Source organism: Shewanella sp. ECSMB14101, assembly GCF_000773485.1.
Lineage (GTDB): Bacteria > Pseudomonadota > Gammaproteobacteria > Enterobacterales > Shewanellaceae > Shewanella > Shewanella marisflavi.
Window position 1 is genome coordinate 114,266 of sequence record NZ_JSFF01000011.1, and the last position, 45,474, is coordinate 159,739.

Below are 45,474 nucleotides of genomic sequence, written 5' to 3' on the forward strand. Positions count from 1 at the left end.
GTAGTGGCGGGGGAAATGTCACAGATGATGGTTCAGGAGGAACACCAACTCCACCGACTATCTCTGTAGAACTGTCTATAGACAATACGCAGATCTCAGTTGCTGAGCCAGCAACTATTACCGCAAAGGTGAAGGATTCAACAGGTGCACCGGTGAGTACCTTAGTGTCATTCAGTTTAAACAATGATTCTTACGGTACTTTCTCACCTGGTACGGGTGAGGTTGCTACCGATTCTGAAGGTATTGCACAAGTCCGTTTGGATACGGCGGCGATCAACACAGGGGCAACGGTTACAGCAACCACGACTTCTGGTGAGAGTGCATCGCTTAACGTGACCATGGTTGGTGATGGCGGTGAAGCCGGTGGTGGAGCCCAGGTTTCTGTGGCGCTCACCGATAGCGCAGGTAATCCTATTCAATCTATCAGTATTTTAGAGCCTGGCAAGATTACCGCCACGGTAACCGGTATCTCTAAGCCAACTATAGTGACCTTTGCTACCACTATTGGCGACCTGCCTATTAAGACAGCGGTAACTAATGCTGAAGGTAAGGCGAGTGTTGATATCTACGCTGGAAGCTCGCTCGGTGCGGGTGAGGTGACGGCGAGCCTTTCAACCAATGAAGTGGGTAAGACTATTGTCGTGGTTGGCGCTACCAATGTGGTGATGGGGAGCGGCGATCCTTTTGTTCAAGGCCAAGCTGAAATCAGTACCAGCACTTTATCGGCAGGTGGCACCGCAACCATTTCGGTGCTCATTCAAGATGATAAAGGAAATCCTTTTACTCAACCTGTGGATGTGAACTTCTCATCAACCTGTGCGACCAAGAGTCCTGCTCAGGCAGAAATTAGCTCACCAGTCTCTTCTAGCAATGGTATCGCAACTTCTACCTACCGTGCGCAGGGGTGTGTTGGCGAAGACCAGATCAATGTTACCGCCAATGCCGGTGGCATCAGCTTATCTGCTACTGGCACTTTGAATGTATTGCAAGCCGATGTGGGCAGTATCGTATTCGACTCTGCAACACCTCAGAATATTGCCATTCTTGGGACAGGTGGCGTCGAGTCTTCTGTAGTCAAGTTCAAGGTGCTGGACAAGAACAGTAACCCAGTTCCCAACCAAAATGTGTTGTTTTCACTCAACACTAAGGTTGGCGGTGTCGATATTTCACCTCTGCAGGCGACAACCAATAATAATGGTATCGTTCAGACTGTTGTCACGACAGGTACGGTAGCGACTTCGCTGCGTGTTACCGCAACCGTTGATAATGGTGCAGTACCTGCGATTTCGAGTCAGTCGAGCCAGTTAATTGTATCGACAGGTATTCCTGATCAAGACAGTTTCTCACTGTCTGCAGAAGTACTCAACGCAGAAGGTTGGGATCAAGATGGTACTAAGGTGGTGGTGACGGCGCGTATGGCCGATGCCTTTAACAACCCGGTACCTGATGGAACAACCGTTTCATTTACCACCGAAGGTGGTGCTATTGAAGACGCTTGTCAGACGGTTAATGGTGCCTGTTCGGTGACCTGGACCAGTCAACTGCCACGTCCAGAAGGTGAGACTCTTATCTCTGGAGCTGGCGAAATGGTTCGTAATCCGAGTGCCGCTTTGATCTACTATCCGACGCTAGGTGTGTACGGTAACGTTTATGGCCAGAAATATGGCGGCCGCGCGACCATTACTGCGACAGCGATTGGTGAAGAGTCATTCCCTGATCTTAATGGTAATGGCCGCTTCGATGCGTCAGAGATGGCTGAATTTACCAATGGTAAAGATGTTACCGGTCAGTCGTTTGACCTTACCGATGCCTTTAATGACTACAACGAAGATGGTTTGTTTAACCCACAGCAGGCAGGTGGGCAAGAGGGTGGTACCCTTGAGGAGTTAATTGACTTTAACTCTAATGGTGTATTTGAAGCTAAAGATGGCAAATACAATGGGGTATTGTGCTCTGATCCTGTACATGCTGGCTGCGCCGATGGTGTGAACGATTCTAAGTCGCTATACGTACGTCGTAGTTTAGTGCTGGTAATGTCCGGAAGCACCGCGTATGCAACAGCACCTGCAGATATCCTGATCAGTGATAAAGATGGCGATCATTACGGTGGTAGCATCAATATCGTGGGTAAAGGTGCGGCGAGTGTCTCCTTCACAATTTCGGATTTGCATAACCAGCAGATGCCAGCCGGTTCTAAGGTTCGCTTTAAGACGAGCGCAGGTTCGGTTGTTAGTAATGCTGAATATGTCTGGCCAAGCTCGAACTACAATGGTGGTCGCGAGTTTACAGTGACCTTGAAAGGTGAAGATGAACCTAATACAGGTGTCTTTATCGTAGAGGTTGAAACCCCGGGTGGACTTATTACACAAGTGGTTTCAATTGGCGTGAATATCTTATAGATATCCCCAATAAAAAAGACGCCTTAAGGCGTCTTTTTTTTGATCATTTGAATGCCCTAGAGTGTTTTAGCTAAGCAATGGTAGGGTAATTATTCTTATAAAGGTGACAAAAAAGCCATCTTAAAGATGGCTTTTGCTTTTGTAACTCGTATACCGTTTACTTCTGGAACTGATAGACGCTGCCTAGCTTCATGATCTGCGTCAACTCATCGAGTGCCGTGCGTGACTCAATGATGAGCTGTGGATCGGCGAGGTCTTTGATAGCGAGCTCATCACGGTAATGCTTGTCCACCCAAAGGTTGAGCCTGTTAAACAATTCATCATTCATCAGCGTATTAGGGTTAACCGCTGCGAGTTCTGTTTCATTCATGGCGACACGTAGGCGCAGACAGGCTGGTCCGCCACCGTTTTGCATACTCTGCTTCACATCGAAATAGTGTACCTGCTTAATTGGCGTACCAAAGGTCACTAACTCGTTAAGGTAGGCATAGACGGCTTCATTTTCCTGACAGTTAGTTGGTGCAATAATTGCCATCTCACCGTTTGGTAGGGTGACGATCTGGGTGTTGAACAGATAGCTCTTCACCGCATCTTGGATGCCCACTTTGGCGGTAGGCACTTCAATGAAATGCAGCGCTTTACCGTTAAATTTATCTTGGATCTCGGCCAGCTTCTTTTGGGTGTCAACAAATGCTTGCTCATGATAGAAAAGCACATTTTGGTTACCCACGGCGATCACATCGTTATGGAACACACCTTGGTCGATGACATCAGGATTTTGCTGGATAAAGACACTGCTCTCGTCATCGAGTTGATGAAGACGAGCGATAGCTTGTGAGGCTTCTAGCGTCTGTCTTGCCGGGTATTTCTTTGGTTTGGGCGCACTTGGGTTGGTTGCTTCCTGGCCATAGACAAACAGCTCGATACCGGCATGGCCGTATTCACTGCATAGACGAGTGTGGTTGGCCGCGCCTTCATCGCCGAAGCTCACGTGCTCTGGCAGGTGCTGATGATGGTGGAAGTAGCGAGAGTTGTTAAAGGTGGCTGCTAAAATATTGCCAGTGGTAACAGGTTCGATGCTGCGATGGAGCTTGTCTACTAGGTTTGCCGGCGTGAAATGAATTTTACCGTCATGGGTATCGGCGCTTGGAGATACCGTTGCGGCATTGGCGGTCCACATGCTCGATGCGCTACAACAGGCTCTAAGGAGCGCAGGCGCCTGCTTAGCGGCTTTATTGAGTACTTCGGCATCTGTGCCTGAAAAACCAATTCGACGCAAGGTGTGGAGGTCTGGGCGCTCCTGAGGCGCAAGCATCCCTTGGGCTAAGCCTAAGTCAGCTAATGCTTTAGCTTTTTTGAGTCCTTGCTTCGCGGCTGCCTTAGGGCTGGAGACAGCGGCAGCATTATTTAAAGAAGCCACATTGCCATAAGACAGTCCCGCATAATTATGTGTCGGTCCGACGAGTCCATCAAAATTTGCTTCGTAATGCTTCATTGCACATCCTTCAAGTTATTATTGCTTTAATTTTCCATCTCAACACAGCTGGAGATGGCGGAGTAATTCGTTGAATTTGTGGACCAGTATACTTGAGCTTTAGGGCTTAACAAGCTAGGGGAAATCGGCCTTATCTGTGATATCGGCTCAGAAATGCATAAGTATTGCTTGCTAGATAGGGAATAATGAAATATTAGTTTTTAATTACGCAATATTATTTTTCACATTTTTTTCAAAAACGGTTAAAAATTGGCTCGCCGTAACAAATAAAGTAGGGATTAGCTTGAAACTATTGATACAACCCTCTATATATGGAGCCAATTTACAGAATTTTGAGACTTTTTGGCGCAGATCATTCTATGGGTAAATCGCTAGTTATTGTCGAATCACCGGCCAAAGCCAAGACTATTAATAAATATCTCGGCAAAGATTACATCGTAAAATCGAGTGTAGGTCACATCCGTGATCTCCCTACATCTTCGAGCAGTGACGCGAGTTCGGCAACGAAAACGCCCGCTGAAGTGCGCAAGATGTCCCCCGAAGAAAAGACAAAATATAAGGCAGACAAAGCGAAAAAAGCACTGGTCGCGCGTATGGGTGTCGACCCTGAGCGAGGTTGGAAGGCAAAGTATCAAACCTTGCCGGGTAAAGAAAAAGTCGTTAAAGAATTACAGTCACTTGCTGAAAATGCAGATCATATCTTTCTCGCAACCGATTTGGATAGAGAGGGGGAGGCAATTGCATGGCATCTTCAAGAAGTGATTGGTGGGGATCCAGAGCGCTATCAGCGCGTGGTCTTTAACGAGATCACTAAGAGTGCGATTCAAGAAGCCTTTAGTCATCCGTCACAGCTTAATACCAATATGGTCAATGCGCAGCAGGCGAGGCGTTTTCTCGATCGCGTGGTGGGCTTCATGGTATCACCGCTGCTGTGGAAAAAGGTGGCACGCGGCCTTTCAGCGGGTCGTGTACAGTCGGTTGCGACTCGTCTGGTGGTTGAGCGTGAAGGTGAAATTAAGGCCTTTGTGCCCGAAGAGTTTTGGGATATTCATGCCCAGCTAACCACCTTAGGTAATGAACCGCTTAAGATGCAGGTGGCTAAGTTCCAAGGTGAGAGCTTTAATCCGGTTAACCAAGCCCAGGCTATGGTGGCCGTCGAGGCGTTAACCGATAGCCAGTATCAGGTGACCAGCCGTGAGGTCAAAGGGACCTCAAGCAAGCCTTCGGCACCTTTTATTACGTCGACGCTTCAGCAGGCCGCCAGTACACGTCTCGGTTTTGGTGTGAAGAAAACCATGATGATGGCCCAGCGTCTGTATGAAGCGGGTCACATCACCTATATGCGTACCGACTCGACCAACCTAAGTCAGGAAGCGCTCGATAGTGTGCGTGAGATGATAGGCAAAGAGTTTGGTGATAAGTATCTACCCGATGCGCCAATTCGATATGGTAGCAAAGAGGGCGCTCAAGAGGCTCACGAAGCGATTCGTCCTTCTAATGTGAGTGTGACCGCCAGCAGTCTGACCGATATGGAGCGTGATGCTCAGCGTCTCTATGAGCTGATTTGGCGTCAATTTGTGGCCTGTCAGATGACGCCTGCGAAATATGATGCAACACGCCTTACGGTGACGGCTGGAGATTATGAGCTTAAAGCCAGCGGACGAACGCTTAAGTTTGACGGTTGGACGCGCGTACAGACCGCGATTAAGAAGAAAAACGAAGAAGATAGCACTTTACCTCTAGTCGCAGAAGGTGATGTGTTGGCTTTGAACGAGCTTCTGCCTAAACAGCACTTTACTAAGCCGCCAGCACGTTATAGTGAAGCGTCTTTGGTCAAAGAGCTTGAAAAGCGAGGAATTGGTCGACCTTCGACCTATGCCACCATCATTTCAACGATTCAAGATCGCGGTTATGTGAAAGTGGAGAATCGTCGCTTCTATGCAGAGAAGATGGGCGAAATCGTCAGTGAAAGTCTCATTGGTAGCTTTGAAGATCTGATGAGCTACGACTTTACCGCTGGCATGGAGCAAACACTGGATAACGTTGCCCAGGGCCAGCTCGAATGGAAGAAGGTACTCGACAACTTCTATAAAGATCTCACCGCTCAGCTTGAGAAAGCCGAATTGCCGCCGGAAGAAGGTGGCATGCGTCCTAACGAGATGGTGCTGACGGATATTGCTTGCCCGACTTGCGGACGTCCTATGGGGATTCGTACCGGTACTACAGGCGTATTCCTTGGGTGTTCGGGTTATGCTTTGCCGCCGAAAGAGCGTTGTAAGACAACCATGAACCTGACGCCGGGTGAAGAAGCGGTCAGTGAAAACAGCGAAGATGCCGAAACCGATGCGCTGCGTGCAAAACACAGATGTGGCGTCTGTGGCACGGCTATGGACAGTTATCTCATCGATGAAAAGCGTAAGCTGCACGTTTGTGGTAACAACCCTATGTGTGGTGGCTATGAGGTTGAGCAGGGTCAGTTTAAGATCAAAGGCTATGAAGGCCCAATTATTGAATGTGATCGCTGCGGCAATGATATGGAGCTGAAGAACGGTCGCTTTGGTAAGTATTTCGGTTGTACCAATAGTGAGTGTAAAAATACCCGCAAGCTCTTGAAAAATGGCGAAGTTGCACCACCTAAGGAAGATCCTATCCATCTACCTGAGCTCAAGTGCACCAAGTCTGACGGTTATTTCGTCTTACGTGATGGGGCGGCTGGCATCTTTATGGCGGCCAGTACTTTCCCTAAATCTCGTGAAACCCGGGCACCTCTGGTAGAGGAGTTGGTCAAATACCGAGATCTGCTTTGGCCGAAATACCAGTATTTAGCCGATGCACCAGTGACCGATGATGAAGGTAACAAGGCCTTTGTGCGCTTTAGCCGCAAGACCAAGGAGCAGTATGTTGCCACTGAGGTCGATGGCAAGGCGACGGGTTGGATAGCCAAATATATTGATGGAAAGTGGGTCAGCGAGACGAAAACCAAGGCCAAGCCTAAGGCGAAGAAGAAAGCCTAATCCACAATATAAATAAAAGCCCTAACATTGTTAGGGCTTTTTTGTTGCGACTAATTTAGTGATTCATAATCTGTTGTATTAGGCTAATATAGTTAAGATCATCTTGTTAATCATTAAACTAGGTGATTTTTTATTTACGCGAGTTTCAATGGACACTTGTCAATCAGATGGAGAGAAAAATGAAGACATTAATCATGGCAGTCGGTTTGGGGATGTTAAGCTTAAATGCCTATTCGGCTAGTTGGCAGGTGAGTAATGAGGGATCACGGGTTAATTTTATTTCGATAAAGAAAGGTGATATTGCTGAAGTGCATCATTTTTCCGAAGTCTCGGGTGAGCTGAGTGATGCGGGGGCTTTCTCTTTGTCTATTCCGCTGAGCAGTGTAGTGACCAATGTCGATATCCGCGACCAACGTATGAAAGAGATCTTATTTGAGACGGCGCAGTATCCGGCATTGAAATTGAGTGCAAAAGTTGATGCCAGCCAGATAGAGCAGGCCAGTGTGGGAAGCATAATGTCGATGACCATTGAAGCAAGCATTAGTCTGCATGGACAAAGCCAGACAATACCTGTGATGGTTAGCGTTGCCAAGTTGGCTAAGGATAAGCTGATGGTGGCCAGTGAAGCCCCTCTGGTGGTGAATGCCGCCGACTTTGGTTTTACATCCGGGGTTGAAAAGCTGAGAGAACTGGCAGGCTTATCTTCTATTAGTCTGGCCGTGCCTGTTTCATTTGTATTAACACTAAAGCGTTAAAAACGTGCACTGACAACAAGATTAGCAACAGGATTTATACCATAATGGCGGTATAAACTGGATATTGAGCATGGGCTATACCATGCTCTTAGTTAAGTCGTGTGTTTAGGGCTAAAAATGGTTACTGATAAAGACGGGTACATACATTTAATACAATATCTTACTGAGCATTTAGGACTTTTCGAAGCCTCTGAAGCGGGCGAGATGGGTGGTGAGACTGTGATGGAGTTGTTTGAAGAACAACTTGCGGCGCAGATCATCATGGTGTGTGGTCAAAATCCCTCTTTAACGTTTGCTGAACGTAATATGGTGATCAGAGAGGTCGATGCTATCGTCTATGATTTAGAAGAGATTTTAGCTAAGGTCGCTAACCATAACGCCACGACAGACCAAACTCTGTTTATCACAGAATTTTCTGGCTTGATCAAAAACTTATTCGATCAGGAAATCGCCAAGATGCAGCAAGCGTAAATTTGTAATCAGTAACAGGTGTTTACAACTCATCGCTTGAGAAGATCTCGCTTTATACCTACTGTTAGATTAAATGCCGGGTTCGGAAAATTTTGTTGATGTCAGCAGCCTCAATCAGTAAACAACATTTTATTATTTACGCTATTCTCGTGCTGTTTTGGTTCGCGTTTCAACTTTTCAGTGCCAATGCGTTAGCCTTTGGCTGGGGCTTTATTCCTTTTGTTGTTTCTTTGCCTTTTGTGCCCTTTATCTTGGTTTGGCTTGGGGTACAATTTATGCGTCATTACAGATATGTCAGATTAGGCCCTAATATCAGCGAGCACCTGACCCATTGCATCTGTACCAGTACTCTATTTTGTCTGTTTGTTTATCATTTTGTCTATTAGCGGCATTGAGTGGGGAGAGGACGATGATCCAATTATTATCAGGATTTGAGGACGATATCGTTGCGGTTAAAGCACAAGGAGTGCTGACTCGCGCCGATTATCAAGATAAATTGGTGCCAGCTATTGAGACTAAGTTACAAGATCACTCAAGCATTAAGCTCTGGTATGAATTTAGTGAAGCATTTGAAGGCTTTTCTGTTGAGACGCTGTGGGATGACGCCAAATTAGGATTCTTTCATTTGACGGATTTTACTCGAGTCGCCATCATCACAGATAAAGAATGGGTTGCTAATACTGCCAAAGTCATGGCCTATATGGCGCCTTGTCCTGTAAAGGTTTTTGCCCGCCAAGATGTCACAGAGGCAATGCAGTGGATAACAGATTGATTTTAAAGCTTTAGGATTACCAATTAAGCCGACGCAGAGTCGGCTTTTGTTTCATCGAATTTAGGAACTTGTATATGTTGAGAATGTTGACCTTAATTGCGCTACTCATGTTGGCGCCGGCTCATGCAGAGCAAAAAGCTGTGATTGGACAAACAGCCAAGATGACGGTTAATGAAGCCGGGCTTGTTTATCAAGCGCGGATCGACACTGGTGCAGGTAACACCTCTTTGCATGCCTATGATCTTGAGATCCAAGGCGGTAGCGCTAAGAAGATGAAAGATAATGTCGGCAAACTGATCTGGTTTACGACTGAAAATGCTGCCGGAGAGCGTAAACGCCTGAGCGCCAAGATAGTGAAAACCTCGACGGTCAGTAATTCGCAAGGCACTGAAACCCGCTATATGGTGGAGATGCATATTGGCTTTGGCGGCGATATTCGCAAGGTTAAGGTTAACCTTAGAGATCGCGGCCACATGGATTATAAACTGCTGATCGGCCGGAACTGGTTAAAAGGTAAATATGTCGTTGATGTGGCTGAGAAGCGCGTAATTGGCGCCATGGCCCCCATTAGTATTCTAGAGACGGGCTTAATCTTTGATACGCGAATCGATACAGGCGCCGTTGAAAACTCACTCCATGCGGTCGACCTTAAGGTAGAGAATGGCGTTGAGGATATGGAGCAGAATGTTGGTAAGATGCTCTATTTTACGACTGCGAATGAGAAAGGCGAGTCTAAACGAGTTCACGCTCGCATCGTTGAAACCTCGCTTATCCGCAATGCCCAAGGTAGCGAGGTGCGTTACATGGTCGAATTAAATGTGGGTGAGCCGGGCCGAGAGTATAAGGTTAAAGTTAACCTCAGGGATCGCTCTAAGATGACGAATAAGCTACTCATTGGCCGTAACTGGTTGCAGGGCCACTACCTGGTTGATGTCGCCTTGTAGGGCAATTTAATTAAGCGAAAATCCCCGATGAGGTTTATTGTCTCATCGGGGATTTTTTATTTTCCTAAAGGCGTAAGCGGCAGGTGATCTCTGTGAACTGCTCAGCCTGAGCCTGTATGGTGAGGTCGCCGGAAAAGTGAGCCTTCAGCCAGCGATTGATATTCTCTAAGGTGCCGTGCCCCTGGCCTTGATTGGTAAGGGCATGGGTTAATTTTTCAAGTTCAATGGGGCTGATACCTACACCATTGTCCCTCAAAATGAGAGTGAGCCTTCCTTCTTGGTAGCAGACACGAATAGATAACTGTTTAGGTCTTTGTATCGATTGATGCTCGGGAAAAGCATGCTGAAGGCTGTTATTGATTAATTGATGGCAAAGCACCAAAAAATGCCAGGGTGAAATGGGCACTGTCAGATGATGGGGGCAATCAATAAGTACCTCTACCTCCAGAGACTGTAGCTGAGGCTGCAGCATGGCGATGAGATCGTGTATGAAGAGATCGGCCACCGTTGAGCGGATATCGGTAATATCGGCGCTAATCAAAGATTGCCCGTGACGTATGATATCTATTTGGGTTGTTAACACTTCGGCAAATTGTGCTAGGTGTGCTTCATCAGCGGCATTGCTATCTAATTGGCGCAGCATGATGAAGATTTGTTCGAGTGCCTGTAGCTCCTGACGCAGTAGTTGATGCAATACTCGGGGTAAGATCTTCTGCTGGGCCAACTCGATCTGTTTTAGCTGCGCTAAGTCTTGGCGCTCCAATCCTTCCGGCACTGCTGTGTGCAGTTTTGCATCTAGCGCCTGTTTCAATTGGGCATTTTGGGATGCTTGCGCCTTAATGGTATCTTCCATCTCCTGTTGTTTGGCTTTTAGGCTGCTGATGTCGACCGCCATGGCGCCCAGCGCAATGACATTACTGTCTTGATCTTTTATCGGATATTTGGTGAGTAGGAAGATGCGCTCACCCTGTACCGTTGGCATAGGTTGTTCAAAGCATTGGGCCTGATCGCTGTCTAAAATGATACGGTCATGGTTGCCGATGATAGCTGCAATATCCTGGGGGTAAAGATCGCTATCGCGGGCACCAATGACCCGGCTGCGCTCTATGCCCATCACTTCACAAAACTTATCATTGACCAGAGAATAGCAGCCGTTGGTGTCCTTGATGCAGATCAGATTTTGTGAGGCGTTGAGCAGGGAGTTGATCAACTCCTTCTTGTTTTCCAGCTCTTGCTGCGCCAGTTGTTGCATGGCCAATTGTTGCTCAAGTGCGAGATTACTGGCATCGAGACTAGCGTATGCGATCTCCAGCTGATTGCTGCGGGCAATGAAGGCTTTTGCCAGTTGACTGAGCTCATCCCGACGTTTGTTGGCGTCTAGCTCCAGGCGTCCCAAATCGCCGCTTTTCAGCGCCGAAACGATCTGAAAGATGGGACGGATGAAGAGTTTGTGTTGGAAAATGAAGAGGATTAATAGCGCAAGTAGCTGCGACAGTAACAAAAATGCACCTATCTTAAGCGCGATGGCATTGGCTTGAGATGAGAGACTTGATAGTGGGGTGACCAAGATGATCTTCCACTGAGTTTGAGCCATGGTCAGAATTGACACCAGCACAGGCTCGTTAAACAGGGGATCGCTGTCAAGCTCCAAGGTGACGATTGGCTCCTTATTGTGATTAGCCTGTATCGCGCCATTGATCAGGGTGCTCAGGCGTGTTCTTTCCTCCCTTGGGGTAAGGGCCAGTAATTTTTCCAGCTGATCGGGTCGGTAGGCCGGATTGTCCTTCATCTGCGTGGCAAAGGCTTGATCCATCTGTTCAATGCTTGTCTGTACAGCCTTTAGCTGAGGATATCGCTGCACGAGTTTGGTGAGGGGCTGTCCTAGCATGTCTCCTTGATTATCCGCACTGTCATCGAATGGATCGGCCAGGAGATTGTTATAACTGTCTAAAGCGAGAATGTAGCCCTTAGAGAGGGGATTCTGATCAGAAAAATGAAAACGTTTGTCTAAACCGCTCAAGGCGATATCCACAGTAGCGACACCGATAAAGCTATGAGCTGCTCGCATTGGCACGGAAGCTGTGAGCATGACTTCTTGGGTATAGGGATCTACATAGGATTTTGACCAGTGGATATGTTCATCTTGAAAATATTTGGCAGGTAAGTACCAGAAGGCTTGATGGTAACCAGGATCCTCGTCATTGTTGTAACTGTCCAGAAATTGAAATTCATTGTGTTCATTTCTCGCCCAGAAGAAGCTATTGCGCGCTTGCTCTTTGCCAAACATACCTGGCTCTGGCCAGATCCCTCCACCGGCGATCAGTTGATGACGCTGGCCAATATCCAGCAGTGAGGGAACAAGCTGCCTGATGATCTCATCTTGTCCACGGTAGGTTTCGCCGACAATGGCAATAGAGTTGGCCAGGGTCTCAATTTTCGAGGTAACTTGCTGCAGCTGTTCTATGACTGCCAGGCCATAGTTTTGACTTAAGGAGAGTTGAGTATCCATATGGTGTTTCTTCTCAGTAGAGAAGATTAACCAGATGCTGGATATGATGATCAGCGCTGCGACCACAAATTGGATGATGGTGAATTTAAAGGTAAGGCTATTTTTCCATTGGGTATTTAATGAGCTGGCCTTGTCTTTGTTATTGTCGACCATATGGTGGCGCGATCCGTTCATTAACGAGTGATAGCTCAAGATTAAATCAAAACAAGGCAGGTTTAAACTCTTGTGAGTGCTGCTTAGGGCAGATAACTACTACCCTAAGCAGTTAAGACGACTAGATTTTTAATCCAACGAGCAGTTGATCGAGTTGTTCCGCCGTGGCGTGCAGTTCATCACAGCCAGAGACTGATTGATTCGCTGACTGCTCGACGTCGTGAGACTGGTTACGGATCTCCATCAGATTTGTCGCTATCTCGTTGGCGACCGCCGATTGCTCTTCGGCTGAGGTGGCGATGAGTACGCTCATCTCGTAGACCCGTTCGCTGTGATGGGCGATGGCTTTAAGATCTTCTCCTGTCTCAAGTACGTGTTGTTTACCATCTTGCGCCTTTTCAACCGTGCGCTTCATCACTTGGGTAAGGGCTTGAGAACCGCTTTGCAGCGCTTCAATCATGGCTTTAATCTCGACGGTAGCGGCCTGGGTACGACCCGCTAAGGTTCTCACTTCATCGGCGACTACGGCAAAGCCACGACCTTGCTCGCCCGCGCGGGCTGCCTCGATAGCGGCGTTGAGGGCCAAAAGGTTAGTTTGCTCAGAGATGGCATTGATGGTGGTCACCACCTCATCGATCTTGGCGGCGTTGTCGTTAAGGGTGTTGACCGCTGATGATGCCTCACCAATCTCGTGGGTGAGATCGCCAATCGCTTCTACCGTGGTGGCGATATCTTTCGAGCCCGCCTCGACCTGTTGATTGGCTTCTTGGGTCTCGCTAGAAGATTGCTCGGCGTTGCGGGCCACCTCTTTCACCGCGGCGGTCATCTCTTCCATAGCCGTGGCTAAGGAGTCCAGATGTTGACGTTGCTCGGCTGCCAGACTCTGTCCCTCTTGGGCTGTTTGCCTAAATGCCTGTACAACGGTGCGTATTTGACTGCTGGCCTGAGTCATGCGGGTCACCAGCTGATGTTGGCGCTCGACTAAGGTATCTATGCTTACCGCCAAAATACTGAACTCGTCTTTAACCTCGAAGAAATTTAGCCGACCGGTGAGATCGCCATCGGCAGCGCGCTTTAATGCCATTACATTGGTATACAGGGCGCCACCAACAAACGTAGAGATATAATAGCTGCTGATGAGGATAACCAAGATCAGGGTCACCAGGCTGATGATCACTATGTTTTGTGCCGAGCTCAGCACCTTGTCGAGCTCGTTGACTTGAGTCTTGGCGACCAAGCCAGTGTTTGACGCTTGGCTAAAAGCTTGTATCGCCTCGCCATTTACCATGGAGCCGCCACCATTATCAACCAGTCGGGCAGCGTCTTGGCGCAGCGATTGTTTGGTTTCGGCAAAACCGGCATTTATGAGTGCCTGTTGGTAGCTGTCAGCCTGGGTTTTGGGGACATACTGCTGACTGAGGTCAATTAATGCCACCATCTTTTGGGCGTCGGCCAGGGCGCTTTGTTGATGGCTCTGTTTAAGCTGGCTGTTGAATTGGCCGTAAAGGATATAGGAAAGCCCCATGAGGGTGATGATGGGGATAATGGCAAGTATGGTGAACTTGGTTTTCAGGGTCATATGGATAAGATATTGATCTATCCATCGAAATTTCACTTCTCTCATAGCTATTCTCTGTCGCCTTAGGGATATGATCACCTTATCGGATGCTGGACAGCATTTCTGAATGACAAAATGTCGTTAAGGCGCTTGTTTGTTGTTTATTTGTACTGAGGTGTTGTCGTTATTGCTAAATAAGTTACCGCTCAAGTTTACATCCTCAACCCTGTGGCGGCGAATCAAAATTACATTTTGGGCTGGCTTTTTAATCGATATTAGATTGCCTAGCCGATGGGTGAGTCTTTTCTCACGGATTTCGTTAGAAAAATACCAAATAAGCCCTAGTCAAATCCCTTGTGGTCACGTAAAATTTGTCTCTTTTTCTATTTTCGTAAAGATAAATAGTCAGCATATAGAAAGTCTTGGCTTCCACCTTGGGAGCAGGCGTACTGGAAGAGATGATGTCAGAGTTAACAGAAATCGTAGAACAGGCCTTGCAGGCGATCGAAGGGACAGATGATCTGAAAACCCTCGATGAGCTTCGTGTCGATTACCTGGGTAAGAAGGGTAAGATCACCGACATGATGAAGATGATGGGTAAGCTTAGCGCAGAAGAGAAGCCTGCTTTTGGCCAGGCGGTTAACCAGGCTAAGCAAGCGGTACAACAAAAGCTGTCAGAGCGTATTGAGGGACTCAAAGCCCTCGAGCTGGAAGCGAAATTGAGCGCGGAAAGCATAGACGTTACTCTGCCGGGACGTCGTATCGACAATGGTGGCCTGCACCCAGTGACCCGCACCATCGAACGTATTGAAACCTTCTTTGGTGAGCTCGGATTTAGCGTAAAGCAGGGGCCAGAGATCGAGGACGATTTCCATAATTTCGATGCGCTGAATATTTCTGAGCATCACCCAGCTCGTGCCGATCACGATACTTTTTATTTTAATCCTAAGTTGATGCTGCGTACCCAGACTTCGGGCGTGCAGATCCGCACCATGGAAACGGAAAAGCCGCCGCTGCGTATCATCTCTCCGGGCCGCGTTTACCGTAATGATTATGATCAGACTCATACCCCTATGTTCCACCAGGTGGAAGGGTTGTTTGTCGATGAAAATGTTAACTTCGCCGAGTTAAAAGGGATCTTGCACGATTTCCTGCGTAACTTCTTCGAAGAAGATCTACAAGTTCGCTTCCGTCCCTCTTATTTCCCGTTCACTGAGCCTTCAGCGGAAGTGGATGTGATGGGTAAAAACGGCAAGTGGTTAGAAGTCTTGGGTTGCGGCATGGTTCATCCTAATGTGCTGCGCAGCGTCGGTATCGATCCTGAAAAGTATCAAGGCTTTGCCTTCGGTATGGGGGTTGAACGTCTCTCAATGCTGCGTTATGGGGTGAATGACTTGCGTTCATTCTTCGAAAACGACCTACGTTTTCTTAAGCAATTCAAATAACGGAGCGAGTAAAAATGAAATTTAGTGAATCTTGGCTTCGTGAGTGGGTCAATCCAAGTATTAGCCGTGATGAGTTATCGCATCAGATCACCATGGCGGGTTTAGAAGTCGATGGTGCTGATGCTGTCGCAGGTGAATTTTCCGGCGTCATCGTAGGTGAAGTGGTCGAGTGTGGTCAGCACCCAGATGCTGACAAATTACGAGTGACCAAAATCAATGTAGGTCAAGATGAGTTGATCGATATTGTCTGCGGTGCACCAAATTGCCGTCAAGGCCTGAAAGTGGCTGTGGCCATGGTAGGCGCCGTGTTACCGGGCGACTTTAAGATTAAGAAAGCCAAGTTACGTGGTCAGCCCTCATTTGGTATGTTGTGTTCATATGGTGAGCTGGGTATCGATATCGAGAGCGATGGCATCATTGAGCTGCCACTCGATGCACCTATTGGTCAGGATGTGCGTGAATATCTGGATCTTGATGATGCGGTGATTGACGTCGACCTGACGGCCAACCGCGCCGATTGTCTCGGCATGGTGGGCCTGGCCCGTGAAGTGGGTGTACTTAACCGTCAAACGGTTGTTGCGCCGACTTGGGATGCGGTTACGCCTAGCATTGATGCTGCTATCGAGATTGATAACCAGGCGCCAAGTGCTTGTCCACGCTACCTGGGCCGAGTCGTTAAGAATGTTAACGTCAAGGCGCAGTCACCACTTTGGATGCAGGAAAAACTGCGTCGCAGCGGTATTCGCTCAATCGATCCTATTGTCGATATTACTAACTATGTGTTGATCGAGTTTGGTCAGCCGATGCACGCCTTCGACTTGGCTAAAATTGACGGTCAAATCAAGATTCGTCTGGGTGATGGTGAGGAGAAGCTGACACTGCTTGACGGCAATGAAGTAAGAGTGCCAGCAGATACCCTAGTGATTGCCGATAACAGCCAGCCATTGGCCTTAGCGGGCGTATTTGGCGGTGAATACTCAGGCGTCACCAGCGAGACACAAGATATCCTGCTTGAGTGTGCTTTCTTTGCACCTTTGGCCATTATGGGTAAATCTCGCCGTTTAGGTCTGCACACAGACTCATCACACCGTTTTGAGCGCGGCGTCGACCCTGAACTACAGCATAAGGTGATGGACAGAGCCACACGTCTTGTGCTGCAGATCTGCGGTGGTGAAGCCGGCCCCGTTGTTGAGTCAAAGTCTGATGAGCATCTGCCAAAGCCTGCTAATATTCTGCTGCGTCGCAGCAAGCTGGATCGCGTACTTGGTCATCATATTGCTGATGCCGATGTTATCGAGATCCTGGAACGCCTGGGCTTTAGCGTATCTCGTGTCGACGATAACTGGCAGGTGACGACGGCGACTTATCGTTTCGATATGGCGATCGAAGAAGATCTAATCGAAGAAGTTGCCCGCATCTATGGTTACAACAATATTCCTAATGTAGCGCCATTAGCAGCTCTTAGCATGCCGCTGCACAACGAGGCCGATATCGACCTTAAGCGTGTGCGCGCCATGATGGTCGCTCGCGGTTTCCAAGAGGCTGTTACTTATAGCTTTGTCGATCCTAAGCTGCAACAACTGGTTCATCCGGGCGTTGATGCCATGATATTGCCAAATCCTATCTCGGTTGAGATGTCGGCAATGCGCTTGTCTATGTTCACTGGTCTGTTGACAGCAGTAGGTTACAACCAGAGTCGTCAGCAGGGGCGAGTGCGTCTGTTTGAAACGGGTCTGCGTTTTGTACCTGATGAGAAAGCAGAATCTGGTGTGCGTCAACAAGCCATGCTAGGTGCGGTCATTTCGGGTAACCAAAATGACGAACATTGGTCGATGGAATCAAAAACGGTTGACTTTTTTGACCTTAAGGGCGATCTGGAAGCCATTATCGGCTTGACAGTTTCTGAGGATGAATTTACTTTTAAAAAAGCATCTCATCCGGCGCTTCATCCGGGGCAATGTGCTGAAATCTTAAGAAATGATCGTGTAATTGGTGTCATTGGTGCCGTTCATCCGAGCCTTGAAAAGCCCTTTGGCTTAAATGGTAAAACGATTGTGTTTGAGCTCGAATTAGACGCCTTATTGCACGCAAGTTTGCCGCAAGCCCAGACTGTGTCTAAGTTTCCAGCAAACCGACGTGACATAGCCATCTTAGTTGATGAAGATGTCTCGGCAGGAAAAGTTGTAAATTTGATAAGAAAAGTTGGCGAAAATCAGTTGGTTGGCTTAAACTTGTTCGATGTATACCAAGGTAAAGGTGTTGAACCAGGTAAAAAGAGTCTGGCGATAGCACTTACACTACAAGACAACACTCGTACACTTGAAGAGAAAGAAATTGCTGAGATGGTTGAAAAGGTAGTTTCTGAACTCAAGACCGAGTTCAACGCATTGTTGAGGGATTAAAAGTATGGCACTTACCAAAGCCGAAATGGCAGAACATCTTTTTGAAACGCTTGGTATTAACAAGCGAGTTGCTAAAGAGATGGTTGAGGCGTTTTTCGAAGAAATTCGTCAAGCTCTCGAGAACGGTGAGCAGGTCAAGTTATCTGGCTTTGGCAACTTTGACCTAAGGGACAAAAATCAAAGACCGGGTCGTAACCCTAAAACAGGCGAGGATATCCCAATTTCGGCTCGCCGCGTGGTGACTTTCCGCCCGGGACAAAAGCTAAAGAGTCGTGTTGAAGAGGCTAACGCCGGTAAGTAATCCGACTCGATAAGATTGAGAAGGCCACTCCTTGAGTGGCTTTTTCTGTTTCTTTTGAATTGATTATTTGTTGTTAAGGCCTATGTGTCGTCACAGGCACTGGATGAGTAAGAGGTTGTACTCTTGTCTAGAGAATCCGTATCTAAAAAAACCATGTCTAAAAAGCCGAAGTATTTCGATCGCCGCTTTCGCGCGGAACTATTACACCCCAAGTATTGGCTAACCTGGTTTGCCATCGGCATTTTAGTGGTGTTTGGCTTAATGCCGGCTTGGCTTAGAGATCCCATTGCACGTTTGTTGGCGCGTTTGGTTAAAAAGATAGCCAAGAAGCCGTTAAAGGTGGCCAGGGCCAATCTTAATGCCTGTTTTCCGAAGATGTCTGAGGTTGAGGTCAATAAACTGCTCGATGACAATATCGAAAATTTTGTGATGATCTTGCTCGCTCAGTCGGAACTCCTGCTGCGATCTAACGCCCATCTGCGCCGCCGCGTAGAGCTTGAGGGGTTTGAGCATGTGCAGCGCGCCCGAGATGCGGGGCAACCGGTGATTTTTATTATGCCTCATGTGTGGGGCATAGAGTATGCTGGGCTGCGTTTAAATATTGAACTGCCTATGGTTTCAATGGCCAAGGCGCATCGCAATAAGTTGTTCGATTGGTTTAACAACCGCATGCGCAGCTCTAAGGGTGGCAACATCTACATGCGTGAGGCGGGCATTCGAGCGCTGCTGTCTGAGTTGAAAAACGATAACAGCTTCTTCTACCTACCCGATGAAGACTTAGGGCCAGAAAAAAGCGTCTTCGCGCCGTTTCTCGGAACGGTTAAGGCCACTTTACCTGTCGTGGGGCGTCTAGCCTCGGCGGGAAATGCCCAAGTGATGCCGGTGAAGATTGGCTATGATCAGAATAAACGCAAGTATCTGTTAACCGTATTGCCGCCTATTTCACCCGATGAGATGCAGGGTAAGGAAAATGAGGCGTTAGCCCTTAATCGCGCCGTTGAGCAAGTGATCAACGCCTATCCAGAGCAGTATATGTGGTTCCTGAAACTGCTGCGGACCCGCCCTCCGGGTGAGCCATCTATCTATTGATTGCTATAAAGAAAGGCCACATCCTTTAGGGGATGTGGCCTTTTAATCTTTCTGGTAAGCGCTAATCCAACAAGTCGATTGACCAGCGCTCTTCACTAAATTCTATCAGTCTTGGATCAGCTGATATTCATTGCGCAGAATATCGATGATCTCCTGGCGAGGATTGTCGCTTAAGTTTAGCTTCTTACCAATAATGGTCTCGGCGATACCCACATAGGTGTTAGAGATATCCATCATCACTTCGGTCGGCAGCTTGTTATCTTTGGCCAGGGCAAAACGCTCAGGCATACGCTCTTTGTTCAGCAGGATATCGGGATCCGGGAAGTGGTTTAGCAACCACTGTCTGAAACCTTCTTTCGATTTTTCGATGATCTTGCCGTTACGACGAGCTTCGCCGTCCCAGATGCGTGATGAGTCAGGGGTACCCACTTCATCCATGTAGATCAGTTTTTCATTGCCATCGGCGCCTTTGACATAACCAAATTCAAACTTGGTGTCGACAAAGATTTGATCTTGCTCGGCCAGTGCCTCGCTAATGACGGCAAAGCCTTCTTTTAACAGCTTTTCGTACAGGTCGATATCGTCTTTGCTGTGGAAGTTAAAGCCTTCGAGGTGACGCTCAAGATCGGCGCGAGAGACGTTCACATCATCGGCTTCGGGTACGCCTTCAAGACCTGTCAGTACGCCCTTAGTGGATGGGGTGATCAGCACTTCTTCAAGCTTCTGATCTTTCTCTAAGCCTTCAGGTAGCGTGATACCGCAAAAATCGCGCTCGCCTTTGCTGTAGGCGCGCCACATAGAGCCAGTAATATATTGTCTGGCGATCGCTTCAACCATTACAGGCTGCGCTTTTTGAACAATCCACACAAATGGATGTGGCACATCCAGGATATGGCTGTCAGCGAGACCTTTTTCCTTAAATAACTTGAACCAATGATTTGAAATGGCATTAAGCGCCGCGCCTTTACCTGGCACGCCATTGAGGCCATTTTCACCCTGCCAGATGCAGTCAAAGGCTGAGATACGGTCACTGATCACCATGATGGCCAGTGGTGTATCGGCAGGAACATCATAACCCTTCTGCTGGATAAGACGTGCACTGTCTTCTGCGGTTAACCAATATACGCTGCGGACTTTACCTGAATGTACCGGCTTATCGGTACGGATAGGCAGGTCGTCATTAACGGCTAAAACTTTGTTTGATTGATTCATAGGGTATTATTTTTTATGTGTAATGTTAGAGGAAGAAATTACCGCGAAATTGTAGCAGAACTGCCAATGGACAACAGCTATTTCCGTTTAATTCTTTTCGTGAAAACAGAGTGTTTTCTATAGCGACTGATGGTGCCTGTTTGAGGGGGGGCTTACTTAGTTAGCCATTTTATGTTCAATAAATCAATGAGCTAATATGGATTAGTCATAAGTTAGCCATTTTTAGATTTATATTCTAATCTAAAATTGCTTTGCACTTCACATGTTGCTTTGCACTTTTAGATAGTTCACTAGTTTAATTAAAGTTGTTAAGGAAAATGACATGAATAATAAACTGATTGTTTTGCTTCTTTCATTCACACTTGTTGCTTGTGGAAGTGATGATGACACGACTAAACCTCCAACGGTAACCCCACCGCCAACTTCAACAGTTAGTTCAGGTGTTTTCATTGATAGTGCAGTAATTGGTATCGGCTATCGCACGGAAACATTAAGTGGTGTAACGAATGAGCAAGGCGAATATGACTATATTGAGGGTGAGACAGTTACTTTCTTTATTGGTGACCTCGAATTTCCAGCGACTGCAGCGACAGGAGTGGTGACGCCTCTCAGTATTGCAGCGACAGAAGATGTGACTAATTCGTCGGTCGTGAACATGGCAAGACTTTTACAAACATTAGATAAAGATGGTGATGCTAGCAATGGTATAACTATCACTCAAATGGCTATTGATTCTGCGGAGCCTGTAGATTTTAATTTAAGTATCACAGATTTTGCTGCTTTACCGGCTGTACAAGCAACAATAAAAAATGGTGGTCAGGATACGGCTGTGACAGCGCTAATTTCTGAAGATGATGCGCTAGATCATCTTTCTAAAGAGCTTAGAGATAACAATGTACAGGTTGGTATTGTTGGTACATGGAATCAGGCTGAAGCTAGCACTGGTGATGCAATGAATGATCTGCTTAGTTTTGTCTTTTTTAATGATGGCACCTATGTTCATTTAGAGGTTGATCTTGAAGACGCGGACGGAGAGATATCCGGTATGGAGTGGGGAACCTATGAACGAGACAGTACCACTGGTCGAGTGTTACCAACTCAAATCTTTGATGAGAATGGTGATACTGGCTTAACTGATTTCACTTCGGCTGAATGGGCTCCAAGACTGTTTGCTGATGTCACCGATGGTCAGTTGGTATTTGATATCGATGAAGATGCTGATGGTACATCTGATGGTACAATCTCGTTTAATCCATTGCTTGATGATGGTGTTGTTGGCACTTGGGTCGTTAGGGATCGTAATGGTAGTGATGTAGATGAGAATGATCTACTGATGTTCATCTTTTATAACGACGGCACTTATGTTCATGCAGAAGTTGACTTCGGAGATCCTACCGAGGAATCTGGAATGGAGTGGGGCACTTATGCTATTAATAGTGAAACAAATCGTATGACTGTCACACAAACCTTTGATAGCAATGGCGATACGGGATTGACTGATTTTGCCGTAAATCCTGAGCTTGGGCTATTTGTTAGTGTTGAAAACAATGTATTGGTTTTGAGCGTTGATGAAGATGGGGATGGTGTCCTCGAAGAAACGCTTAATTTTACTCGTCAATAATTTTACTTATACATGTTAAGCCCGTCGGTGTCTCTCCGATGGGCTTTTATTTTATTAGACTGAATTTATTTGGTGTTACCGTGGCGCTCTTGTAAATTGGCGGTGATCGCTTCAAGACTGAGGTCTTGATCTTCCAGCAGTACCAAGAGGTGATAGAGGAGATCTGATGCCTCGTTAACCAATTCTTCTTTGTCATGGGTGGCTGCGGCCAGGGCGGTTTCCAGCCCCTCTTCGCCAACTTTTTGGGCGATGCGTTTAGTGCCGCGCTCGAATAGGTGAGCCGTGTAACTGCTCTTGGCATCTTGCCCCTTGCGGGATTTGATGAGTTTCGCCAAGTTGTCGATAAAGGGATGGGCTTCGCCATCTGGCCAGCAGCTTTCCCGTTCGAGGTGACAAGTGGGACCATTGGGGATCACCTGTACCAGCAGGCTGTCGTTGTCGCAGTCGCTGTCGATGGCGACCAAGTCTAAGGTGTTGCCTGAAGTCTCGCCCTTAGTCCACAGGCGCTGTTTGCTGCGGCTGAAAAAGGTAACTTTGCCGCTTGCCAGGGTGTGAGCCAGTGCGGCCTTGTCCATATAACCCAGCATCAAGACTTTTCCGCTGAGGTGGTTCTGCACCACGGCGGGCACTAATCCCTGTTGCTTTTCCCAATCTAAACTGTCGAAATCTTCTAAGTTTTTCATTTTTAATCCTTGAGCATGATGGCACCCCTACAGGCGCATCTGAATACCCTTATCTTGTAGATAACGCTTAAGCGCCTGAATGTCTATGATGCCTTTATGAAACACGCTTGCCGCCAGGGCTGCATCGACATTCGCCGCCGCAAACACCTCATAAAAGTGTGCCATGGTACCGGCACCGCCTGAAGCGATAAGCGGTACGTCGCAGATGGCGCGCACCATGCTGAGCTGCTTGATGTCGTAGCCTTGTCTCACACCATCTTGGTTCATCACATTGAGCACTATCTCGCCGCAGCCGCGTTTTTGTACCTCTTCCACCCAGTCCTGGGTGTACCATTGGGTATCTTTAGTGGCGGCTTCGTCACCGGTAAACTGTTTCACCTTGTAGCTGTTGGTGTCAGCATCATAGTAAGAGTCTATGCCTATCACGATACATTGGCGGCCAAACTCATCTTGTAGGCGGTCGATCAGGCTGGGATCGCTTAGCGCCGGTGAGTTGATGGAGATCTTATCGGCGCCAAAGGCCAGCTTCTCCCGTGCCTGCTCAATACTCTTGATGCCCCCGGCGACGCAGAAGGGGATATCTATCTGCTCGGCGACGCGGCTGACCCAGCTTTTATCGACAACTCTGTCGTGGGCACTGGCAGTAATGTCGTAAAACACCAGCTCATCGGCGCCCTCTAAGGCGTATCTGGCGGCAAGCGGCACGATATCACCGACGACCTCATGGTTACGAAACTGCACGCCCTTAACGACTTTGTCGTCGCGAACATCCAGACAGGGGACTATGCGTTTGGCCAGCATGCGATCGCCTCCTTCACGTTAAAGTTATTGATCAGCAGCGCCTTACCTATAATGATGCCACTGGCGCCGCTATCGCGCACCGCGGCCACATCTTCTAAGGTGGCAATGCCGCCCGAGGCCTGCCAGGCGATATCGGGGTAACGCTGGGCAATCTCTTGATATAACTCGGTATTGCTGCCCTGAAGTGTGCCGTCACGGCTGATGTCGGTCACCAGAGCATGCTTAAGACCATAGGGGGCAAAGGCGGCCACCAGAGATTCCAGCGTCTTACCGCCGCCGCTTTGCCAACCCGATACGGCCACTATCTTCTCACCCGCCTCGTTGATGTTGACATCCAGCGCCAGACAGATGGCGTCGCTGCCGTAGGTCTTGAGCCAGCCCTGTACTAACTCGGGCTGTTTCACGGCCAGAGATCCAATCACCACCCGTTTGACACCGAGTTCTAACAGCTCTTTGACCTGGGCTTCGCTGCGAATACCGCCGCCAACCTGAATGTTGGCCTCCAATCCGTTCACCAGATCACCAATCAGCTGAGTCTGACGCTTATCGGGATCTTTGGCGCCGGTCAGATCGACAATGTGTAGCCAGGTCGCGCCCTGTGCTTGATAGGATTGCAGCTGCGCCAGGGGACTGTGGTCGAAGGTGGTCTGTTGGGCATAATCGCCCTGATAGAGACGCACCACCTGACCGTCAATAAGATCGATTGCTGGGATGATCATTGGGCCTTCTCCTTAGCAAAGGTGTTTTTGTCCATCTTCATAAAGTTCTTCAAGATAGTGGCGCCAACGGCAGCACTCTTTTCAGGGTGAAACTGCACCCCCATAAAGTTGTCTTGGGCGATGGCGGCGCTAAAAGACTCACCATAGTCACAGCTGGCGATGGTGAAGTCGCCAAGGGGCGCGCGGTAGCTGTGGACAAAATAGACATAACTACCAGCTGCAACACCCTCAAAAAGCGGGTGCTCGCTCGGGGTTATCTGATTCCAGCCCATATGAGGCAGGGGCAGTCCTTTAGCATCGAGTTGTTCGATATTGGTGTCGATCAGGCCAAGGCATCGGCAGTCTTGGCGCTTATTCTCGTTACTATTGTTGTTTCCATCTTCGGCAAGATAGCCGCCGCGCTCCTGTGAGCTTAGCGTCAGCATCTGCATGCCGAGACAGACGCCCAGTACAGGTTGAGTGAGCGACACTAAGGTGTCGATCAGCTGTTTGTCGCTCAGTGCGGCCATCGCCGCCTTTGCGGTGCCGACGCCGGGCAGTACTACTCGAGTCGCCGCCTTGATCTTGTCGATATCGTCACTGACTTCCACCTTCGCGCCAATCCGCTCGAAGGCGTAGCGCACCGAGCTTAAGTTAGCACAGCCGGTATCGACTATGATGGTCGTGTCTTGTGTCATGGTTATAACACCCCTTTACTGGATGGCAGGGCATCGCCCTCAATCTTCACCGCTTGGCGCAATGTACGGCCCAGGACCTTAAACAGGCTTTCCACCTTGTGATGATCATTGTCTCCCTGCGTCGAGAGGTGCAGGGTGCAGCGCAGCCCGTCGGCGAAGGAGCGGAAGAAGTGTGGCACCATCTCGGTGGCCATCTCGCCGACCATTTCGCGCTCAAATTGGCCTTCAAATTTAATGAAGGGGCGACCTGAGAGGTCCAGTAAACAACTGGCGCTGGCTTCATCCATAGGGATGCTAAAGCCAAAGCGGGCGATGCCGCGCTTGTCGCCCAGCGCCTGTCTGAGGGCGTCACCTATGGCCAGCGCCGTATCTTCGACGCTGTGATGATCGTCTATCTCAAGATCGCCATCGACCTTCACATCCATCTTGAAATTACCGTGGGTGGCAATTTGATCTAACATGTGGTCGAAGAAACCTATGCCGGTATTGATGGCGCTTTTCTGCTGACTGTCGAGATCCACTGTCACCTTGATATCGGTTTCCTTGGTGGTACGTACGACGGTCGCGATGCGGTTGCCCCCAAGCAGTTGTTCGGCAATGGCATCCCAATTCAAGGTTTCGCGATTGTACTGTATACCCGTTATGCCCATGGCTTCGGCGAGGCCAAGGTCTGTCTCTCTGTCACCAATGACTGCCGATTGAGTAAAGTCGACCCGTCCCTCGGTGAGGTAGGATTTGACCAGGCCAAGTTTGGGCTTGCGGCAGCTGCAGTTTTCGTCGTCGAAGTGCGGGCAGATGAGCACCTCATCAAACTTTACGCCCTGACTGTTGAAGATCTGCATCATCATATCTTGCGGCGCATCGAAATCATCCTTGGGAAATGAGGGGGTGCCCAGGCCATCTTGATTACTGACCATCACCAGTCGAAAGCCTGCAGCTTGCAACTTGAGTAGCGCAGGGATCACCTGAGGTTCAAACACCAACTTGGCCAGGCTGTCTACTTGCTTGTCGGTAACCGGCTCTTCGATCAGTGTGCCATCGCGGTCGATAAAGAGGATTTTCTGTTTCATCGTTGTTCTACCTTAAATGCTATTTATTCTTTTCTGGTTACACTGCAGGCGCGAGTAGGGCGATTAGCGTGTCGGTTTGGGCGTCGCTGGTAAAGCTAAAGCGGATCGCATCGGCTAGTGCCGGGTCTTTGTAAGCGCGGGCTACCACGCCAGCCTGTTTAAGCCGCGCTTGTACCTCACTGACCTGAGTCTCGTTTCCTTGACCGCTGTCTTGGTCACCAAAGTAGGCCAGCACAAAGTTGCCATAGGCGGGCAGGACGCGCGCGCCCGCGGCGGTTAAGGCATTAGCGAGTCGTTGACCATTGGCTTTGAGCTGCGCCACCTGGGTTTGCATCCTGGCGATCCCTTGCTCGCTTAGTGCATCAATGGCGAGTTTGGCGACCGGCAGCGGCACTGGGTAGGGGGCAATTACCCGCATCACCATCTCGATGATCTTAGGGTTTGCCAGCATAAAGCCGCAGCGGGCGCCAGCCAGAGCAAAGGCTTTTGACAGGGTGCGCAGCACCACCAGGTTGTCATACTTATCGAGCAGACTTGCCATGCTGTAGTTAGGACAAAACTCGATATAGGCCTCATCGACGACCACCAGAGTTTCGGGCAGCGCCGCTACAACAGTCTCTATCACTTGCGGGGCTATGACTGTGCCGGTTGGGTTATTGGGATTGCAGATAAACACTAGCTTGGCGTCGCCGACCTGACTGCCAAGCTCTGTTGGCAGCTGATATTCACTGTCTAAGCGCAGCACCTTGACGCCGACGTTAAAGGTCTGGGCGCTGATGGCATACATGCCATAGGTGGGGCCGAAGCAGGCGATACTGTCGCGCCCAGGGATACAAAAGGTGCGGATCAGTAACTCTATCGCTTCATCGGCGCCGCGACTGGTGAGCACCTGTTGATTACTTACGCCCGCATACTCTGCGTAGCGCTGAATAAGCTCAGGAGGCTGGCACTCTGGGTAACGATTCAAGCCCTCTATGTCGCTGTTATTAAAAGGAGACTCGTTGGCATTGATCCAAATTTGTCCCTCTCCGCCGATGCGGCGGGCCGATTGGTAGGGCTCGAGGGTCAACAGCTCGGGTCTTGCGAGGCGCTCGGCAAGAGACAGATTTTTTATACTCATCTTATTTCTCCTCGCTAGCCAGCGTCGCAAGGCGCACGGCAATGGCATTTCTGTGGGCGTCGAGCTGCTCAGCACTGGCCAGTGTCATCACACATTGGCCTAAGCCCAGTAGGCCTTCGGCGCTGAGTTCCTGCACCGTGAAGCGGCGACAAAAATCAGCTAATGACAAACTTGAGACGGCGCGGCTGTAGCCATAGGTCGGCAGCACATGGTTGGTACCGCTGGCGTAATCGCCAACAGACTCTGGCGTGTAGGCGCCGAGAAACACAGAGCCGGCGGCGCGAATATTGTTAAGTATCTGCCGTGGGGCCTGGGTTTGAATGATCAAGTGTTCAGGGCCATAGAGGTTGGAAACCTCGGCGGCCTGGGTCATATCCTTAACCAGCAGAGTGCGACTGGCGCTGAGGGCCTGGGTGGCAATATCAACCCTTGGTAACTTGGCCAGCTGCTCAACAAGGCTTAGATTGACGGCGTCTGCCAATGTCTGGCTGTCGGTCACCAGCATCACCTGAGAATCTGGGCCGTGCTCGGCCTGGGAGAGCAGATCGGCGGCGATAAAGTCGGGGTTCGCGGTGCTGTCTGCGAGCACTAACACCTCTGAGGGGCCGGCGGGCATGTCGATGCTGACCACGGTGCGACTGTCCTGGGCCACCAGGCGTTTAGCTTCGGTGACATAACGATTGCCGGGACCGAAGATCTTATCTACGGCAGGTACTGACTCTGTGCCAAGCGCCAGAGCAGCGATCGCCTGTGCACCGCCAATTTGATAGATGTCAGTAATGCCACAGGTTTTGGCGGCGTAGACGATGGCATCATCGATTGGCGGCGGGCTGACCAATACCCGCTGCTGACAACCGGCTATCTTGGCGGGTAGGGCTAACATGAGCACGGTAGAGATCAGCGGCGCGCTGCCACCAGGGATATAGAGGCCGACCTTTTCAATAGGTTCGCTTCGCAGCTCACAGCGCACCCCGCCTTGGGTCTCAAGATCGATGGCTTTAAACGCCTGGGCCTGGTGAAAGGTCTCTATGTTCGCCTTGGCCTGTTCGATAGCGGCTTTTATCTGCTCATCGACTTTAGCGGCAGCGGCTTCAATCGCCTCATCGCTAAGGCGCAGGGTGTCGAGGGTCACCTTGTCGAACTGCTCTGAGAAAGCTTTTAGCGCAGCGTCGCCCTGACTTGCCACCTGATCGATGATCCCCTTGACCTGCTGCTCTAGATTGGTATCGCCAATCAGTGGCGAGCGGGACAGAGCTTGGCGTTTGGCGTCGTTATCGAGTGCCTGCCAGTCGAGGCACTGCATTACTGTTTGTGTCGTCATAAGATCAACCCATCATCTTTTCGATTGGCATCACCAGAATCGAGCTGGCTCCCAGTTGTGTTAAGGCCTCCATGGTATCCCAGAAGAGGTCTTCACTGCTGACGGCGTGAATCGCTACGCGGTTGGTGTCATCGTTCAGTGGCAGTACGGTTGGGTTCTCGGCGCCGGGCAGTAGGGCGACTATTTGATCCAGTGTTTCGGTCGGGGCGTGTAGCAGGATATATTTGCTCTCCTTGGCACGTACCACACCGTTGATGCGAGAGAGAATTTTGTCGATGAGCGCCTGTTTGGCCTCGCTCTGCTCCTGAGTCGATTGGATGATGCAGGCCATGGAGCGATAGATCACTTCGGTTTCATACAGACCATTGGCTTCCAGTGTCGCGCCGGTGGAGACCAGATCGCAGATGCCGTCAGCCAGACCCGCACGAGGAGCGACTTCGACCGATCCTTTGAGCATACAGTCACGATAGCTGATCCCTTTCTCCTGCATGTAACGGCGCAGCAGGTTAGGGTAGGAGGTGGCGATGCGCAGTCCCTCGAGTGAACCTGCGTCCTGGTAAGCAAATTCGGTTGGCACGGCCAGTGACAGACGGCAGGCACCGAAGTCCAGCTGGCGTAGCTTGAGGCACTCGCTGGGTTTGTTCAGGGTTTGACGCTCGATCTGCTCCTCTTCGAGCACGTTCTCGCCTATGATGCCAAGGTCAACTACGCCGTCCATCACCAGGCCAGGAATGTCGTCGTCACGGACCCTTAAAAGGTCGATAGGCATGTTGTCAGAGTGGGCGATGAGGCGCTGTTCGTTGACGTTAAACTTGATACCGCAGCTCTTGAGTAGCTTCTGCGATTCTTTTGACAGGCGGCCGGATTTTTGAATGGCGATGCGTAATCGGTTTGACTCTGACATTGGATGATTCCTCATTTGTTGATTCAGTAAAATTGTTTAAATCTTTTTAAAACAAAATCTTAAGCTAGAAACTAAAAACCCCCGGAATTCCTTCCAGGGGTTTTAGATCGCTATTGAATCAACCGCCAGAAGGAAATAGTCCTCCGGCAGTAAGCATCCGAAGGCTACCGCATATGATGGTGATGATGGATAGTATTCAAACGCTGTGTCATGTTCTGTCTTCTCTCGCTGTTTGCGTATCTGCTTGGCAGCTTGTCTGCCCTAAGTTGTATTTAAACTAATCAAGTTTGCCTGGGTATGCAAGCGCTAATTTGTGTGGGTTGAAAATTATTCAACTAAGCCTATGCCGTCGCACTCAGAATCTCTGGTAATGGCTAAACATTTTGTGGCTTGTGCTGGTTACGAAAATACGCATAATGCCTGAATGAATTTACAAAGCGTATCCCTTCGTTGAACAAGCAACTGACCCAGGACGTACAGCAGGTATTTGCCCAAGATGGCAGCCTAAGCCGTCATATCGGCGGCTACAGTTGTCGTGCCCAACAGCAAACGATGGCCACTCAGGTCAGCGAGGCGCTGTTAAAGGGAGAGAACCTGGTGGTCGAGGCTGGCACCGGGGTGGGTAAGACCTATGCTTATCTGGTGCCGGCGCTGCTGAGTGGCAAGCAGGTCATCGTCAGTACCGGCAGTAAAAATCTGCAGGAGCAGCTGTTTTTTAAAGATCTGCCCGCATTGCTGAATATCCTGGGGATCCGTCCTAAGGTGGCGCTGCTTAAGGGGCGCAGTAACTATCTTTGTCAGCACTTGATGGAGAAGCAGCTGGGTGGTGTCGAGGTCAACGACGGTAAGATCCTCGACGATCTGTTGCGTATCAATCAGTGGGCCGGGCAAACCGTCGATGGTGATATCGGCAGTCTCTATTCGGTAACCGAAAATTCTCCCGCCATTCCTTTGGTGGTGAGCAGTAAAGAATCCTGTATTGGCAAGGCCTGCGGCCATTATGAGGCCTGCTTTACCCGCAAGGCCCGCGCCAAGGCGTTGGATGCCAAGATCATAGTGGTGAACCATCACCTGTTTTTTGCCGACCGTATCTTAAAAGAGACAGGCTTTGCCGAGCTGTTGCCCGACAGCGATGTCGTTGTCTTCGACGAGGCGCATCTCTTGCCCGATATTGCGGTGACCTACTTTGGTCAGCAGCTGAGCTGCAAGAGTCTGATGAAGTTGCTGGAGCGCTTTGGCGACTTGTATCGCACCGAGATGGCCGACTCGCCGCAAATCGGCGTCATGAGCAGTCGTTGCCAGGTGATGCTATCGAGTTGGCAGCAGCAGATGTTTGCCAGGGAGCAGAGCGACTGGCGCATGCTACTCGGTGACAAAGCTTTGATGCAGTCCTCCTGGGCCTTAGTGGCTGAGCTCAGCGCCTATCGCACTTTGCTGCTGGGCTATCTTGGCCGTAACGAGGCCTTTGACGATGGCGTCGAAAAATTCGATGCGCTGCTCAGCAAGTTAACCGTGTTTGTTCAATGCGATAACCCTAATAGTGCCTATAGCGTCGATTATGGCTATCAGCACCTGACGCTGCGGATCTCACCTATTAACGTCGCCAAAGAGTGCCAGTCATTGTTCAGCCCTGATGTCAGCTGGATCTTTACCTCGGCCACCTTGCAGATCAACCGTGATCTATCACTGTTTACAAACTCCCTGGGATTGGGGTCGGCTAAGACTGCGATCCTCGACAGTCCGTTCGATTATGCCCAGCAGTCGCTGTTTTGTGTGCCGCGCCATCTGGCGGCGGTGGCCAGCCAGGAGCGGGCGGCAAAGCAGCTGGTAGAGGTAGCCGTTAAGGCGATTAACGCGGCCAAGGGGCGCACCTTTATGCTGTTTACCAGCCACCGTATGCTTAATCTGGTAGCAAGCATGTTAAGTACCAGAGTCGACTATCCCTTGTTGGTGCAGGGGCAGGCGGGCAAGCAAACACTGCTGAAAAAATACCGCCAACTGGGCAATGCCGTGCTACTCGGCACTGGTGCCTTCTGGGAGGGCGTGGATGTGCGCGGTAAGCTATTGAGCTGCGTTATCATAGACAAGCTGCCCTTCGTGTCGCCGGACGACAACCTCTATAAGGCCAGAGCCGATGGGGTGCAGCGTGAGGGTAAAGATCCCTTTATGGCCTTGTCGCTGCCCCAGGCGGTGATTTCGCTCAATCAGGGCGTTGGCCGCCTCATTCGTGATGAGAAAGACAGGGGCGTGTTGATTTTGTGCGACAACCGCATCGTCAATCGCCCCTATGGTCAGGCCTTTATCAACTCCTTGCCACCCATGCATCGCACCCGGGATCTCGACCGGGCGGTGAACTTTCTTCAAACGATTGACTAGCCAAAGACTAGCCAAAGACTAGCCATAGATTAGCGCCAGGTCTGTTTAGTGCAGCTTCATGCGTGGGCGCACCACCCGCATCATCTTCTCTACCAACCAGAGTGCCATAGTTTTAGGCAGACCGTGAATGGCCTTTTGATGCATGCGATAGAGGGAGATATACATGAAGCGGGCAATTTTACCCTCGACAAACATGCTGTCTTTGGTGAGGTTGCCCATCAGGCTGCCGACGGTACTAAAACGTGACAGATTGACCAGGGAGCCGTGGTCGACATACTCGTAATCGCTAAGGGGGAGCCCTTTGAACCGATTGAGAATATTGCGCTCGACACACTGGGCCATCTGATGGGCCGACTGTGCCCTGGGCGGCACGAAGCTGCCATCGGCCTGCTCACAGGCGCAGCAATCACCGATAACAAAGAGATCCTCATGCCCTTGGGCCTGCAAGGTCGGGCGGACCAGCACCTGATTGGCGCGGTTGAGGTTAAGTCCATCTATTTGCTTGATAAAATCAGGCGCCTTCACACCAGCGGCCCACAGCATCAAGTTAGCCTCGATAAGCTCACCCTCTGAGGTGACAAATCCCTTTGCATTGGCCTGTTCGATACGGGTATTTTGCCGCACAGACACGCCAAGTTTAGTCAGTTCCCGTGTCGCCGAGGCGGCGATACGCTCCGGCAGGGCTGGCAAGATCCGCGGGCCAGCCTCAATCAAGGTGATGGCCAGCCTATCGGCGGTCATCTTATTCAGACCATAGGTTTTAAGCAGATCCGTGACATGGTAGAGCTCCGCCGAGAGTTCCACGCCGGTTGCGCCGCCGCCAACGATGGCGATATTGAGCTTTTGCTGCTCCTCGGATTGATGCATGCGGGTGAAGCTGTCGAGCAGGGCATTATGAAAACGATTTGCCTGATTGTGGGAGTCGAGAAAGAAGCAGTGCTCTTTGACGCCCGGTGTACCAAAGTCGTTGCTGACGCTGCCCACGGCCAAGACCAGGGTGTCATAACTGAGCTGACGCGCCGGTAGCAAGGCTTCTCCCTTATCATTAGTGATGGCGCTGAGCATCAACTGTTTGTTGTCGAGATCCAAACCTGTCAGTTCGCCCAGTTGAAACTGGTAACCATGTTTTACCGCATGGGCAGAGTAGACCACACCGTCAAGATCGGCATCGAGTGAACCTGTGGCGACTTCATGGAGCAGCGGCTTCCAGATATGAGTGCGGTTCTTATCGATCAGCAGGATCTCGGCTTTCTGCTTCTTGCCCAGCTTTTGCCCTAGTTGGGTGGCCAGACCGAGTCCGCCGGCGCCGCCGCCGACTATCACTATCCTAGGTATTGGGGTACTCATTTTGCTGTCCTTTTAAATGAAGTGAGTTGGGTTGGCCTCTGCCGAGTCTGGAGCAGACCTGCGATGATGATGAGGCCGCAACCGATTAATTGGCTCATTGATAGATGCTCGGCAAACAGGCTCCAGCCTAATATGACCACAGTGACGGGCTCGATATAGGCCAAGGTGCCAAAGGTGGCCGCCGGCAGAAGTCTGAGCGCCTTGACGGCAAATAAGATGGCGAGAAATCCGGGGAAGATACCGATAAGCGCGAGCCAAAACCACTGGTTAGCCGTCGGCACTACAGCCTGATGCAGAGCGAAGGGCAGTAGACAGAGGGCACCAAAGATCAATTGAATCAGCGTGCTCTGGTAAGGGCTTGCGCTGGCAGGGCGGCGGTTAATCAGCATAAAACCGCTGTAACTTAGCAGGGCCAGCAGGGCAAAACCATAGCCCTTGAGCTCTTCTGGCTGACCCGAAAGACTGTCGATACTTGGCAAGATCGCCATCATGCCGATAAGAGCCAGGCCAATAGCCAACAAAGCTTGTTGATGCAGACGTTCGTGAAAGTAAAAGTGAGCGCCGATGGCGCTGACTAAGGGGGCGAGGTAGATCACCATCACCGCATTGGCCATATTAATATAGCCAATTGACTGGACATAGAACACCATGAAACCGGCCAATAGGGCGCCGTTTAAAAGATGTCGCTTGCTTGGTTTGTGCCATATTTGCCCGCCTTTACCTGTAACAAGCATATAAAGCAGCAGGCAGAGGGCGCCAATTAAGAGGCGATAAAAGGTGATGACGCTGGCATCGAGGGCCGTCTGTCTCGCTAGCGCGCCAATAGTGCCCATTAAGATGGCCGAGCCAAGGGCCATCATAATCGCTTGAGATGGTAACTGGCTTGCGGGCTGGCTTGTCGAATGTGTCTTTGCCTGAGTGTGCAAATCAAAGATCCTTGGTTTAGGTGCCATCGCCTGTAGGTTATTAAGTAAAGCGCCCTTAAGCACTAGCACTCCTTAAGCACTAGACCTGTTAAGCATTAGCGCCCGTGAAACATTGCCATTTGTTTGAAAGGCGGTCTAAAAATTGCCTTCAAATTAGGCTCGGCAACTGGCTCAGAATGAGCCCTATGGTATAGGGTTTAGTTAAAAGAGAAAACGGCTTTTTCAGTTAATGGGCGATTGACTGATTGAGGTGTAAGTCGACTGTTTTGTGGCTTGCTTACTGGCTTGCTTAGTGGTTTGAGGCGCCGAGTCACCCCAGAAAAATTCACTGGAATATCCGCTCATTGGCCGGGAATTAAGGCTATACCTTAGTGGGTTTTACGCTATAATCGGCGCCATTCATCTTATATATTTGTTGGCTTAGCCCGTGATCTTGTTTTTTAACGATCATGCTGGTCTCCAGCCACTATTGATTTGGTTAGATTTGCATGCCTGAAATTAACGATATTTCCGCCCCTATGAGCATACTTGCCCTGGATACCTGCACCGAGTCTTGTTCGGTTGCGCTTGAGTATCAGGGAAGCATCTTTGCCCGTCAGGCTGACGCGCCCCGGGAGCATAGTCAGCGTCTGCTGCCTATGGTTCAAGAGGTGCTGGAAGAAGCGGATATAGGTTTGAGCGAGGTGGATGTGATCGCCTATGGTCGTGGTCCAGGCAGCTTTACCGGTATTCGTATCTGTACCTCCATGACCCAAGGTTTGGCCCTGGGACAAGACCTGCCGGTGGTGGGGATCTCGACCTTGGCAGCCATGGCTCAAGCTGCTATCGAAGTGAAAGGGGCTACGCAAGTCGCCACCGCTATCGATGCGCGCATGGGGGAGATCTATTGGGGCGAATATCAGGCGGTAGATGGTCTGGCATGCTTGGTGGGTGAAGAGCGCGTTTGCCCGCCAACTGAGCTCGAGAGTCAGTTAGATCTGAGCTTGTCGGTGTCGGCCTGCGGCACAGGTTTTGATGCGTATCCTGAACTGCTTAAGCAAGAGATGACCTTGGTTGAGGAAGCTAAGTTTCCAATCGCGCGCTACATGTTGCCACTGGCAGAAGCCGCGGTGAAAGCCGGACAGGCGACAGATGTCGATCAGCTGCAACCTGTTTATCTTCGCGATACCGTAACCTGGAAAAAACTTCCCGGCCGCGAGTGATCTGGTATAGGCTAAATAAGAAGATGTGTGCGCTGATCCTATGAGGCTAAAGGGAGATAATTGATGCAACTGCCGCCAGCTAGTCTGTTACCCGGGCTCTCTTCGAGCGCGTCAGCCATTAGCGATGCCATCGCGGCGCAAACTCGTGTGGGCTCAACCCGACCCAGCGCAGATGTCATCGATGTTACACCTATTCAGTCAAGTCAGTCATCAGCCTCACAAGCAGGCCCGCGGGCAAACCTTGTCGATGATGCAACAGAGCGTAGCAGTAGCGCTCTGATGGCCAACGAGTTAAGCGACCGGCTCAGTGCCAAGCTTGAATATGATCAAAACACCCAGACCAGCCGCGGCGCCATAGGTCAATATCTTATGCACCAGCACGCCGCGCAGCGTGACGCCATCTCTCAGATGGTGGGTATCGATACCTACGTATGATCTGTGAGCTTGGCGGAGATCGCCAGGCGCTGTTTCTCGCCGCGTCGCAGAGTGACGTGACACGCGACCAACCAAAAGGACGGGTTATCTACTATGGGTTTTTCTATTAGCTCCCCAGCATCCAAGGCCGGAGTGCCCAGCCGTAGTCTGTTTATGATTGAGCTGTTGCTCGCATTGGCGTTGACGCGAATTCCCTATTTGAGTGTGCCTTTTAAATGGCTCGAGAGCTATTTTCATGAGGCGTCCCATGCACTGGCTACGCTTTTGTCTGGCGGCTTGGTGAGTCATATTGAGCTCTACCCCAATGGCGCTGGCTTATGTGTCAGCCAAGGGGGTTGGCCTGTGCTGATCGGCTTTGCCGGTTATTTCGGCGCCTCGCTTTGGGGCTTGCTTATCTTTCATCTGGCGACCTGGGCCCGTGGCATACGTCTCAGCTTTAGTTTTCTCGGTTTAATGGTGGCGCTCAGCATACTCTTTTGGGGGCGAGATCTGTTAACCATCTCTATATTGTTTGTGCTGTCGCTACTGTTTTTCTTGCCACTCAAACTGAGCCAAAGTCCAATTCTCACCTTTAGCTTACGAGTGATGGCCTTGATGATCATGCTCAATGCTTTGGCCAGCCCCACCGTCTTGCTGGGTATGCCGGGTCGCGGCGATGCGGCCATGTTGGCCCAGCAAACCTGGATTCCCGCTTGGATCTGGGTGGGGATCTGGTTGCTATCGAGTTTGGCTATGTTGTGGATCTGTTGGCGCCGAGTCGAACAGGCTAATGCTAAGCGCGAACAAAAAGTGTAACTGACTGTATATTAGGTTTTATTTTAGTGGCTTGGCTGATAGCTTAGGTGCTTTAGCCTTACCTTATTCAGGAAGAGAGAAGATGAAAACCTTTACCTTAGCCGTATCAATCGCCTTAGCCATAGGCCTGCCTGCAACCAGCCTGGCGCACACAGAACAGCCTGAGCAATCACAGCCTACTCAGTCTCATCTGGTGAATCAGCAGATCACCGATGCCTTGAGTAATCCGCTACGAGAGCCCGCAAATCTTGAGCGTGACAAGTATCGTCACCCAGCAGAGACTTTAAGTTTCTTTGGCATTAAGCCGACTGATACTGTGGTTGAACTTTGGCCCGGCGGACGTTGGTATGCCGAGATCTTGGCACCTTATCTTGCTAAAGAGGGGCATTATGTTGCCGCCAATTTTGATGCGAACCCGCCTGCCGAGGTTGAAAGCCCCGCCTATCGTATTCGTCTTGGCAAAGCCCTGGATGCCTGGCTGCAAACTCACAGTGACACTTTGGGCAAGGCGTCAAGCCTGAGCTTTGAACCGCCGCGTTTAAGCGAGTTGGGTGCCGCTAATAGCGCCGATGCCGTGTTGACCTTCAGAAACCTGCATAACTGGGCCAAGGCTGGCGTGCTGGAGCAGGTGTTCGATTCGGCCTACCAGGTTTTGAAGCCTGGTGGTACCTTTGGCGTGGTGGAGCACAGAGCAAACCCTGGTATGGATTTAAGTACTGGGTACATGGTGCAGGATGAGGTGATCGCACTTGCCGAAAAGGCAGGCTTTACCCTGGTGGCCGCGAGTGAAATCAATGCCAATGCCAAGGACACTAAAGATCATCCTAAGGGCGTCTGGACCCTGCCGCCGAGTCTACGTCTGGGCGAGCAGGATAAAGATAAATATTTGGCGATGGGCGAGAGCGATCGCATGACGCTGAAATTTATTAAAAAGCCAAAATAATGAATGATAGCTTAGCCGCGTTATGCAGACCCTGTGGTCAGGGCAATGAGGTGAGTCTTCAGCTGCCCCATATTCGCCTGGGTGGGCGATTATGGGGCGAGCCAGACAAGCCCTTGTTGTTGGCCCTTCATGGCTGGCTTGATAACGCCAACAGCTTCGTGCCCTTAGCCGAGAAGCTGAGCGAGTATCGCTTGCTGGCAATTGATTGGCCCGGGCACGGAACCTCGCAGCACAGACCCGGCGGCTATCCGCTGCACTGGATAGATTACCTTTATGATCTCGAGCAGCTTATCGACGCTATTAGTCGTCATCAGCCTCTGCATGGGGTGATAGGGCACTCCTTGGGGGGCATAGTGGCGTCGGCCTATAGCGCTGCCTTCGGTGAGAAGGCGGCGCATTGGGTATTTATTGAGGCCCTGGCACCTCTTTATGAAAGTTCAGATAAAAGCCGTTTACGCTTAAGGCGCAGCTTTGCGGCCCATCAAAGAGCATCGACCACAGCCTCTGCGCCTAAACCCGTTATTTTTGAGGCGGCCGTTAGGGCCAGAGAGAAATTAACCGGGCTTGATTCGTCTTGGTGCCAGCTGATCCTTGAGCGCAACTTACAAAGCCTAGGGGGCAAGTACTTTTGGCGCAGCGATCCCAGGTTAAAACTTGATTCACCCATGCGGCTCAATTTCGATCATGTCAGCGGTTTGATGCAAGGGCATAACGCTAAGGCGCTGGCGATACGAGCCAGTAAAGGCTATCCCCTGGGGGATGGCGTGGCTGAAGCGGCTCATTCTTGGTATCAAAATCTCACTCTGGTGGAACTCGAAGGTGACCACCATCTCCATATGGGCAACAGCACAGAGGTTGCAGCCGAAATTAAGGCATTTTTAGGGTGACAGCCCCTTAGCAATAGATGGTAAAATTACACTAGGATTTTTACTCTAATTGTGTGATGATGTTCAAAATTAAAACGCCCGTATGATTTTTTGGGCGTACCAACAATATTTATAAGTCAGTGTTTAGTTTCTATATTTGAAACCTTAGGTGAATGAATTCATTCACCCTAACTCTGCCTGGGGATTTAGGAGAGACTCGTGGAACAGCTTTGGACGAAAAATTTACCCGATGATGTGCCCGCCATTATAGATGCGCAGCAATATAGCTCGCTTATCGACCTGTTTGAGCGCTCGGTCGCTCAGTATGCCGATCAGCCCGCCTTTGTGAACATGGGGGCAACGCTGACCTATCGTAAACTTGAAGAACGTAGCCGCGCCTTTGCCGCCTATCTGCAAAATGAACTTAAGCTGGAGAAGGGCGATCGCGTGGCGATCATGATGCCTAATCTGCTGCAGTACCCCATCGCACTGTTTGGTGTGTTGCGTGCAGGCTTGGTGGTGGTTAACGTAAACCCTCTTTATACCCCGCGTGAGCTAAAGCATCAGTTGAATGACTCGGGGGCCAAGGCCATCGTTGTGGTCTCTAATTTTGCCAATACCCTTGAGCAGGTGGTAGACCAAACGCCGGTTAAGAGTGTTATTTTGACCGGTCTTGGGGATCTCTTGAGCGCGCCAAAACGCACCTTGGTGAACTTTGTGGTGAAGTACATCAAGAAGATGGTACCTAAATATCATCTGCCCCATGCTATCTCTATGCGCCAGTCACTCTCTAAAGGTCGCCGTTTGCAGTATGTCAAACCGACCACTAAGAGTGATGATATTGCTTTCTTGCAATACACAGGTGGTACCACAGGAGTCTCTAAGGGCGCCATGTTGACCCACGGCAATATTGTCAGCAACCTGCTACAGGCCGATGCGTCCTATTCACCGTTACTGGAAAACGGCAAAGAGTTTGTGGTGACTGCGCTGCCGCTCTATCACATCTTCGCCTTGACGGTGAACTGTTTGCTCTTCCTTCACAAAGGTGCCAACAACCTGCTGATCACTAACCCTAGGGATATCCCTGCGTTTGTGTCTGAGCTGAAGAAACATCCTTTTACTGCACTGACAGGGGTTAATACCCTGTTTAACGCCTTGGTGAGTTCGGAAGAGTTTAAGACTCTAGATTTCTCCAATCTGAAATTGTCTATCGGTGGTGGCATGGCGGTGCAGCGCGCCGTAGCCGATAAGTGGCAAGGGATCACTAAGACGCGTCTGCTGGAAGGTTATGGCCTGACTGAGGCGTCGCCGCTGCTGACCTGCTGCCCTTATAACCTGGAAGGCTATAACGGTTCAATCGGCTTCCCGGTAGCCAACACAGATATGCAGGTTCGCGACGAGGAGGGCAATGTGCTGCCTCAAGGCGAAACTGGCGAGCTCTTTGCCAAGGGGCCGCAGGTGATGAAAGGTTACTGGCAGCGCCCTGAAGAGACCGCAAAGGTGATCGACAAGGATGGCTACCTGGCTACTGGCGATATTGGCTATATGGATGAGCAGGGCTTTTTCTATATTGTCGATCGCAAGAAAGATATGATCTTGGTGTCGGGCTTTAACGTCTTCCCTAATGAGGTTGAAGAGGTTGTCGCCCTGCATCCCAAGGTGGTCGAAGTGGCTGCTGTGGGGGTGCCTCACGAGGTCAGCGGTGAGTTGGTGAAGGTATTTGTGGTTGCTAACGATAAATCTTTGACCGAAGAGCAGGTGATCAAGCACTGTCGTCATCATTTGACGGGATATAAAATTCCTAAGCTGGTAGAATTTAGGGATGAGCTACCTAAGAGTAATGTGGGTAAGATCCTGCGCCGCGAGTTACGCGACGAAGCAAAATCCGCGTAAGTTATTAGGTAATACCCCGCGTAGGGTGACTCAAAGCCGGCATTATGCCGGCTTTTGTGTTCACCGAGACACCGCATTGGAGATGAGATTTGACGTTTCAATATGTAGAGGATGATGCCAGCCTAAGTGAGCTGGTGGCCAAGTATCGTCAGGCCAAGGTCCTGATGCTAGATACCGAATTTGTACGGACCCGTACCTATTATGCCAAGCTCGGGCTGATCCAAGTATATGATGGGCAAACCCTGGCTTTGATCGATCCGGTAGCAGTTAGCGATCTCTCTGCATTTTGGGCCCTGCTTGAGCGAGACGATATGGTGACCGTTTTGCACTCATGCAGCGAAGATCTCGAGGTGCTGGCCCGTTATGGGCGTTGTCAGCCTAAGCGCTTATTTGATAGTCAGATTGCTGCGGCGCTGTGCGGCTTTGGCCATGGCATGGGCTATGCCAAATTGGTGGAGCACTGCCTGGGTGTGCAGCTGGATAAAGGCGAGTCGCGCACCGACTGGATGAAGCGTCCGCTGAGTGATGCCCAGCTACATTATGCGGCCAATGATGTGGATTACCTGTATCAGCTCTATCCTCAGCTGTTAGAAAAACTCGAGCAGAGCGGCCGTCTCGAATGGCTATTTGAGGAGGGCGAGCGCATGACGCAGGGGCGTTTGGATAGCCCAGATGGTGACAGCGCCTACCTTAAGGTGAAAAATGCCTTCCAGTTAACGCCAAAGCAACTGGCTTACCTTAAGGTACTTGCCAAGTGGCGCCTGCAAAAGGCCCTCGACAGAGACTTAGCCCTGGGCTTTGTGATTAAAGATCATGCCTTGCTGGCACTGGCAAAGAAACAGCCAAAGAGTAGCGGCGAGATCTTTAGAATGACCGAGCTGACCGAGCAGGAAAAACGTATGCACGCCAAGGCGATAGTTGCCGAGTTGGCAAAAGCGGATCTGGATAACCTGCCCGAAGCGATAGATGTGATTGCCCTTAAGCCTGGTTATAAATCGGCATTTAAGGCGGTTAAGAATGCGTTGACGCAAGTGGCTGAAAGCAATGAAGTACCAATGGAGCTGGTGGGGTCGAAGCGACACATTCATGAATATCTGCAATGGCGCTGGAATGACGGCCAGGGTGACCTACCGCTGGTGCTTCAGGGATGGCGCGGCGCATTGACACAAGACGTGCTCAGCCAAGTAGATTGCTAAACCAGTTAAGCTAAACCAGCTAAGCTAAACCAGCTAAGCTAAACAAAAAGCCCTCATTAAGAGGGCTTTTTACTGTGCGCTTAAGCGTGTAAGACCTACTTTTCTGGCAGGGTGACGTTTAACTCAAGCACCGACAGATTGTCATCGTTCTGATCTATCTGTACCGATACCTGATCGCTGTCTATCTGCACATACTTGCGGATCACCTCGATGATCTCCTGCTTCATTGCAGGAAAATAATCAGGCGCATCGCGCTCGCCACGCTGGTGGGCGACGATGATCTGCAATCTTTCCTTGGCGGTCACCGCAGTTGTTGGCTCTTTTTTCGCTCTGAAGTAATCGAGTAAAGACATAATTAGCTACCAAATATCCTTTTTAAGAATCCTTTTTTCTCTTCGGTGACAAAACGCATCTCAACGTCTTCACCCGTTAAACGTGCTACGGCATCACTGTAGGCCTTACCGGCGTCGCTTTCTTGGTCGATGATCACAGGTACACCTGAGTTAGAGGCTTTTAGCACGGCTTGAGACTCAGGTATCACCCCAAGTAACGGAATGGCCAGGATCTCTTCTACGTCGGCAACGCTAAGCATCTCACCAGTAGCGACACGGGTAGGGGAGTAGCGCGTCAGCAGTAGTAACTCCTTGACCGGCTCAAGTCCCTCTTCGGCGCGCTTAGACTTGCTCTGCAACATGCCTAAGATACGGTCAGAGTCGCGTACCGAGCTGACCTCCGGGTTGGTGGTGACAATTGCGGTATCGGCAAAGTAGAGCGCCATCATGGCGCCAGTTTCAATCCCTGCCGGTGAGTCGCAGATGATATATTCAAAGTCCTGCTTAAGATCTTCGAGTACCCGTCCAACGCCCTCTTTGGTCAGCGCGTCTTTGTCTCGGGTTTGGGAAGCGGGTAGCACAAAGAGGTTGCTGGTACGCTTATCTTTGATCAAAGCCTGATTCAGATTGGCTTCGCCGTTAATCACGTTAACAAAATCGTAGACGACGCGGCGCTCGCATCCCATGATGAGATCCAAGTTACGCAGACCGATATCGAAATCGACCACGACTGTCTTATGTCCCTCCAGCGCCAAACCTGTGGCGATGGCCGCACTCGAAGTGGTTTTGCCCACTCCACCTTTTCCTGAGGTGACAACAATAATTTGTGCCATGTTTGTTTCTGTCCTTTTCAATTTTTATAGCGATAGGGCTTCGACGGTAAGGCTGTCACCGTCTAACCGAATACAACCGCTTTTAATCGAGGCATGTGCCTGAAGATTCTCGGTTAACCAATATTGCCCTGCAATGGAGACAAGCTCTGCATCTAAGGTTTGGGCAATGATCACGGCATTCTTATCACCACTGGCACCCGCCATGGCCTTGCCTCTAAGACTACCGTATATGTGTATGCTGCCATCTGCAATCACTTCTGCGCCATTGCCCACAGCGCCGATGATGATGAGATCGCCATTTTTTGCGTAAACCTGCTGACCCGAGCGAATATTTTGCTTCACAATTTTAGTGGTTTTAGGCAATTGCGGCTGAGTCTGGCTCTGCTTGCCCGATTTGATCAGGGCTAAACCAAGGGCTTTGGCTTGGTTGGCAATGGCCGTAGGCGCGCCCGTAATGCCAACAATCACCAGTTGCCTGGAGATCAGCAGATCTTTAAGGCCCGCTAGGTTGTACTCGGGATTGGAAATGGCGCTGAGGTTGACCACCAAGGGAGCACCGATAAAAAACTGCGGTGCAATGGCCAGTTTGCCGTCGAGTTCGCTGGCGACTCGGTCGAGATCTGCATCATTAATATGCAGTACCGATAGCGTAAATGAAGAGCCTTTTAATTCGAGGCTAGGTTTCTGCATTCCTAAACTTGCTCTTGATAAAATTAACCGGCATACGCCGGTTAGATATTATTATAATCCTTGCGCACCATGTTATAGTGTGCGCAATTTGCTGGCAAGTTGAATAGACTGGAAATTTCACCCTATATGATCTGTGCTGTATATAAGAGTCGCATAAAAGCTGATTGCTATCTTTTTGTGGAAAAACGCAACGATTTCGAGCGCGTCCCTGAGCCGTTAATGAAAATGTTCGGCACCCCAGAATTGGTTATGATACTGCCTTTGAACAAGCGTTCGCAGTTGGCCCTTGCCGACATTGAGAAAGTAAAAGTTGAACTCGCCGACAAGGGGTATTATCTTCAATTACCACCACCGCCGGTTAACCTACTCGAAGAGTACAAAAAAGAGATAGGTTATAGCAGAGATTAGTCGCCTATAGGAAAGTGCATGTTTTTAAAGAATGTTTTGCTAAGTTCTATACTTGCAAGTGGTCTGATATTGTTCAGTCCTTTGCAGGCAGAAGAAGCGCCGCTCAGTTATGATGCCTATCTTTCTGAGTTAAAGCAGCAAGCAGTCGAGCAGGGTATATCCCAAAGCACCATAGACAAGGTCTTCGAGCAGATTAAGCTGTTTAAGAAGGCCGTCGTTAATCAGAGCGCGGACACGCCACCACAGAATTTAGATGCCTATCTGCCAAGTCGGGTAAGCGAAACGCTGGTCGAGCAGGCAAGAGGCCTGTATCGCGACAACAAAGCCTTATTCGATCGCCTCGGTAAAGAGTTTGAAGTTCAGCCTAGATTTGTACTGGCCTATTGGGGCATCACGTCGGCGTTCGATGCCAGCGATTATCCGGCGCTGACGGTGATCGCGTCGAACACTTATCATCAGGAGATGAGTGACGGTGATCAGATCTTTATTGCCGCACTTAAACTGATGGAGCGTGACGGTCTGAGTTTTGACGACCTAAAGAGCGACGCCTCAGGTTTGATGGGATACCCCCATTTTACGCCAGCGCAGCTCAAGCAATATGGTCGTGACGGCAATGGTGATGGCAAGGTGGATATCTGGCACGATCTTGCCGACGCCTTTGCTACCACTGCAAACTACCTTAAACAGTTGGGTTGGGATTATGATGGCACCTGGGGCCGTCAGGTCAGGGCGCCAGAAGCCTTACCGCAAGATCTGGTCGGGTTCGAGGTACACAAGGGCTTTGCCCAATGGCAAGTGCTTGGGGTAAGACGATTTGATGGCTCAGATTTGCCATCGAGAAAGGATATGCAAGTGTCGCTGATTATGCCCGACGGTGTGGGTGGACGCAGTTATCTGGTCTATGACAACTACCGAGTGCTCAGAAAGACTCAGGCATCCGATCGTCTCACGCTAGCTGTGACCTATCTGTCAGAAAGAATTAAATACCCTGAGATAAAATAGTGTCTCAGCGGCGCCTCAGTATCGTGGCGCCGAGCACCTTTGCCAAGCAATTGGCCATTGAAAGAATTGTTATCATGTCATTTTGGAAAGAGAAAACCCTCGCACAGATGGATGCCCGGGAGTGGGAATCGCTGTGCGATGGCTGCGGTAAGTGTTGCCTCAATAAGATCATCGATGATGAAACCGATGAGCTATATTACACCAACGCCGCTTGTAAGCTGCTCGATGATAAAGAGTGCCATTGTATGCACTACGAGCAGCGATTTAATTTTGTCCCCAGCTGCACTAAGGTCACCCTGGAAAATATTGCCGAGCTCACCTGGCTACCGGACAGCTGCGCCTATCGCCGCCTGTATCAGGGCCGGAATCTTCCCAGCTGGCACCCGCTGGTCACAGGTGACAAGCAGCAGATGCATCAGCTGGGGATGTCGACCCGCGACAAAGTAGTGAATGAGAACAAGGTCAGGTACCTTGAGGACCATATAGTTCTGTGGCCGCTCAAAGATTGCGACTAGTTTTTCACTCAACTAGTGAAAAGTGGTTTTAGTCTTCTTTGACTGCAATCACTTTGCTGTAGCGTTAGCCATTAATGTTACTTATTGCCTGCGGCAGGCTCTTCGTGCAGATACGCTTGTGAGATAGCTCTGCTACTGTGCCTGTTGGGCTTGATTGTTTGCTAAAGTATCTAACACCATAACTTCATGGTTATCTAACGCCTGCCGGCGGGGGATGTGCAAGCACGCTTTTGGCACGCCGAGGTTCCATATATGGACACCTCGATAGATTCAATAACTA

Annotated in this window: 40 protein-coding genes and 1 other annotated feature (1 of these 41 running past the window's edge); of the genes, 23 read left to right on the forward strand and 17 right to left on the reverse strand. The window is 50.0% G+C overall.

The genetic code is table 11. The features are described from left to right. A protein-coding gene (locus tag NY07_RS10130; protein WP_033539233.1) for an Ig-like domain-containing protein crosses the window boundary here: on the forward strand, nucleotides 1-2,399 show its 3' portion. The gene continues 58 nt to the left of window position 1, outside the view; only the last 2,399 of its 2,457 coding nucleotides appear in the window; the start codon falls outside the window, past its left edge; the stop codon is at nucleotides 2,397-2,399. A 157-nt stretch (nucleotides 2,400-2,556) separates the two neighbouring features. On the opposite strand, the gene astB is transcribed toward NY07_RS10130, so the two are convergent. Continuing rightward, nucleotides 2,557-3,894 (reverse strand): N-succinylarginine dihydrolase, encoded by a 1,338-nt coding sequence (astB, locus tag NY07_RS10135; RefSeq protein WP_033539234.1) that lies wholly within the window; start codon nucleotides 3,892-3,894, stop codon nucleotides 2,557-2,559. A gap of 359 nt (nucleotides 3,895-4,253) precedes the next feature. Between astB and topA the strand changes: the two genes are divergently transcribed. From topA to NY07_RS10165, 6 genes are all read left to right on the forward strand, one after another. Then, a complete protein-coding gene (gene topA, locus NY07_RS10140; protein WP_033539235.1) occupies nucleotides 4,254-6,908 on the forward strand; it encodes a type I DNA topoisomerase in 2,655 nt (884 codons plus the stop codon). 179 nt (nucleotides 6,909-7,087) lie between these two features. Next, entirely contained in the window at nucleotides 7,088-7,663 is a 576-nt protein-coding gene (locus NY07_RS10145) for a YceI family protein (protein WP_033539236.1), read from the forward strand. 117 nt (nucleotides 7,664-7,780) lie between these two features. Beyond that, nucleotides 7,781-8,134, forward strand: a complete 354-nt coding sequence (locus NY07_RS10150) for a DUF3802 family protein (RefSeq protein ID WP_033539237.1) — start codon at nucleotides 7,781-7,783, stop codon at nucleotides 8,132-8,134. A gap of 98 nt (nucleotides 8,135-8,232) precedes the next feature. Continuing rightward, entirely contained in the window at nucleotides 8,233-8,520 is a 288-nt protein-coding gene (locus tag NY07_RS10155; protein WP_033539238.1) for a hypothetical protein, read from the forward strand. Nucleotides 8,521-8,543: 23 nt separating this feature from the next. Next, a complete protein-coding gene (locus NY07_RS10160) occupies nucleotides 8,544-8,906 on the forward strand; it encodes an STAS/SEC14 domain-containing protein (RefSeq protein WP_033539239.1) in 363 nt (120 codons plus the stop codon). Nucleotides 8,907-8,989: 83 nt separating this feature from the next. Continuing rightward, nucleotides 8,990-9,850: a putative ATP-dependent zinc protease gene (locus NY07_RS10165; protein WP_373681776.1), complete on the forward strand. Its 861-nt coding sequence runs from the start codon at nucleotides 8,990-8,992 to the stop codon at nucleotides 9,848-9,850. A 64-nt stretch (nucleotides 9,851-9,914) separates the two neighbouring features. Here the strand turns inward: NY07_RS10165 and NY07_RS10170 are convergent, their stop codons facing one another. Together NY07_RS10170 and NY07_RS10175 are read right to left on the reverse strand one after the other, a co-directional pair. Next, nucleotides 9,915-12,512 carry a PAS domain-containing protein gene (locus tag NY07_RS10170; RefSeq protein WP_033539241.1) on the reverse strand — a complete coding sequence of 866 codons (2,598 nt, stop codon included), beginning with the start codon at nucleotides 12,510-12,512 and terminating at the stop codon, nucleotides 9,915-9,917. Nucleotides 12,513-12,633: 121 nt separating this feature from the next. After that, a complete protein-coding gene (locus NY07_RS10175; protein ID WP_033539242.1) occupies nucleotides 12,634-14,136 on the reverse strand; it encodes a methyl-accepting chemotaxis protein in 1,503 nt (500 codons plus the stop codon). 395 nt (nucleotides 14,137-14,531) lie between these two features. On the opposite strand from NY07_RS10175, the gene pheS reads away from it, so the two are divergent. From pheS to lpxM, 4 genes are all read left to right on the forward strand, one after another. Next, nucleotides 14,532-15,515, forward strand: a complete 984-nt coding sequence (gene pheS / locus NY07_RS10180; protein ID WP_033539243.1) for a phenylalanine--tRNA ligase subunit alpha — start codon at nucleotides 14,532-14,534, stop codon at nucleotides 15,513-15,515. Between the two features lie 14 nt (nucleotides 15,516-15,529). Beyond that, nucleotides 15,530-17,917, forward strand: coding sequence for a phenylalanine--tRNA ligase subunit beta (gene pheT / locus NY07_RS10185; protein WP_033539244.1), 2,388 nt, complete (start codon nucleotides 15,530-15,532; stop codon nucleotides 17,915-17,917). A gap of 4 nt (nucleotides 17,918-17,921) precedes the next feature. Continuing rightward, nucleotides 17,922-18,218 carry an integration host factor subunit alpha gene (ihfA, locus tag NY07_RS10190; protein WP_011866012.1) on the forward strand — a complete coding sequence of 99 codons (297 nt, stop codon included), beginning with the start codon at nucleotides 17,922-17,924 and terminating at the stop codon, nucleotides 18,216-18,218. 153 nt (nucleotides 18,219-18,371) lie between these two features. Then, nucleotides 18,372-19,307 carry a lauroyl-Kdo(2)-lipid IV(A) myristoyltransferase gene (gene lpxM, locus NY07_RS10195; protein ID WP_033539245.1) on the forward strand — a complete coding sequence of 312 codons (936 nt, stop codon included), beginning with the start codon at nucleotides 18,372-18,374 and terminating at the stop codon, nucleotides 19,305-19,307. A gap of 105 nt (nucleotides 19,308-19,412) precedes the next feature. Here lpxM and NY07_RS10200 read toward each other — a convergent pair whose 3' ends face one another. Next, nucleotides 19,413-20,519: a phosphoribosylaminoimidazolesuccinocarboxamide synthase gene (locus NY07_RS10200; RefSeq protein ID WP_033539246.1), complete on the reverse strand. Its 1,107-nt coding sequence runs from the start codon at nucleotides 20,517-20,519 to the stop codon at nucleotides 19,413-19,415. A 322-nt stretch (nucleotides 20,520-20,841) separates the two neighbouring features. Here NY07_RS10200 and NY07_RS19025 point away from each other — a divergent pair, with 322 nt between their 5' ends. Continuing rightward, on the forward strand, nucleotides 20,842-22,140 hold the full coding sequence (locus NY07_RS19025) for a hypothetical protein (RefSeq protein ID WP_052125593.1): 1,299 nt from the start codon (nucleotides 20,842-20,844) through the stop codon (nucleotides 22,138-22,140). A gap of 65 nt (nucleotides 22,141-22,205) precedes the next feature. Here NY07_RS19025 and hisIE read toward each other — a convergent pair whose 3' ends face one another. The 8 genes from hisIE to hisG are packed head-to-tail and all read right to left on the reverse strand — an operon-like array spanning nucleotide 22,206 to nucleotide 29,435. Continuing rightward, nucleotides 22,206-22,823: a bifunctional phosphoribosyl-AMP cyclohydrolase/phosphoribosyl-ATP diphosphatase HisIE gene (gene hisIE, locus NY07_RS10210; RefSeq protein ID WP_033539247.1), complete on the reverse strand. Its 618-nt coding sequence runs from the start codon at nucleotides 22,821-22,823 to the stop codon at nucleotides 22,206-22,208. Nucleotides 22,824-22,850: 27 nt separating this feature from the next. After that, nucleotides 22,851-23,624, reverse strand: a complete 774-nt coding sequence (hisF, locus tag NY07_RS10215; protein WP_033539248.1) for an imidazole glycerol phosphate synthase subunit HisF — start codon at nucleotides 23,622-23,624, stop codon at nucleotides 22,851-22,853. Next, nucleotides 23,606-24,343, reverse strand: a complete 738-nt coding sequence (gene hisA / locus NY07_RS10220; protein WP_033539249.1) for a 1-(5-phosphoribosyl)-5-[(5-phosphoribosylamino)methylideneamino]imidazole-4-carboxamide isomerase — start codon at nucleotides 24,341-24,343, stop codon at nucleotides 23,606-23,608. Before hisA ends, hisF begins: the two co-directional genes overlap by 19 nt. Continuing rightward, on the reverse strand, nucleotides 24,340-25,020 hold the full coding sequence (gene hisH, locus NY07_RS10225) for an imidazole glycerol phosphate synthase subunit HisH (RefSeq protein WP_033539250.1): 681 nt from the start codon (nucleotides 25,018-25,020) through the stop codon (nucleotides 24,340-24,342). Before hisH ends, hisA begins: the two co-directional genes overlap by 4 nt. A gap of 2 nt (nucleotides 25,021-25,022) precedes the next feature. After that, on the reverse strand, nucleotides 25,023-26,090 hold the full coding sequence (hisB, locus tag NY07_RS10230; RefSeq protein ID WP_033539251.1) for a bifunctional histidinol-phosphatase/imidazoleglycerol-phosphate dehydratase HisB: 1,068 nt from the start codon (nucleotides 26,088-26,090) through the stop codon (nucleotides 25,023-25,025). Between the two features lie 37 nt (nucleotides 26,091-26,127). Next, nucleotides 26,128-27,210: a histidinol-phosphate transaminase gene (hisC, locus tag NY07_RS10235; RefSeq protein ID WP_033539252.1), complete on the reverse strand. Its 1,083-nt coding sequence runs from the start codon at nucleotides 27,208-27,210 to the stop codon at nucleotides 26,128-26,130. Between the two features lies 1 nt (nucleotide 27,211). Beyond that, nucleotides 27,212-28,513, reverse strand: coding sequence for a histidinol dehydrogenase (hisD, locus tag NY07_RS10240; protein ID WP_033539253.1), 1,302 nt, complete (start codon nucleotides 28,511-28,513; stop codon nucleotides 27,212-27,214). Between the two features lie 22 nt (nucleotides 28,514-28,535). Continuing rightward, nucleotides 28,536-29,435, reverse strand: a complete 900-nt coding sequence (hisG, locus tag NY07_RS10245) for an ATP phosphoribosyltransferase (RefSeq protein WP_033539254.1) — start codon at nucleotides 29,433-29,435, stop codon at nucleotides 28,536-28,538. 68 nt (nucleotides 29,436-29,503) lie between these two features. Next, nucleotides 29,504-29,624, reverse strand: a sequence feature (His leader region). A 261-nt stretch (nucleotides 29,625-29,885) separates the two neighbouring features. On the opposite strand from hisG, the gene NY07_RS10250 reads away from it, so the two are divergent. Further along, the gene (locus tag NY07_RS10250; protein WP_033539255.1) at nucleotides 29,886-31,811 is read left to right on the forward strand and encodes an ATP-dependent DNA helicase; all 1,926 of its coding nucleotides are present in this window, start codon (nucleotides 29,886-29,888) and stop codon (nucleotides 31,809-31,811) included. A gap of 45 nt (nucleotides 31,812-31,856) precedes the next feature. Here the strand turns inward: NY07_RS10250 and NY07_RS10255 are convergent, their stop codons facing one another. Continuing rightward, a complete protein-coding gene (locus tag NY07_RS10255; protein ID WP_033539256.1) occupies nucleotides 31,857-33,158 on the reverse strand; it encodes an NAD(P)/FAD-dependent oxidoreductase in 1,302 nt (433 codons plus the stop codon). Next, nucleotides 33,155-34,147, reverse strand: a complete 993-nt coding sequence (locus NY07_RS10260) for a DMT family transporter (protein ID WP_235363917.1) — start codon at nucleotides 34,145-34,147, stop codon at nucleotides 33,155-33,157. The genes NY07_RS10255 and NY07_RS10260 overlap by 4 nt, the downstream gene beginning before the upstream one ends. Nucleotides 34,148-34,572: 425 nt before the next feature. Here NY07_RS10260 and tsaB point away from each other — a divergent pair, with 425 nt between their 5' ends. From tsaB to rnd, 7 genes are all read left to right on the forward strand, one after another. Next, complete coding sequence (tsaB, locus tag NY07_RS10265) at nucleotides 34,573-35,286, forward strand: tRNA (adenosine(37)-N6)-threonylcarbamoyltransferase complex dimerization subunit type 1 TsaB (RefSeq protein WP_033539257.1); 714 nt, start codon at nucleotides 34,573-34,575, stop codon at nucleotides 35,284-35,286. A 63-nt stretch (nucleotides 35,287-35,349) separates the two neighbouring features. Further along, nucleotides 35,350-35,721, forward strand: coding sequence for a hypothetical protein (locus NY07_RS10270; protein ID WP_052125595.1), 372 nt, complete (start codon nucleotides 35,350-35,352; stop codon nucleotides 35,719-35,721). Between the two features lie 93 nt (nucleotides 35,722-35,814). Next, nucleotides 35,815-36,516, forward strand: coding sequence for a M50 family metallopeptidase (locus tag NY07_RS10275; RefSeq protein WP_052125597.1), 702 nt, complete (start codon nucleotides 35,815-35,817; stop codon nucleotides 36,514-36,516). A gap of 82 nt (nucleotides 36,517-36,598) precedes the next feature. After that, nucleotides 36,599-37,459 (forward strand): class I SAM-dependent methyltransferase, encoded by an 861-nt coding sequence (locus NY07_RS10280; protein WP_033539258.1) that lies wholly within the window; start codon nucleotides 36,599-36,601, stop codon nucleotides 37,457-37,459. Further along, entirely contained in the window at nucleotides 37,459-38,346 is an 888-nt protein-coding gene (locus tag NY07_RS10285) for an alpha/beta fold hydrolase (RefSeq protein ID WP_052125600.1), read from the forward strand. The genes NY07_RS10280 and NY07_RS10285 overlap by 1 nt, the downstream gene beginning before the upstream one ends. A 198-nt stretch (nucleotides 38,347-38,544) precedes the next feature. Beyond that, the gene (gene fadD, locus NY07_RS10290) at nucleotides 38,545-40,218 is read left to right on the forward strand and encodes a long-chain-fatty-acid--CoA ligase FadD (protein WP_033539259.1); all 1,674 of its coding nucleotides are present in this window, start codon (nucleotides 38,545-38,547) and stop codon (nucleotides 40,216-40,218) included. An 89-nt stretch (nucleotides 40,219-40,307) separates the two neighbouring features. After that, nucleotides 40,308-41,414 (forward strand): ribonuclease D, encoded by a 1,107-nt coding sequence (rnd, locus tag NY07_RS10295; protein ID WP_033539260.1) that lies wholly within the window; start codon nucleotides 40,308-40,310, stop codon nucleotides 41,412-41,414. Nucleotides 41,415-41,509: 95 nt separating this feature from the next. Here the strand turns inward: rnd and minE are convergent, their stop codons facing one another. From minE to minC, 3 genes are read right to left on the reverse strand one after another with little or no spacing between them, the layout of a single operon-like run. Beyond that, the gene (gene minE / locus NY07_RS10300; RefSeq protein WP_033539261.1) at nucleotides 41,510-41,767 is read right to left on the reverse strand and encodes a cell division topological specificity factor MinE; all 258 of its coding nucleotides are present in this window, start codon (nucleotides 41,765-41,767) and stop codon (nucleotides 41,510-41,512) included. A 2-nt stretch (nucleotides 41,768-41,769) separates the two neighbouring features. Then, nucleotides 41,770-42,579, reverse strand: coding sequence for a septum site-determining protein MinD (gene minD / locus NY07_RS10305; RefSeq protein WP_033539262.1), 810 nt, complete (start codon nucleotides 42,577-42,579; stop codon nucleotides 41,770-41,772). A 24-nt stretch (nucleotides 42,580-42,603) separates the two neighbouring features. Continuing rightward, complete coding sequence (minC, locus tag NY07_RS10310; protein ID WP_033539263.1) at nucleotides 42,604-43,269, reverse strand: septum site-determining protein MinC; 666 nt, start codon at nucleotides 43,267-43,269, stop codon at nucleotides 42,604-42,606. Between the two features lie 126 nt (nucleotides 43,270-43,395). Between minC and NY07_RS10315 the strand changes: the two genes are divergently transcribed. The 3 genes from NY07_RS10315 to NY07_RS10325 all read left to right on the forward strand — a co-directional run bounded on the left by NY07_RS10315 (nucleotide 43,396) and on the right by NY07_RS10325 (nucleotide 45,194). Then, nucleotides 43,396-43,677, forward strand: a complete 282-nt coding sequence (locus tag NY07_RS10315) for a YcgL domain-containing protein (RefSeq protein WP_033539264.1) — start codon at nucleotides 43,396-43,398, stop codon at nucleotides 43,675-43,677. An 18-nt stretch (nucleotides 43,678-43,695) separates the two neighbouring features. Next, nucleotides 43,696-44,679, forward strand: coding sequence for a lytic murein transglycosylase (locus NY07_RS10320; RefSeq protein ID WP_033539265.1), 984 nt, complete (start codon nucleotides 43,696-43,698; stop codon nucleotides 44,677-44,679). Nucleotides 44,680-44,753: 74 nt separating this feature from the next. Further along, complete coding sequence (locus NY07_RS10325; protein WP_033539282.1) at nucleotides 44,754-45,194, forward strand: YcgN family cysteine cluster protein; 441 nt, start codon at nucleotides 44,754-44,756, stop codon at nucleotides 45,192-45,194. Nucleotides 45,195-45,474: the final 280 nt, after the last annotated feature.

Bases quoted from the DNA above. Each gene is read 5' to 3' on its own strand.
- minC (WP_033539263.1), bottom strand. From the start codon at position 43,269: ATGCAGAAACCTAGCCTCGAATTAAAAGGCTCTTCATTTACGCTATCG.
- NY07_RS10320 (WP_033539265.1), top strand. From the start codon at position 43,696: ATGTTTTTAAAGAATGTTTTGCTAAGTTCTATACTTGCAAGTGGTCTG.
- hisF (WP_033539248.1), bottom strand. From the start codon at position 23,624: ATGCTGGCCAAACGCATAGTCCCCTGTCTGGATGTTCGCGACGACAAA.
- hisIE (WP_033539247.1), bottom strand. From the start codon at position 22,823: ATGAAAAACTTAGAAGATTTCGACAGTTTAGATTGGGAAAAGCAACAG.
- pheS (WP_033539243.1), top strand. From the start codon at position 14,532: ATGTCAGAGTTAACAGAAATCGTAGAACAGGCCTTGCAGGCGATCGAA.
- NY07_RS10315 (WP_033539264.1), top strand. From the start codon at position 43,396: ATGATCTGTGCTGTATATAAGAGTCGCATAAAAGCTGATTGCTATCTT.
- NY07_RS10165 (WP_373681776.1), top strand. From the start codon at position 8,990: ATGTTGACCTTAATTGCGCTACTCATGTTGGCGCCGGCTCATGCAGAG.
- pheT (WP_033539244.1), top strand. From the start codon at position 15,530: ATGAAATTTAGTGAATCTTGGCTTCGTGAGTGGGTCAATCCAAGTATT.
- hisC (WP_033539252.1), bottom strand. From the start codon at position 27,210: ATGAGTATAAAAAATCTGTCTCTTGCCGAGCGCCTCGCAAGACCCGAG.
- tsaB (WP_033539257.1), top strand. From the start codon at position 34,573: ATGCCTGAAATTAACGATATTTCCGCCCCTATGAGCATACTTGCCCTG.
- NY07_RS10270 (WP_052125595.1), top strand. From the start codon at position 35,350: ATGCAACTGCCGCCAGCTAGTCTGTTACCCGGGCTCTCTTCGAGCGCG.
- hisD (WP_033539253.1), bottom strand. From the start codon at position 28,513: ATGCAGTGCCTCGACTGGCAGGCACTCGATAACGACGCCAAACGCCAA.
- NY07_RS10255 (WP_033539256.1), bottom strand. From the start codon at position 33,158: ATGAGTACCCCAATACCTAGGATAGTGATAGTCGGCGGCGGCGCCGGC.
- NY07_RS10145 (WP_033539236.1), top strand. From the start codon at position 7,088: ATGAAGACATTAATCATGGCAGTCGGTTTGGGGATGTTAAGCTTAAAT.
- NY07_RS10170 (WP_033539241.1), bottom strand. From the start codon at position 12,512: ATGGTCGACAATAACAAAGACAAGGCCAGCTCATTAAATACCCAATGG.
- hisG (WP_033539254.1), bottom strand. From the start codon at position 29,435: ATGTCAGAGTCAAACCGATTACGCATCGCCATTCAAAAATCCGGCCGC.
- ihfA (WP_011866012.1), top strand. From the start codon at position 17,922: ATGGCACTTACCAAAGCCGAAATGGCAGAACATCTTTTTGAAACGCTT.
- topA (WP_033539235.1), top strand. From the start codon at position 4,254: ATGGGTAAATCGCTAGTTATTGTCGAATCACCGGCCAAAGCCAAGACT.
- minE (WP_033539261.1), bottom strand. From the start codon at position 41,767: ATGTCTTTACTCGATTACTTCAGAGCGAAAAAAGAGCCAACAACTGCG.
- NY07_RS10175 (WP_033539242.1), bottom strand. From the start codon at position 14,136: ATGAGAGAAGTGAAATTTCGATGGATAGATCAATATCTTATCCATATG.
- NY07_RS10155 (WP_033539238.1), top strand. From the start codon at position 8,233: ATGTCAGCAGCCTCAATCAGTAAACAACATTTTATTATTTACGCTATT.
- NY07_RS10325 (WP_033539282.1), top strand. From the start codon at position 44,754: ATGTCATTTTGGAAAGAGAAAACCCTCGCACAGATGGATGCCCGGGAG.
- astB (WP_033539234.1), bottom strand. From the start codon at position 3,894: ATGAAGCATTACGAAGCAAATTTTGATGGACTCGTCGGACCGACACAT.
- NY07_RS10280 (WP_033539258.1), top strand. From the start codon at position 36,599: ATGAAAACCTTTACCTTAGCCGTATCAATCGCCTTAGCCATAGGCCTG.
- NY07_RS10285 (WP_052125600.1), top strand. From the start codon at position 37,459: ATGAATGATAGCTTAGCCGCGTTATGCAGACCCTGTGGTCAGGGCAAT.
- hisA (WP_033539249.1), bottom strand. From the start codon at position 24,343: ATGATCATCCCAGCAATCGATCTTATTGACGGTCAGGTGGTGCGTCTC.
- NY07_RS10200 (WP_033539246.1), bottom strand. From the start codon at position 20,519: ATGAATCAATCAAACAAAGTTTTAGCCGTTAATGACGACCTGCCTATC.
- NY07_RS19025 (WP_052125593.1), top strand. From the start codon at position 20,842: ATGAATAATAAACTGATTGTTTTGCTTCTTTCATTCACACTTGTTGCT.
- hisB (WP_033539251.1), bottom strand. From the start codon at position 26,090: ATGAAACAGAAAATCCTCTTTATCGACCGCGATGGCACACTGATCGAA.
- NY07_RS10275 (WP_052125597.1), top strand. From the start codon at position 35,815: ATGGGTTTTTCTATTAGCTCCCCAGCATCCAAGGCCGGAGTGCCCAGC.
- hisH (WP_033539250.1), bottom strand. From the start codon at position 25,020: ATGACACAAGACACGACCATCATAGTCGATACCGGCTGTGCTAACTTA.
- NY07_RS10150 (WP_033539237.1), top strand. From the start codon at position 7,781: ATGGTTACTGATAAAGACGGGTACATACATTTAATACAATATCTTACT.
- lpxM (WP_033539245.1), top strand. From the start codon at position 18,372: ATGTCTAAAAAGCCGAAGTATTTCGATCGCCGCTTTCGCGCGGAACTA.
- NY07_RS10160 (WP_033539239.1), top strand. From the start codon at position 8,544: ATGATCCAATTATTATCAGGATTTGAGGACGATATCGTTGCGGTTAAA.
- minD (WP_033539262.1), bottom strand. From the start codon at position 42,579: ATGGCACAAATTATTGTTGTCACCTCAGGAAAAGGTGGAGTGGGCAAA.